Genomic DNA, 47,064 nt, shown 5'->3' on the forward strand with positions numbered 1-47,064 from the left:
CAATCCGAAGATCGGCGCTGCACTTGCATCAAATGTCCACACTTATCGACTGTTAATTGTTAAAGAACTGTATTCGGTACTGCTTTCGCGCTATCGACAAAGCGTTGTGTTTGTCAGCTGCGAAGAAGGAAGAGTATGAAGCGTTTCGGCTCATTCGTCAACCTTCTTTTTTCACCCTGCTTTACTCAGCATTTGCATGCGTCGTTCAGCGAGGGGGCGAATTATAGCCCTGCCCCGCACGCCCCGCAAGGGCTAATTTGCAGCCCCATCCAAACAACTCCCCGCCCAGCAGGCAAAGTGCTCACTTCAAGCGTCCTTTTGTGCAGCCTGTCGCAAGGGGCTGGCGTCACGCCATGGCTTTAGGCACAGTGGCAACATCAGACTCTGACACGGCGCAACAACAGGTTAAACTTGTCCGCCGCGTCGATTAACTCTTGTATCCTGTATTTGAAAGCGTCCACATGCTCCCGATTTCCAACTTGCCGCAACTGTTGAAAACCATCCTCGCCTGGTTGCAACGGGCATTTGACGCGACCACGACCTGGGTCACTCAGCTGTCTTGGTGGAAATTTTTCCTGTTTGCCGCCCTGGCACTGATCGCCGGCTCCATTTTGCAGGATGAACTGTTCTCATCGAGTCCGAATGAGGAGGTCGTCATCAAGTCGCACAAGCGCAGCAGCAAAGGCACGGGCGATACCAATATCCTGATCGACGACACGGGCATCCATTTCAATCCGCGCAATGGCAAGAACCGGCGCAACAGCACGGCCGATGCCGCCAGCGAACCTGCCGATGCCGCCGAGGCGGACGAACAGGCCAGCGCCGTGCCGCCGGCGCCGCCCGAGCCGCCGGCCGCTCCCGCGGCGCCGGCCAAGCCCAGCTATCCGGTGACGACCAATGCATCCGGGGAAGAGGTTCACATCGAATTGCCGCCACAAATCGGCGAAGAACTGTCGAACGCCATCGAGGAAGCCGTTGATGACGCCGCCGAACAAAAGGTTTCGCGCTACCACCAACAAGCTTCCACCTGGTTCAAGAGTTTTGTCTCGCTGCTCGTATTGGCCCTGTTCGCCATGAAGGCCCTGGTTGGCGGAAAGAAACGCGCCGAGGCGGAAACCGTCACGGCCAACGAAGCGGCCGAGCGCGAATCCATGCAGCGCCAGCTCAGCGAAGCGAAGATGCAGATGATGCAGGCGCAAGTCGAGCCGCACTTCCTGTTCAACACGCTGGCCTCCGTCGAGCACCTGATCCAGACCGACCCGCCGCGCGCGGCCAAGATGCAGCGCAGCCTGATCCAGTATCTGCGCGCCGTACTGCCGCAAATGCGCGACAACGCCCTGATTACCAACCTGGGGCGTGAAGCGGACATGGTGCAAGCCTACCTGAACCTGCTGAAAATGCGCATGGAGGAACGCCTGACCGTCGATTTCCAGATTCCCGACGGCTTGCGCAGCGCCGCCTTCCCGCCCATGATGCTGCAGTCGATGGTGGAAAACGCCATCAAGCACGGCCTGGAAGTCAAGCCGGAAGGCGGCACCCTGCGCATCGTGGCCGAAGTGGCGCACAGCAAGCTGCGCGTGACGGTCACCGACGACGGCCTCGGCTTTGGCGTCGTGCCCAGCGATGGCACGGGCCTGGGCTTGCCCACCATCCGCGAACGCCTGAAATTGTTGCACGGCGACCAGGGCAGCCTGACCATTACGCCAAATCAACCGTCCGGCGTGTGCGCCGTGATCGAAGTGCCGTATCAGTTGTCCAAATAAGACAGTTGATAAAAGCGCTAAATCATTGAATAATCAATCTTCGCCAGTTCACACTTGAGACCTATGCCTACCGCTATTATTGCCGACGACGAAAGACTGATGCGCGACCAGCTGCGCCTGCGCCTGGGCCAGGCCTGGCCCGAACTGGAAATCATCGGCGAAGCCAAGAATGGCGACGAAGCGATCGAACTGGTGGAGCAGCTCAAGCCGGACTTTGCCTTCCTCGATATCCGCATGCCGGGCAAGACGGGCATGGAAGCGGCGCAAGTAATTGGCAGCAAGAGCCATATCGTCTTCGTCACGGCCTACGACACCCATGCCGTCGAAGCGTTCGAACGGGGCGCCGTCGACTACGTGCTCAAGCCGCCCGAGCACGAACGCCTGCTGGTGACGGTGGAACGCCTGAAAACGCACTTGAACAAGCCGGCGCTGGACGTCAACAGCAGCGTCACGGCCATGCTGTCGCAGCTGGCCGAAAAAATCACGGCCAAGCCCACCTATTTGCAATGGATACAAGCGAGCATCGGCCAGGACTTGCGCATGATCCCCGTGGAAGAGATCCTGTTCTTCCGTTCCGACGAGAAATACACCTGCGTGCAGACGGCCAAGTATGAAGCGCTGATCCGCAAGCCCGTGCGCGACCTGGCGGAAGAGCTCGACCCCTCGCTGTTCTGGCAAATCCACCGCGCCACGCTGGTCAACGTGAACGCCATCGAAGGCGTGACGCGCGACATCCGCGGCCGCCACCTGGTGCTCATCAAAGGCAAGTCCGACAAGCTCGAAGTAAGCCGCAGCTTCCTGCACCTGTTCAAGCAAATGTAGTCCCTCCCGCCGCCGCCCGGTCCGCCCGGTGCGGCGCCTTGATTTCGCCCGCCGCCCTTCCTGCGCCACATCAAGCCGCGCCGCCCCAGCAGGCATAGGCTAGATACAGTCCTGCCGCCATCCCCGTCTTGCCTGCCTTCCTTCGTACACGTTCGCAAGGAGATATACCCATGCCTGACCGAGGCAACTCCGGACTGCTGCGCATCCTGCCCCTGGGCATGACGGCGGCGCTCTTGCTGCTTTTATTCCCCCCGCTCAAGGCCAACCGGCAACGGCAGGCGCGGGGCCAGGCCATCATCGACAGCGCCAGCGACGCCATCATCAGCATCGACAGCCGCCAAGTCATCCTGCATGCGAACCCGGCCGCAGCCAGGCTGTTTGACGACACGCCGGCGCGCATGCGCGGCATGCGCCTGGGCCACTACATCCTGCGCGACTTGCGCAGCCTGGGCAATCACGACAGCGATGCGCCGTTTGGTGACATCAGCCAGGAGCTGCGCCTGACCGGCCGGCGGGCCACCGATTACACCTTGACAGGCAGGCGCAGCGACGGCGCCATGTTTCCCCTCGAAGGGTCGCTGTCGGCCTTGCAGGAAGGCGGGCGCACCGTGTACACCATCATCGTGCGCGACATCAGCGCCCGCAAGCAGGTGCATGAACAGCTGGCCCGTTCCTTTTCGCAACTGCGTGAATTGTCGAGCGCGCTGCAAACCATCCGCGAGGAAGAGCGCAAGCATATCGCGCGCGAACTGCATGACGACCTGGGGCAGTTGCTGGCCACCTTGCGCGTCGACCTGACCCTCGTGCGCCAGCACACGGACACGAGCACCTCCCTGCAGGCGCTGCTGCAGGGCATGGATGGCTTGCTGGTGACGGCGATTACCTCGCTGCGCCGCATCGCCAGCAATCTGCGGCCGCGCGCACTCGATGAGGGGGGGCTGTATTTCGCGCTGCAAAAACTGCGCCATGACTTTCTGTTGCGCCGCGCCATACATTTCGACTTGCTGGCCGATGAGGCCGACCTGGTGCTCGACGATGCGCGCAGCACGGCCATCTACCGCATCGTGCAAGAGGCGCTGACGAATATCGCCCGTCATGCCGAGGCCAGCCATATCACCATCGCCCTGCACCGCATCGATTCCTCGCTGGCCATCACGATCCAGGATGACGGCCGCGGCATCGCCGAACAGGACATGGAAAAAGCCACGGCCCTGGGTCTGCTGGGCATGCGCGAACGCGTATGGGGTTTGCATGGCAGCATCCATATCGGCGCCGATAGTGAACTGGGCGGCACGCGCATCGAAATCTCGCTGCCCATGCATGCCAAAGCAACGGAAACGGTCATGCAGGAATGAAAAAAGGCGCCCGCAGGCGCCTCGCATTGCATGGTTGCTGGCGATGCTTAGAACTTGTGCGCGATACCGACCTGGTACGAGGTCAGCGACTTGACGCGCTCGCGACCAGCGTAGGCGTACACGTCGGTGCGCTTCGACAGGTGGTAGTCGTAACCGATGCCGAATTCCTTGATGGTGTCCAGGTCATTGACCTTGTTATTGCTTTGCTCTTGCTTGCCGTACGATACTTTGGCATCACCGCCGCCAACCGTGTAGTTCAGGCCGATCAGGTAGGACTTGAATTCGCCGGTCGTGGCAACCTTGGTGTCGCCTTTCGAGTAGGCGGCCGTGATCTTGGCTGGGCCGAATTTATAGCCGCCACCGATCGACCACAGGTCGGCCTTTGGCGCTACAGCCGTTGCCTGCACGACTTTTTCGTAGCCGGCATGCAGGCTGATCGGGCCATTGTCGTAGGTTGCCAGGCCGAGCACGCCGGCATCAGCGCTGTTGACTTCGCTCAGCACGTATTGCAGGCTGGCCACGAAGCCGTCAAAGCTCGGGCTGTTGTAGGTCACGGCATTGTTGACGCGCGACGTGCCGACGCCCGAACGCAGCAGGGCTTCATTGTTCTTGCCGACCACGCCGTAGGTGTTGAATGGGTCGACGCGGGCGATGGTGCCATCGACCAGATTCTTGGTGCGGCCCAGGATGGCGGTACCGAAAGCGCCTTTCAAGCCCACGTAGGCTTGACGGTCGAACAACACGCCTTTTTGGGCGCCAGTGTCGGCCAGGAATTCACTTTCCAGGTTGAAAATTGCGGACAGGCCGCCACCCAGATCTTCCGTCCCCTTGAAACCGAGGCGCGACGCATTGTTTTCGCGCTCGACGGTTGGCTGGCCAGTGGTCTTGGCAATACCGAGGTCAACCAGGCCGTACACGGTGACGTTCGATTGTGCTTGTGCCGTAGCCGCTGCAAAGGTGCCGATGATCAATGCTGCCAGAGTAATTTTTTTCACTTGAGATTCTCTACATTAGGTTGGACAAGATGAGCTGCTGCTGAGCTACTTAGCTGCTGAACCGAATCATGCCCACGAAATACTTCAACAATATGACATCGACAAGATGTTGCTTTTTGGCACAACACCGTGTTACATAAAAACAACAGGCGAAAAAAAACCGCCCGCAGGCGGTTTGTCTTGCCGTGCCGGCCTTACTTCAGGCGGCAGCTGAGCAGCCAGTAGTACTCCAGGCGCTTCATGCGGATTTCGCGGGCCGAGTGGGCAAACTTCTTGCGCAGGTGGCTATCCGATGGAAAATTCTTCAACACTTCATAGCGCTCACCCGCATCCGTCGTGCGGAACTGGTGGGTATTGCCTTCCAGATCAGTGCGCGCGATCACGGTGCTGCTGCCATCGACATAGGAATTGTCGATCAGGACCAGCAGGATGTCCTTGCCCAGCTTCGCGCGCAATTGCTTCAGGTATTTGTCCTGGTCTTCGCGCTTGACGTGCGACCACCAGAAACCGGCGAACACGGCCGTAAATTTGCCCAGCAAATCGTCGGGCAGGCTGAACGCGTCGAGCTTGGCGAAGGTGACGTTGTCGGGCAAGCCGCGCTTTTGCGCCAGCGCCAGCATTTCATCGTTGATATCGGTGGCCAGCACGGACTCGGCCGAGTCGGCGAGCACTTCCGTCCAGTAGCCGGTGCCGCAGGCCAGTTCCAGCACGGTGTGGCCTTCCAGCGCGTCGGCGACCTTGTCGCGCAACACTTCCAGGTCTTCCTGGCGTTCGGGCTTGTCATAGACGCGCTCGTACTGCTGCGCGATGGTGGCGTAATATTTGGCAAGCTGATCGGTAATCATTGTTTCTTCTCTTCTTAAATAATCTTGGCCAGGCACATCGCCCGGCCGACTTCCTGCATTGTTAGAGTTCGTAGTGCTCTTTATCACCGCTCATCGCCTGCTCGATGAGCTTGCGGTTCAGGGTCGGCGTCAGCAACTCGATAAAGGTATAAATATAGCTGCGCAAGTACGCGCCCTGCTTGACGGCCACGCGCGACACATTCATGCCGAACAGGTGGCCGACAGGGATGGCGCGCAAGCCTTTGTCGCGCTCGGCATCGAAGGCCATACCCGCTATGATACCAATCCCCATGCCCAACTCGACATAAGTCTTGATCACGTCCGCGTCGATGGCTTCCAGCAAGATGTCCGGCTTCAGGCCGCGCAGCACGAAAGCATGGTCGATCTTGTTGCGTCCGGCAAACGCGCTGTCATAGGTAATCAGGGGGAAGGCGGCGATTTCTTCCAGGGTCACGGACTTCGACTTGAGCAGCGGATGGTCGAGGGGCACCACCACCACGTGTTCCCATTGATAACATGGCAAGGTAATCAGGCCATCGATGGCGGCGATCGATTCCGTGGCGATAGCCAGGTCGGCCTGGTCGCGCTGCACCATCTCGGCGATCTGGCGCGGATTGCCTTGCAGCAATGACAATCGCACCTTGGGGAACTTCAGCATGAAGGCCTGCACCACCTTGGGCAAGGTGTAGCGCGCCTGCGTATGCGTGGTGGCAATGGTAAAGCTGCCGCTGTCCTGCGCCGCGAATTCCTTGCCGATGCGCTTCATGCTGTCGATTTCCTGCATGATCAGCTCGACGGACTCCAGCACCAGACGGCCCGGTTCCGTCAGGCCGCGGATGCGCTTGCCGTGGCGCGTAAAAATATCCACGCCCAGTTCCTCTTCCAGCTCGATAATGGCTTTCGAGACGCCCGGTTGCGACGTGAACAAGGCCTTGGCGGCGTCCGTCAGGTTGTAGTTCTGCCGGACCGCTTCGCGCACGAAGCGCAGTTGATGGAGATTCATTGCTGATTTGCCCTAGATTGCCGTGATTTGCCGAGTTTCCGCCCCACCCATGATTTTGCGTTCATGCATATACGCATATCGCATATAAGCAAATGCGTACTTAGTAGTTTGGAATAAACACTAAGTTTATTACTATTGTGAGTACTTTGGGGGTACAAGCATGACTTTGTCTTATATAGTCTCAGGATTTGCCGTTGGATTACTGGTAGGAATGACCGGCGTGGGCGGCGGTTCGCTGATGACGCCGCTGTTAACCTTGCTGTTTGGCGTGCCCCCCTCCGTGGCCGTGGGCACGGACCTGGCGTTCGCCTCGATCACCAAGAGCGCCGGCACCCTGACGCACCGCCTGCGCGGCACCATCCGCTGGGATATCGTCAGGCGCCTGTGCATCGGCGCCCTGCCCGCCGCCGTCGTGTCCACCCTGGCGCTCAAATCGTTCGGCACCCTGTCGCCGGAAATCGGCCAGATCATCCGTTACTCGATCGCCGCCTCCGTGCTGCTGACCGTCGTGGCGCTGATCTTCAAGGGCCGCATGCTGGCGTGGATCAATGCACACCCCGAGAAACAATTACAAGGTAACAAGCTTGCCGCTGCGACCATCATCGCCGGCGCCGTGCTGGGCGTGCTGGTGACGGTGTCGTCGATCGGCGCCGGCGCCATCGGCGCCACCTTGCTGGTGATGCTGTATCCACGCATGAGCTCGGCCGAAGTGGCGGGCACCGACATCGCCTACGCCGTCCCCCTGACGGCCATTGCCGCCCTGGGCCACTGGTGGCTCGGCTCCATCCACTGGGAATTGCTGGCCTCCTTGCTGGTCGGCTCCCTGCCCGGCATCACGCTCGGTTCCTGGGTGGCCCGCTCCATGCCGGAAAAGTTTTTAAGAGTGCTGCTGGCGATGACCTTGACCGGCGTGGCAGTAAAGCTAATCTATTAATTGACCGAACAAGTGACAAGAGCAGTATCAAGAACATCATCCCAGGCAGTCTTCCAGCACCCCGGCTTTTTTAGGAATTGATATGTACCATTACGATCAGTACGACCACCTCATCATCAAAGAACGCATCGCCCAGTACCGAGACCAGGTTGCGCGCCGTATCGCCAATGAACTGACGGAAGAGGAATTCATTCCGCTGCGCCTGCAGAACGGCCTGTACATGCAACGCCACGCCTACATGCTGCGCATCGCCGTGCCCTACGGCTTGCTGTCGTCCAAGCAGATGCGCATGTTCGCGCACATCGCGCGCAAGTACGACCGCGGCTATGGCCACTTCACGACGCGCCAGAACATCCAGTTCAACTGGATTGAACTGGAGCAAACGCCCGATATCCTGACGGACCTGGCGTCCGTCGAAATGCACGCGATCCAGACTTCCGGCAACTGTATCCGTAATACCACATCGGACCCGTACGCCGGCGTCGCCGCCGATGAAATCATCGATCCGCGCCCGTACGCGGAAGTGTTGCGCCAGTGGAGCACCTTCCACCCCGAATTCATCGCCCTGCCCCGTAAATTCAAGGTCGCCATCAATGGCGCCGAGGAAGACCGCGCCGCCATCGCCGTGCATGACATCGGCCTGACGGCCGTGCGCAATGAAGCGGGCGAAGTGGGCTTCAAGGTGATGGCGGGCGGCGGCATGGGCCGCACGCCCATCCTGGGCAGCGTCGTGCGCGAATTCCTGCCGTGGCAGCATTTGCTGACGTATATCCAGGCCATCATGCGCGTATACAACCTGCACGGCCGGCGCGACAACAAATACAAGGCGCGCATCAAGATCCTGTTGAAAGCCATCGGCGTGGAAGAATTCACGCGCCAGGTGGAAGCGGAGTGGGTCGACCTGAAGGACGGTCCGGAAACCCTGACGGCCGAGGAAATGCAGCGCGTGGCGGACTTCTTCAATCCGCCCGCCTACCTGGCCCTGCCGGAACTCGACTACCAGGCCGAACACGCGGACAACAAGGCCTATGTCAACTGGCTGGCGCGCAACGTCAAGCCGCACCAGCGTCCCGGCTACGTTGCCGTGGTACTGTCCCTGAAGAAAACCGGCGTGCCGCCCGGCGACGCGACGGCCGAGCAGATCGACTTCGTGGCCGACCTGGCCGAGCGCTACAGCTTTGGCGAACTGCGCGTGACGCATGAGCAGAACCTGGTGCTGGCCGACGTGGAACAGTCGAAACTGTTCGCACTGTGGCAGGAAGCCAAGGCGCACGGCCTGGCCACGCCGAACATCGGCTTGCTGACGGACATGATCTGCTGCCCGGGCGGCGATTTCTGCTCGCTGGCGAACGCCAAGTCGCTGCCGATCGCGGCCGCCATCGCGGAGCGCTTCGACAGCATCGACTTCCAGCACGACATCGGCGAGATCGAACTGAACATTTCCGGCTGCATCAATGCCTGCGGCCACCACCACGTGGGCAGCATCGGCATCCTCGGCGTCGACAAGGATGGCAGCGAATGGTATCAAGTGTCGATCGGCGGCGCGCAAGGCAACAACGCGGCCATCGGCAAGATCATCGGGCCATCGTTCTCCTCGCTGCAAATGCCTGAAGTGATCGCGCGCCTGCTGCACGTCTACGTGCGCGACCGCCATGAAGGCGAGCGCTTCGTCGACACGGCCCAGCGTCTGGGCCTGGCGCCGTTCAAGGAACATGTCTATGCAACGCCGATCACGGTCGGCAACCTGGTGGGAGAAGACGAATATGTTTGAAGTACGCGAAGAAATCATCAAAAACGCCGCCGTGGTGCCGAATACCTGGGGCTTGCTGCGCCTCGATGAGACCGACACGCCGGAAACGGTGGTCGTGCCTGCCGGCCAGGTCATCGTCCCCTTGCTCGTTTGGCAAGCCCAGCGCGCAACCCTGGCCGCCCGCCTGCCCGACATCGGCGTGTGGCTGGCCAGCGACGAGCGCCCGGAAGAGCTGGCGGCCGACGTGGACGTGCTGCCCGTCATCGGCGTGGATTTCCCGAAATTCACGGATGGCCGCGGCTACTCCATCGCCTTCAACCTGCGCGCCCGCCTCGGTTTCCGCGGAGAATTGCGCGCCATCGGCGACGTGCTGCGCGACCAATTATTCTCGATGCACCGCGTCGGCTTCGACGCGTATGCGACGCGCCCGGACCGCAGCATCCATGACGCCCTGAAAGGTTTATCGGTCTTTTCGGAAACCTACCAGGCCTCGTGGGACCAGAAAACCCCGCTGTTCCGCCGCCACCACCGCGAAGGCCAGAATCCTGACCTCGACAACGCGGCCGGCATCTGAGGGCCAATCATGAGCGATCTGACTACTTTGATTGACGCCACCGGGCAAACGCTGGCACGCATCGCCGCGGACTTTTCGCCGGCCGTGTTCGCGTCCAGCCTGGCAGCCGAAGACATGGTGCTGACCGACATGATACTCAAGGCGAAGTTGCCAATCGGCATCTTTTCCCTGGAGACAGGCCGGCTGCACCAGGAAACCCTGGCCGTGCTCGACAAGGTCAAGGCCCGCTACGGCCACGACATCACCCTGTACCGCCCGCAGCCGGAGCTTGTCGCCGCCTACGTGGAACAGAACGGCCTGAACGCCTTCTACAACAGCGTCGAGATGCGCCGCGAATGCTGCCGCATCCGCAAGGTCGAACCGCTGGGCCGCGCCCTGGCCGGCAACAAGGCCTGGGTCACGGGACAACGCCGCGCCCAGTCCGCCACGCGCGCCGAATTGCACGTCCAGGAAGACGACGCGGCGCATGCGATGACGAAATTCAATCCGCTGGCCGACTGGTCCGAGCAGGATGTGTGGGACTATATCCGTGCCAACGACGTGCCCTACAACGCGCTGCACGACCAGGGCTACCCGTCGATCGGCTGCGAACCGTGCACGCGGGCCGTGCAGCCGGGCGAAGACGTGCGCGCCGGACGCTGGTGGTGGGAAAACCCCGATTCCAAGGAATGCGGCCTGCACATGGTCGACGGTAAGTTGATCCGCATCAAATCCGTGGCAGCTTGAACAGACACACAGAATAAGAAAGCATCCAATATGAGCAATATTTTGAACCAGCGTCACCTCGACAGCCTTGAGTCGGAAGCCATCCACATCATGCGCGAAGTGGCGGCCGAATCGGCCAATCCCGCCCTGTTGTTCTCTGGCGGCAAGGATTCCGTCGTCCTGCTGCGCCTGGCCGAGAAAGCCTTCCGCCCAGGCAAGTTTCCCTTCCCCCTCGTGCATATCGACACGGGCCACAACTTCCCGGAAGTCATCACTTTCCGTGACAAAAAGGTGGCGCAGCTGGGCGAGCGCCTGATCGTCGGCTCCGTGGAAGACTCGATCAAGCGGGGCACCGTGCGCCTGCGTAACCCGGCCACGGACTCGCGCAACGCGGCGCAAGCCGTGACCTTGCTGGAAACCATCGCCGAACACGGTTTTGACGCCTGCATCGGCGGCGCCCGCCGCGATGAGGAAAAGGCCCGCGCCAAGGAACGCATCTTTTCCTTCCGCGACGAATTCGGCGCCTGGGACCCGAAAGCCCAGCGCCCGGAACTGTGGGACTTGTATAACACCCGCGTGCATCCCGGCGAGAACATGCGCGTCTTTCCCATCTCGAACTGGACCGAACTGGACGTGTGGCAATACATCGCCCGCGAACAACTGGAATTGCCGCCGATCTACTTCGCGCACGAGCGCCAGGTGATCCCGCGCAACGGTCTGCTGGTGCCGCTGACGGATCTGACGCCGCCGCGCGACGGCGAAACGGTGGAAACGCAAGTCGTGCGCTTCCGCACGGTGGGCGACATCTCGTGCACCTGCCCCGTCTCGTCCGATGCGGCAACCGTGGACGCCATCATCGCCGAAACGGCAATCACGCAAATCACGGAGCGTGGCGCCACCCGCATGGACGACCAGACTTCCGAAGCCTCGATGGAAAAACGCAAGAAAGCAGGGTATTTCTAATGAACGCAGCAATCCAGAACACCAATTTGACCGATAACCTGGAGCGCGGCATGTTGCGCTTCATCACGGCCGGTTCCGTCGATGACGGCAAGAGCACCCTGATCGGCCGTTTGCTGTTCGACAGCAAGGGCATCTTCGCCGACCAGCTCGACGCCATGTCGCGCTCCAAGCACAAGCGCACGGTGGGCGACACGGTCGACCTGTCGCTGCTGACGGACGGCCTCGAAGCGGAGCGCGAGCAAGGCATCACCATCGACGTGGCTTACCGCTACTTTGCCACGCCGAAACGCAAGTTCATCATTGCCGACACGCCGGGCCACGAGCAGTACACGCGCAACATGGTGACAGGCGCGTCCACCGCCGACGCCGTCATCATTTTGATCGACGTGTCGAAGGTCAAACTCGGTGACGATGGCAGCGTGGAATTGTTGATCCAGACCAAACGTCATTCGACCATCGCCCACTTGCTGCAGATCGAGCACGTGGTCGTGGCCGTCAACAAGATGGACCTGGTCGACTACGATGAGACGGTCTACAACCGCATCGTCGCCGCCTACCGCGAGTTTGCCCAGTCGCTGGGCCTGAAAGACATCACGCCGATTCCATTGTCGGCCTTGACGGGCGACAACGTCGTCGAGCGCGGCGACAAGCTGGGCTGGTACACGGGTCCGACCCTGATCGAGCTGCTGGAGTCCTTGTCCGTGTACGACGAATCGCACGACGCGCCGTTCCGCTTCCCGGTGCAGCTGGTGGCGCGCCACAATGGCCACGAAGCGAACGACTTCCGCGGCTACATGGGCCGCATCGAGGCAGGCAAGGTCAGCATCGGCGACACCCTGCTGGTGCAGCCGTCGGGCCAGACGGCAACCGTCAAGGATATCGTTACGCTCGACGGCTCGCTGCCGACGGCCGTGGTGGGCCAGTCCGTGACCCTGCTGCTGAATGAATATCTGGACATTTCGCGCGGCGACTTGCTGGCCAGCAACGAGCGCCCCGCCACCCTGCTGAAACAGGTGGTGGCCGACGTGTGCTGGCTGTCGGAAGACGCGCTGGACCTGCGCCGCAAGTACTGGATCAAGCACGGCACCAAGCAGACGGCGGCCAAAGTGACGGCGATCGAATCGATCCTCGACATCAATACGCAGCAGCGCCATCCGGCCGAAGGCCTGAAGCTCAACGACATCGCCCGTATCAGCCTGAACGTGCAGCAGGCGCTGGCGGCCGATGCGTATGACGATATCCGCGCCACCGGGGCGTTTATCCTGATCGACGAAGTCACCCACCAGACCGTTGCCGCAGGCATGGTCCGGCTGTAATCCGCGCATCGACCAAGAAAGGCAGCCATATGAACAGCTTCCCATCCCTGCCCGGCAAGGTCTACCTGATCGGCGCCGGCCCCGGCGCGCAAGACCTGATGACCTTGCGCGGCGCGCGCCTGCTGGCGCAGGCCGACGTCGTGCTGCATGACGCTCTCGTCACGGCCGAGATGCTGGAACTGTGCCCGCAAGCGCAAAAGATTCTTGTGGGCAAGCGCTGCGGCCAGTTGTCGACGGCGCAAGCCTTCATCAACAAGCAACTGGTCGACAACGCCCGCAAGCACGCCGTCGTGGTGCGCCTGAAAGGGGGCGACCCCATGCTGTTCGGCCGCGCCGACGAGGAATTGCGGGCGCTGGAAGAGGCAGGCATCACCGTCGAAGTGGTGCCCGGCATTACCACGGCCCTGGCAGCCGCGGCCGCCACGCAGCAGCCGCTGACCAAGCGCGGCGTGGCGCGCAGCGTGGCCTTTTTCACGTCCAGCACGGCGCCGGGCGAACCGGAGCAGACGCGCATCCCCGACTGCGATACCCTGGTGCAATACATGGGTGGCCGCGAAGCCATCGCCACGGCGCAGCGCCTGCTGGCCCATGGCTGGCGCCCGGACACGCCCGTGGTGGTAATTGAAAACTGCAGCCGCCCCGGGCAGCGCATCGTGCGCCTGCCGCTGGGCGCGCTGGCGCAGGGCCTGGGCGACACCCACGGCCCCGTGCTCGTGATGCTGGGCGACGCCATGGCCATGCGCATGCACCAGAGCGTCGAAGGAGCGGCCGCCATTCTGGCGCGCCATGCTTGAATAAACACAGCGTATTTTACCGACTTTAAAGTCAGTAACTGACGTCTTCAGAAAAAACATGATAGGATGCTGACGCATCTTTTCTCGAGAAGTTATTGCGTAATAGCAATGAAATTCACGCTACCCCCCGCCATAGCGCTTGCTGCGCGGCCTCCCGGCTGACGGGAAGCGCGCGGCAGTCTCCCCGAAAAAAGCTGCGCCCGCAGGCTGCAATACCGCCGCCGCGCAACTTTAGCAGTTACGACCCAACAATGAATGTCAATTCCATGCGCGAAGCCCTGATTTCGCTCAGCCGCAGCAATGCCGGCGTCGCCAGCGCCGTACTCCTGAGCATGGCAGCCTCCATCGCCCTGTGGACGGTCTTTCCTGATATCGATGACGAAAACCATCTTCTGGAATGGCTGCAGGCGCTGTTCCTGGCCCTGGCCTGCACGGTGCACGGCATGCGCGCCTGGCAGGAAACCGAGCGCCAGTCGCTGCGCTTTCTGATGCACGCAGGCATGTCCGCCCTGCTGTTCGGTTTCCTGCTGCGCGAACTCGATATCGACCAGTTCGGCACGGCGCCCGCCTGGGCGCAGGCAGAAAAAGCCCTGCGCGTGGTGGAATTGCTGATCCTGATACGCCTGCTGGTCTTCTTCGCGCCCCGCGCGCGCAAGGTGTTTGCGGCGGCGCCGCAGATCTTCGCCATGCGCATTACCATCCTGACCCTCATCGGCGGCCTGCTGATGGTGGCCGGCTGGCCGTTCGACAAGAAGGTGTTTCACGGCATGCCGGACGCTTATGCGCTGCTCGGTGAAGAAGTGCTGGAACTGGGCGCCTACCTGCTGCTGTTCCTCGCTGCGCTGTCCGACAGCTCGGCCGCGGCGCGCATCAGCCTGGCTTCCAGGGGAAAACAGGCCAGCTAGGTCCGTTCGAACGACGATGGCAGCGGCAGCAGCTGCTGCAAGGTGGCCGCCACGCGCAGCAGGCGCGGATCGTCATCGTCCGCTTCGTCGCAGGTGTCGTTGATGCAGAAGAATGGCAGGCGGCCGAAATGCGCCAGCAGCTGCTCCAGCTGCCGCGGCGCGTCCGCGTCGCCGCTGGCGACATGCAGCGGATCGAGAACATGCGCATGCGCATACCCCATGTGCACCATCCAGCGCGGCACCAGGTCCGGCAGCAATGCCGGCACCTGCCATGCACGGAACACCGTGGCCCGCACGCCGGCAAACATGGACGGCGCCAGCCCTTCCAGCTCGTGCAGCGCGCTTTTCAGCATGGGCCGCGGCGCATGCGCGTACAGGCGCGGCTCGTGCCGGTAGCCCGCATACTGCGCCGACAGCCATTGCCGCGACAAGGCAGCGCAATTGACGGGCGCCGCCACGTCGGCGCGCAAGCCATCCGCTTCCTGCTGCAGCGCGCTTTCCGTGAACACGCTCAGGCGGCCGTCGTCCCCCTCGCCAAACCAGAATGCCGGCTCGAACGGCGCCCCCAGGAAGACGTCGTCATTCAGGTACAGGAAGCGCTCGGACAGGCCGGGAATATGGTGCAGATACGATTCGATATGACCTGAATCAAAGACGGGCAAGGCCGCGCCGGGCATCAGGCTGGCGTGGTCGATCACCGTCAGGCGCTTCGATGCGCGCAGCCAGGCCGGCACCTGCCGGTCCGTCAGCAGGTAGATATGGCCGTGGCCGGGGAAGAAACGCTCGAGCGCGCGCAGGTTGTAGCGCAATTCGCCGTTGTCGCGGTAGCGGCCAGCCACGTTGCCGTGCAGGGCCAGCTGGCCCGGATGCGCCTGCGCCCAGGCGGCGTACGCCTGCTGCCGGCGCGCGCGCCAGGCCGGATCGGCGCCGTCGACCCACAGGTAGACGACATCGATGGCGGCGGCGCTGCCGTTCAAGGCCGGGAAATGGAAGCTGGCGCGGCCACGCAGTAATCGGCGATGGCGGCCAGCACGCTGGCGTTCTCGCCCACCGCCTCGACCACGTTCAGGCGCAGTGCCGGATGCTGCTGGCGCAGTTCGTCAAGCAACAGGGGCAAGTCGCGCAGCACATGCCCGCCCTGCCCCAGGAACACCGGCACCACGGTGACGTCCAGGATGGCGCCGGCGGGCAAGTCAGTCAGCAGGGTCGCCACCAGCTCGGGCAGGCGCGGCGTCATCAGTTCCAGGAAGGCCAGGTGCACGGCGGTGCCGGGCATGCGCGCCTGCGTCAGCTCGCGCAGGCGCTCGAACGGCGCGGCCCATGATGCGGCGCGCGCGCCGTGGGCAAACAAGATCAGTGCCTGTTTCACGTTCGTCTCCATCAGTGCCGCTCCACCCACCACAGGGCGCCCAGCGCCAGCAGCAGGTACAGGGCGCTCGGCGCCACGGCCGTCAGGAAGGCCGGCCAGGTGCTCAGCAAGCCCAGGTGCGAGAACAGCGTGTTGACCAGCATGAAGCTCACGCCGATCATGATGCCGATGAAGATCTTCAGGCTGATGCCGCCGCTGCGCGTATGCATGTAGGCGAAGGGCAGCGCCAGCGCCATCAGCACGAAGATGGCCAGCGGATCGATCAGCTTTTTCCAGAAGGCGATGCGGAAGCGCTCCGTTTCCTGCTTGTTCTCGGCCAGGTGGCGCGTATACACGGCCAGTTCGCTGGCCGACATGCGTTCCGGGTCGGACGCGGACACCGTCAGAATCTTCGGCGTCACTTCGGACACCATGTCCTTGCTCGCGCTCTTTACCGTGCGTACCAGGCTCGTTTCCTGGCCATAGTAGTTTTCCAGCTTGGGCGCGTAGCCCGGCGAGGCGGCGGCGCTGTTCGAGAACGAGGTTTCCGTCACATCGGTCAGACGCCAGGTATTATTGCCCTGATAAGTAGCACTATTGGCCACGGTCAAGGTGCGCAAGCGCATTGTGGTGTCAAATTCATACAGCTTGACGTTTTTCAGCTGGCCGTCAGGACGCGCTTCGCCAACATTGAAGAAGCGCGAGCCGGTGACGGCGCCCGTCAGGCCCTCGCTCTTGACCATGTCCTTGGTCCACAGGCCGGAGCGAAATTCGCTCGACACGGCCGCGCCGCGCGAGGTCAGCTTGAGGCGCTCGGCCAGCGGCTCCGTGCGCGGCGTGATCAACTCGCCGAAGATGAAGGTGATGACGACAAAGACGATACCGATGCGGAACAGGAAGCCGGCCGCCATCGCCGTCGACATGCTCGACGCCCGCATGATGGTAAATTCCGAGCTGGCGGCAAACTGCGCCATCGTGTAGATGGTGCCGATCAGGGCGGCGATCGGCATCACTTCATAGACGTGGCCCGGCACCAGCACCAGCACGTACAGGAAGGCGTACTGGATGCTGTAGCCGTTCTTGCCCACCTTGGGCAGCTCGCCCGTCAGGTCGATGAAAGCCTGCAGCGCCAGGAAGGCCAGCAGGACGAACAGCACCGCCTGGAAAATCGAGACGGCAAAATAGCGCTGTAAAATCTTCATTTCGATGCCGCTTTACTTGGGTTGCCGGCGCGGCGCGCGCGCTTGAAGGACGCCAGCAGGACCAGCGGATGATAGCGGTGGTTCACATTCAGGCGCCAGGCGAACAGCGCCACCACGGCCAGCGCCGCCAGCAGGTGCAGCGGCCACCAGGCCACGCCAAAGCTCAGGCGCCCCTGTTTTACGCTCGCCTCGACCACCTTGATCAGATTGCTGTACGTAAAGAAGATCAGCAAGGCCACGATCAGGTTGGCCGAACTGCCGGCGCGCGGATTGACAAAGCCCAGCGGGATGGCCAGCAGGATCAGCATCAGGCCGATCAGCGGCGCGCTGACCCTCCACAGCAGTTCGGCCATGGTGTAGGGATTCGGTTCGGCGATCAGCGCCATGGTGCTCATGGCGCGCACGCCCAGATCCGCCCCCAGGTCTTGCTGCTTGCTTTCGATGCGCATGATGTACTGCTCGAATTCCATGGTCTGAAAGTCGGCCTGCGTCGGCGTGCCCTGGTAGCGGCGGCCGCTCTTGAGGACCAGGAAGCGTTCGCCCCGGGCGTCGGTATTGATCACGCCTTCTTTGGCGACGACGACGACGGCGCTGCCTTTTTCATCGACCGTGTTGACGAACACGTTCTGCACCACGTTTTTCTCGCCGGTGACACCCTCGACGAAAAAGATGCGGTTGCTGCCGGCCGATTCGCGGAACTGGCCCGGCGTGACTTTCTGCAGGTCTTCGCGCTTTTCAAAGCGCGCCACATACTCGTCGCTTTTCTTTTGCGCCCACGGCGTGGCGTACAGGCTCAGGATGCCGGTGGCCAGCACCAGCGGCAGGCCGAAGCTCAGTACGGGCCAGATCCAGCGCGACAGGCTCAGGCCGGAGGCGAACCACACCACCATCTCCGACTCCTTGTAGCTGCGCGTGACGACCATCAGCACCGCAATGAATCCGGTGAGAATGAGGATGGTGGGCAGCTGCATCAGGGCCGAAAAGACCATCAGCGACATGACGTCGGACGACGCAATCTTGCCGCCCGCCGCCTTGCCGAGAATACCGATCAGCATCCAGGTGAGCAGGATGCTGAACAAAACAGTGAAGGTGGCCCCGGCGGCACTAGCCAATTCACGTCGAAGGGCGCGTTGAAAGATCATTCGGAGTTTATAATTCGGGTCAGTTAGTTGAGTAACACGTTACTAGTAAATGAAAACGGAGAACCAAATGGACTTTAGCATAAAAGCATTCGATACCAAGAGCACCCTCGGCACGGCCAAAAGCGGATGCATCGCGGTTGCGGTATTCGAAAACAAAAAACTGTCGCCAGCGGCAAAATCGCTGGACAGCAAGGGTGCGATTTCGGCTGCGCTGAAGTCCGGCGACATCAGCGGCAAGCCAGGCAGCACCTTGCTGCTGCGCGCCATCGATGGTGTCGCCGCCGAACGCGTTCTGCTCGTCGGCATGGGCAGCGATGAAACCGTCAGCGAAAAAAGCTTCGCTACCGGTGTACAAGCGGCGCTGAAGGCCTTTGGCTCCCTGGGCGCTGCGGACGCCATTATCGCATTACCGCTGACGGATGTGAAAGAGCGTGACGTAAATTGGGCAATCCGTTGCGTGGTGCAAGCCGCCCATGACAGCGAATACCGCTGCGACTCGCAAAAAAGCAAAAAAGATCCGGCGCCGGCAGGCGTGCGCAAGATCGTCCTGTCGGCACCTGCGACGGCCGCCACGCGCGGCGCGCTGGCGCAAGCCATCGCCATCGCCAACGGTTCCGACCTGACGCGCAATCTGGGCGACCTGCCGGCCAACATCGCCAATCCGACCTACCTGGCCCACACGGCCAAGCAACTGGCCAAGGATTACAAGTTTGAAGTCGAAGTACTCGACCGCAAACAGCTCGAAGCGCTGAAAATGGGCAGTTTCCTGTCCGTCACCAACGGCAGCGAGCAGCCGCCGAAGTTCATCGTCCTGAAACACATGGGCGGCAAGGCCAAGGATGCGCCGGTCGTCCTGGTCGGCAAGGGCATCACCTTCGACACGGGCGGCATTTCGATCAAGGCCGGTCCCGGCATGGACGAGATGAAGTACGACATGTGCGGCGCCGCGTCGGTGCTGGGCACCTTCCGCGCCATCGGCGAAATGAACCTGAAGCTGAACGTGATCGGCGTCATCGCCGCGTGCGAAAACATGCCGTCGGGCCGCGCCACCAAGCCGGGCGACATCGTCACCTCGATGAACGGCCTGACCATCGAAGTGCTCAACACCGACGCCGAAGGCCGCCTGGTCCTGTGCGACGCGCTGACCTACGCCGAACGCTTCAAGCCGGCAGCCGTGGTCGATATCGCCACCCTGACGGGCGCCTGCGTCATCGCCCTGGGCCACCACAACAGCGGCCTGTTTACGCGCAGCGACGCGGCGCATGACCAGCTGGCCAATGAACTGCTGGCGGCCGGCAAGCAGGCCAGCGACACCGCATGGCGCATGCCGATCGAAGAAGCCTACAACGAGCAGCTGAAGTCGAACTTCGCCGACCTGGCCAACATCGGCACGCCGGGCGGCGGTTCGGTGACGGCGGCGGCCTTCCTGGAAAACTTCACCAAGAAGTACACCTGGGCCCATCTGGACATCGCCGGCACGGCATGGAAATCGGGCGGCTCGAAGGGCGCGACCGGCCGTCCAGTGCCACTGCTCACGACGTTCCTGATCAACCGCGTGTAAGGAAACGCCAGACCAAACCTGCTGCGCGGGGCTATTGGCGGCCGGCGATGCTCGCTGTACCTGAAGTACAGCTGCGCTTCTCGGCCACCACTAGCTCCCGCTCGCGACGGTTTTGTCAGGCGTCGTGACACCGTAAAAAAAACCGCCAGGTCTTGCGACCATGGCGGTTTTTTTATGCGCAGCGCATGAATCAGTAGACGACGCGATCGGGAATCGGCAGCGGCGCCACCTTCGGCTGCACCACCGCTTCCGGCACGGCGGCCGCCGGCGGCGGTGCGGGAACCGGCGCCGGCGGCGCCATGCGCGCCGGGTCCTGCATGACGATCGTCAGGACCGACGGGTAGTCAAAGCCGGCGCCCGTGTTGCGGTCGACGAAATAGCCGACGCCCAGGGTCAGGATGACGTTGCCCCACACGCTAGCATTGAGCTTGGGATCGATGCTGTCATCGACGGCGACGGCGGGCGAGCCGTGCTTGCGGCAATCGACCTTCAGCGGTTCGCGGCTCTTGCGGATGGTGATGCGCCCGGGCGTGGTGACGAACCACTTGCCGACGTCGTTGCTGAGTATGCAGCCGGCGCCATTGAGCTCGCGGTTATCCAGGATGGTTTGCACCAGCACCATCTGATCGGCATTGCCTGTCAGGGTGGCGCAGCCGCCCAGGCCGGACAGCAGTATCGCCTTGGCGGCGAGGATGGCGGCGGAACGGAAGCCACGCATGGGTAGCTCGCTTAACGGACGGGAATCGGCTGCTCGCCGGGCACGGCGACGGCAGTGACGCTGTTTTTCGGGCTGCCTTCGATCAGGCGGTCGGAATACACGAGGTAGACGAGCGCATTGCGCTTGCTGTCGACCATGCGCACCACGCGCACATGCTTGAAGAAGATCGAGGCACGCTCGGTAAACACTTCTTCCTGGCGCGGCAGCTTGCCCTTGAACTGCAGCGGCCCCACCTGGCGGCAGGCCACGGCCGCATCGGCCTTGTCTTCGGCCAGGCCGACGGCGCCCTTGATGCCGCCCGTCTTGGCGCGCGACAGATAGCAGCTCACGCCCGCGACGCGGGGATCGTCGTAGGCTTCGACGACGATCTTGTGATCCGGGCCGATCAGTTTGAACACCGTGTCGACGGAGCCGATGGTTTCGGCATGCGCCGCGGCACAGGCAAAGCCCAGCACGAATGCGGCAGGCAGCAATTTACGCATGAAGAGTATCCCTGGCACGCACGCGGGCGGCCATCAGTTGATGGGGGCAAATCGCTGCACCATGACGCCTTCGACCTCGATCAGCTGAAAGAACACGTCTTTCGGCCGCGTCCAGATCGAACCGTCAGCGGCGCGATAGACGATCATCGGCGTCAGGTCCGCTTCCAGCGTGGCTTCGCACACCAGTTCGTAAATGCCGCCCTTGTAGTGCCGATAACGCATCGCCGCCCCCTCAAGCCGTGGAATCTTCGCTCTTGTCGTCAGCCAGTGCCTTCTGCTTCATCTTCAAGCCCTGGATCACCTTCAAAATGCCTTCCATGCCGGCCGCGCCATCGGCGCTGCTGAAGGCGTCGAGCACCTCATTGAGTACCTTGTTGCGCACGGTCGCTTCATCGGACGACATTTCCAGGGCACGCTGCGCCTTCGCCGCCTTTTCGGCCGCGCTGACCCGCGGCTTGGGAGCCGTCTTGCCATGCGTCAGAGCTGCCTGCCAGATAACCCAGCGGCGCTGGGTTTCAAAAATCAGGTACTCATCCGGTTTGTCTTCTCTTCGCCGCACAATGTGGCCGTCACGCTGCGCCCACGCTTCAAATGCAGTTCGCATTTTCTTCCTTTGCAAATGCTACGCGCAAGTCTCACTATTAAAACTGCAACATTTCAAAATAGTACCATCTATTGATGTCGCAAAACAGTCTCATAGATATAGTACTGCAATTTATATAACAAGTCTGGCGGCGCCAGGGATGGAATCGCTGCTCCGCCCCGGGCACAGTGGTCATGTAATCGGAATAGCAATTACAACTAATTACAACTGCTTCCTGTTGATTTCCTACGTTGGCAGTAACAAAACCGTGTGACACAGTTGTTACATTGTGCCATTTTAGTAGTTTTTATCGCGTCTTAGCGAGAAACTTTACACGTTTCTCGCGTTAAAAGACGATACGCATCATACCGTGCCGGCCACTTATGCCAAATCAAACATAGGGGTTGATCAATCATACACAAAAACATAATATTCATGCGCCACGATTGGCTAAAAATAAATACTTTTTCTACATTCATTTTCCCTCCCAGCAAATAAAGCGCCTGGCCGGCAAGCCTGGCACGACGCCGGCGACACGCATGCGGTAAGATTCGCGCCTATCGACACCTGATCGCCACCTACTCAAGCAAGGATTTTTCCCCATGAAACTAGCCACCTGGAACGTCAACTCGCTGAAAGTGCGCCTGCCGCAAGTGCTGCAGTGGCTGACAGATAATCCGGTCGACATACTCTGCCTGCAAGAGACCAAGTTGACGGACGACAAGTTTCCCGTCGCCGAGATCGAGGCGGCCGGCTACCAGGTCGTCTTCAGCGGCCAGAAAACCTACAACGGCGTGGCCATCCTGTCGAAACTGCCGATCACGGACGTGGTGAAGAACAACCCGCGCTATGAAGATGCGCAGCAGCGCATCCTGGCCGCCAGCATAGGCGGCGTGCGTGTCGTCTGCGCCTACGTGCCGAACGGCCAGAGCGTCGACTCGGACAAGTATGAATACAAGCTGGGCTGGCTGGCCGCCCTGCACGACTGGCTGGCCGAAGAAGCGCAGCAGCACCCGCAGCTGGCCGTGGTGGGCGACTACAATATCGCGCCCGACGACCGCGACGTGCACGACCCCGTCGCCTGGGCCGGCCAGGTGCTGGTCTCGGACAAGGAACGCGCCGCCCTGCAGCGCCTGTTCGACATCGGCCTGACGGATTCCTTCCGCCTGTTCGAGCAGGCGGAAAAATCGTTCAGCTGGTGGGATTACCGCCAGCTGGGCTTCCGCCTGAACAAGGGCCTGCGCATCGACCATATCCTGCTGTCGCCGGCCCTCGCCGCGCGCTGCAAGGCCTGCGTGATCGACCGCCTGCCGCGCAAGTGGGAACAGCCGTCCGACCATGCGCCCGTCGTGGCGACGATCGATTAACTAAGGACCACCCGCTGCAGCAGCGATTGCGCATTCGCTGCAGGCACGGGCGCGGAAAACAGATAGCCCTGCGCATAGCGGCAGCCATGCGCCTGCAGCAGGGCGAACTGCTCTTCCGTCTCCACGCCCTCGGCCACGGTCGACAATTGCAGGCTGTCGGCCAGCGCGATGATGGCCGAGACGATGGCGCGGTCTTCCGCGCTGTGCTCGAGGTCCTTGATGAAGGCGCGGTCGATCTTGACCTTCTTCACGGGGAAGCGCTTCAGGTAAGCCAGGCTGGAATAGCCGGTGCCGAAATCATCGATCGACAGGCGCAAGCCCATGCCATTGATCTGCCGCAAAATCTCCAGGGTATGTTCGCCATGCTGCATCAGCGCCGTTTCCGTGATCTCGAATTCCAGCAGCGCCGGATCGATGCCCGTTTCCCGCACCACGGCGGCTATGGTCGCCACCAGGCCCTTGTGCATGAACTGGCGCGGTGACAGGTTCACGGCCAGCGGCACCGGCTGCAGGCCCTGGCGCTGCCACGCCATGCTTTGCTCGCACGCCTGGCGCATCACCCACTCGCCAACCGGCACGATCAGGCCGTTTTCCTCCATGATGGGAATGAAGCGGTCCGGCAGCACCAGGCCGTGGCCGGGACGACGCCAGCGCAGCAGCACCTCCATGCCGTGCAGGCTGCGCGTGGCGATATCGATGACGGGCTGGTAATACAGCTCGAACTGGTCCTGCGCCAGCGCCGTGCGCAAGCTGCTTTCCAGGTCGAAGTGCAGGGCCGCGGCCTGGTTCATCGTCTGCGTGAAGAACTGGTAATTGTTGCGGCCATTGCCCTTGGCGTGATACATGGCCGCATCGGCATGGCGCATCAGGGCGTCGACGTCGCCGCCGTCGTCCGGATACACGCAGATGCCGATCGACGGGGTGATGTGCAGCACGTGGCCGTCCAGCGGGAAGGCCGGCATCAGCGACTCGATGATTTTCTCGGCCACGCGCGAGGCTTCCTCGGCGCCGCGGATGCCCGGCACCAGCACGACGAATTCATCGCCGCCCAGGCGCGCCACGGTGTCGCTGGCGCGCACGGCGCGGCACAGGCGGCCGGACACTTCCTTGAGCAGCAGGTCGCCCGTCATGTGACCGAGCGAATCGTTGATGGTCTTGAAACGGTCCAGGTCGATGAACATCACGGCCAGCTTGCGCTCCGAGCGCTGCGACGCCAGCATGGCCCGCTCCAGGCGGTCAGACAGCAGCGCGCGGTTCGGCAATCCCGTCAGGTTATCGTGGTACGCCATATGGTGCACGCGCGCCTCGGCCTGGCGCCGCTCGACGATTTCCCCCTGCAGCAGCAGGTTCGCGCCGGCCAGTTCGGCCGTGCGTTCATGCACGCGCAATTCCAGCTCGTCGCGCGCGCGGCGCACCGCCTCGGCCGCCTCGCGCCGCGCCGTCACGTCGTCGACCAGCCACACGGAACGGCCATGCGCATGCGCCAGATCAAAGGGACGTCCCGACAGGCGCGCCCAGAAGCGGCTGCCATCCTTGCGCACCAGCTGGTACTCCGACATGTGCACGCGCCCCGCACCGAAGTCGCGCTCCGTTTCGCTGCGCGCCGCCTTCCAGGCCGCCACGTCCGGATACAGCGCCTGCACGGACAGGCCGTTGATCTCGCCCGGTCCATAGCCGAACAGCTCTTCCATCTTGCTGTTGCTGCGCAAATTATGGCCGCCCTCCACCACCGAGATGCCCAGCACGGCGCTGTCGAGGATGGCCTGGTTTTCCAGCAGCGCGTTGCGCAAGGACTCCTCGGCGCGCTTGGCTTCGGTGCGGTCCTCGATGATCCAGATGGTGCCGGCGGCCGGATCGTCGGGATTGACGACATAGGCGATCAGCTGCGCCCACAGGGTGCTGCCGTCGCGGCGCATCATCTCCACTTCCGTCTGGAAAGGCTTGGCCACGGAGAGGAAGGGGAAAGCCGCCGCGCCCAGCAAGTCGTAGGACTGCTGCGACACGTACAGCGCGCGCCCGGGCAGGCCCAGCGCCTCGTCGCCGCTGTAGCCGAACATCGTGGCAAAGCCCAGGTTGTAGCGCGTGATCTGGCGGTTCTTCGTGTACAGGATGCTCACCGAGGCATTCGTCATGATGGCCGCCACTTCCATCTGCGCCTGGCGGCTGGCGGTAATGTCTTCGAGGATCCAGATGGCACCCTGCTCGCTGTGCGCCTGGTCGACGGCCTTGGCGCGGATGCGGCACCAGAACAGCGTGCCGTCGCGGCGGCGGAACAGCGACTCGTCCTGCTCGTACGGCAAGCCCTGCCCCAGCAACGGCGTGGCCTGCACGCCGAACTGCGCGTAGGCGGCGGGCGAGGGAAAAAGTTCGGCGGCGGGCAGGCCGATCATCTCGTCCTGCGTGTAGCCGAACATTTCGGCGAAGCGGGGATTGCAGCGCAGGACCAGGCGCGAACGCGAGAACAGGATGCCGACGGAAGCGTTATCGAGAATGGCCTGCTGCTCCAGCATCAGCTGGCGCATCGCCTCCTCTGCCGCCTTTTGCGCGCTGCGGTCATCGAACAGCCAGATCGTGTCGCGCAGGGCGCGGTCGGGCTGGTTTTCCGGATTGAGCACATAGCCGTACGCCAGCGCCCAGAAGGTCGAGCCGTCGCGCCGGCGCATCTCCATCTCGCCCTGGAACGGCAAGCCGCGCCGCAGCAGGGGCGCCGCTTGCCGCACCACGTTCTCGTAGGCCGCGCGCGACGGGTACAGCTCGGCGACAGCCAGACCCACGCCGCTGTCGCCGTCAAAGCCGAAGCATTCGGCAAAGCGCCGGTTGTAGCGCAGCACGCCCTTGTCGCGCTGGAAGCCGATGGCCAGCGGCGCGTTGTCCATCACGGCCTGCATTTCCAGCACGGCGCGGCGCAACTGGTCCTCGTCGCGCCGGTGGTCGCTGATATCCTCGACGATCCATACCGTGCCGTCATGCGTGTTGAGCGGATCGACGGCGCGCCCGTGCAGGCGGCTCCAGAACAGCGAGCCATCCTGGCGCCGCAATTCCAGCTCCGTGCGGTACGGCTTGCCCTTCGAGAGCAGCGGCGCCGCTTCCAGTCCCAGCACGCGGCAATGCTCGGCGGAGCGGTACAGCACCGCGCCCGGCATGCCCGTCAGCTGGTGGCGCGCATAGCCGAACATTTCGGCGGCGCGGATATTGCACTCCTCGATGAAGCCGCCCTTGGAAAAGACGATGCCGACGGCCGCGCTCTCCAGGATGGCCTGCTGCTCGAGCAGGGTCTTGCGCAAGGCCTGCTGGTCGCGCTGCTGCACGCTGATGTCCGCAAACACGAGCGTCGCGCCGGGCAAGCCGTCGCCCACGGGCAGCGGCTTGGCCCACACCTGCACGGCAATGGCGCCCGTCTCCCCTTCGAGGCTGCTGTCCCAGCGCCGCTCGCGCCCGGCCGCCCCCAGCGCGCCGCGCAACATGCTGCTGCTCGACGCGCGGTAGGCATCGGTAAAACAATCGGCCAGCAAGCGGCCCGACACATCCCGGCCCAGCAAGTCGACCAGGGCGCCATTCGCCGCCACCACCATGCCGCAGGCATCGCAGGCGCACGCCGGCAAGGCGATCAGCTGCAAGGCATCGGCGATAAAATCGGGGCTGGTCGGTACGCGGTTCATGGACACCGTGGGTCGGTTGGTAGCGGTCGGGCATGCGCCTGAGCAATATATTCCTCAGGCATCATGGTGCTGCTAGATCATAAACCAGTTTCCGGGGGTTTTTTCATATTCCTTCTTGGCAATATCTGAAACACCACAGACCAGTTGCAACATGCATGTTGCAACGGTGTTGCATATCAAAAAGATGAAACAAATCGTTTAGAATAAAGCATGCGCCGCCCTCCCCAGCCCCCGCTCGACCATCGCGACAAACCCGTCATCTGGACCGTCTCCGTCTCGCGCCTGTTCGACCTGTTCCGCGACATCACGCTCGAATACGATGATCTGGCGACGATCGAGCCGATCAACCTGGGCTTCGACGACGCCGTGCGCCACATCCGCGAGCGCATGGCCACGGAGCGCTGCGACGCCGTCATCGCGGCCGGCTCGAACGGCGCCTACCTGAAAGGCCGGCTGTCGGTACCGGTCATCATCGCCAAGGCCAGCGGCTACGACGTGATGCAGGCGCTGGCGCGCGCGCGGCGCATCTCGCCGCACATCGGCGTCGTCACCTATCAGGACCCGATGCCGGAACTGGGCGAATTTGCCGCCACCTTCGGCTTCCAGATCGCGCAACGCACCTACGCCACCGAAGAAGACGCGCGCGCGCAGATCAATGAACTGAAGGCAGAGGGCGTCAAAGCCGTCGTCGGCGCGGGCCTCGTCACCGACCTGGCCGAGGAGGCAGGGCTGGCCGCCGTCTTCGTGTATTCCGCCACCTCGATCCGGCGCGCCTTCGACGACGCGCTGGAACTGGCGCGCCTGACCCAGCTCGAATCGAACCGGGGACGGCGCACGGTGGTGGCCGATACCCTGCGCGCGCGCCACGGCCTGCACGACCTGCGCGGCGAATCGGAGGCGATGGAAGCGCTGCGCCAGTCGGTGGTGCTGTTCGCCCGCTCGCCGGCGACGGTGCTGATCCAGGGCGAGACGGGCAGCGGCAAGGAGCTGGTGGCGCAGGCCATCCACCGCGAAAGCCCGCGCAGCCTGGGCGCCAACCGCCCCTTCATCGCCATCAATTGCGGCGCCATCGCCGAGTCCCTGCTGGAGTCGGAGCTGTTCGGCCACGAGGACGGGGCTTTTACGGGCGCGCGCCGGGGCGGCCATGCGGGCCTGTTCGAAGCGGCCAACCACGGCACCCTGTTCCTCGACGAAATCGGAGAAATGCCGCTGGCCCTGCAAACGCGATTGCTGCGCGTGCTGGAAGAGCGCGAAGTGGTGCGCGTGGGCGGCACGCGGCCTATCGCCATCAATGTGCGCATCATCAGCGCCACGCACTGCGACCTGGAGCAGCGCATCCGCGAAGGCCGCTTCCGCGCCGACCTGTTCTACCGCCTGGCCGTGCTGCGCCTGCATTTGCCGGCCCTGCGCGAACGCGCCAGCGACATTCCCGGCCTGGCCGAATGGTCGCTGAAAAACGCCCTGGCCGCGCTGGGCGCCCGCCCGCATCCGAACCTGCACGCGGAAATCCAGGCCTGCGCGCCGCTGCTGCGCCGCTACGGCTGGCCCGGCAACGTGCGCGAACTGCGCAACCTGGCCGAAAGGCTGGCGCTGTTCCTGGCCGCCGAACCGCTGCAGGCGCTGACGCCCGCCTTCGTGCTGGGCGTGGCGCCCGAACTGGCCCATGGCGCCGCCGCGCCCACCGCGCTGGCGGTACCGGCTGCCGCCGCACCGCCGCGCCCGGAAGACGAAAGCGCCAGCGCCGTACTGGCGCGCTTCGGCGGGCGACGCGACGCAGCCGCCCATTACCTCGGCATCAGCCGCACCACCCTGTGGCGCCGCCTGCGCGCCGGCTGATTTTTCAGCCATACAAAAGAGCCCTTGGACGAATGGCCTCACCCGCACGATTATGGCAGCGCGGCACGGGACACGGCGGCGCGGGCGGCACCAGCGGACTGGCTCGCACCAGGACGTGCCGTCCGCCGCTGACCTGCGCCATCACGAGCAGCACGGCTATCTGGTGCCGCGCGTGAAGGCCGCCTGCAGCCTGTAGCCCCTTACTTCAGCGCGGGGATCGGCTGCGCCTGGAAGGCCGGGCGCGGCTGCTCCCTGAGCTTTTTCGCCAGCATGTCGAGCGCCACGTCCAGCTGGCGGTCGGCGCCATTGAAGGTGGCGTGCGGCGGATTGTCCACCTCGACGTCCGGCAGCACGCCCACGCCTTCGATCAGCCACTGGCCGTCGATGCCGAACTGGCCGTTTTCCGCCACGCGCGCCATGCCATTATCGGCCAGGCGCGTATTGTCGCTGAGCCAGACGCCGGCGCCGGCCGTGCGCTTGCCCACCAGCGGCGCCAGTTTCAATGCCTTGATGCCGGCGGCGAAGGTCTCGCCATCGGAATACGTGAGTTCATCGACCAGCACCACCAGGTGGCCGCGGAAGGTGTTCTGCATGTTCGTCGATGGCTGCACGCCCGGCGGCGCCCAGTAGGCCCAGGCCTTGCGCAGCAGCTTTTCGATGATCCAGCTGTCGATATTGCCGCCGTTATTGCGCCGCACGTCGATGATCAGGCCTTCGCGGTTGATGTTGGCGTAAAAATCGCGCGCGAACGAGGCGATGTCGTTCGGCCCCATGGCGCGCAGGTGCAAGTAGCCGATGCGTCCCTGCGAGACGGCCGCCACCTGCTCGGCGCGGCTCAGTTCCCAGTCGCCATAGCGCAGCGCCGTCTGTTTCGCCATGTTGACGGGCGTGACGATGACGGCGCGCGGCGCAGCCTTGCCATTACCGCGTTTGACCTGCAACAAGACCTGCTTGTCGGCCTGGTTCAGCAGCAGGTCGCTGATGTCGCGCGCGCCCAGGACGTCCTTGCCGTTGACGGCCGTGATCACGTCGCCTTCGCGCACGTCGACCTCGGGGCGCGACAGCGGCGCGCGCGCCGACGGCAGTTCCGCCTCGCTGCGGTAGACATGCTCGACACGATAGCCCTCGTTTGTGCGCGCCAGCACGGCGCCCAGGCCCGCCGGCGTGCCTTCCTGCTCCGTGCGGCGCAATTCGCCGGGACGGATCTGCGAATGCAGGGCGCCCACCTCGGCCACCATCATGCCCAGCACGTCATTGAGCTCGGCCCGGTCCGTGACCCGCTCGACCAGCGGCGCATATTTATCGCGCGCCGCCTTCCAGTCCACGCCACGCATCTTCGCGTCGTACAGGAAGTCGCGGTGCAGGCGCCACGCGTCGTTGAACATCTGCTTCCATTCCAGGCGCGGATTCGACACAAACGTCCAGTCGTCGACTTTTACTTTCGCCTTCGACAGGTCGGACGGCAGCTTGGCGCCCGCCTCGATCACCAGCATCTCGCCCGGCCCCGTGGCCGTGGCCGTGCGGTAGTACAGGTGTTTTTTATCCGTCGCCAGGTCGAATTCGCGCACACTGGCCACCAGCAGTTCCGGCTTGGAGCCGGTATTGCCGATGGCAAGCGTCTTCAGGCTGGACTTGTTCTCGCCGCTTTCGCGCTCGAGGAAATACAGTCGCTTGTCATCCATGGCCAGCGCGCTGTAGTTGCCCGCAGCCAGCGGCACCTCGTACAGGCGCTCGGCCAGGCCCTTGAAGACGACATCCGGCAGGGCGGCCGGCACTTTCTTCACGGCCGCCTTGCCGCCGGCCTTTTCCAATGCCTTTTCCGCCGCCGATTCGGCCGCCTTTTCATCGTCCGTCTCGGCCGGTTTCACTCCCGGACGGCTCAGCTCATCGTCGGGCTGGAAGGGGAAGCGGTTGCCCGGCTGCAATGCCAGCGCATACACGCCGGTGCGCTTGTCGAACACGGGCCCCATGTTGCGGTCGCCCCATGGCGAACCGTTGGCCAGCTGAAAATTGCGCGCCGACATGAAATACAACCAGCGCCCGTCCGGCGAAAACACGGGCGAGCCGGAGGTATAACGGTCGCTGGTGACGAACTGCAGCTGCTTCGACGCCAGGTTGTACAGGCCGATCTGCTCGCGCTGCTCATTGCTGGCCACGCGCACGATGGCCAGGTTGCGGCTGTCGGGCGACCATTGCACTTCATCGTGCTTGTCCACGCCCGCCTTGCCCGCGTCGTCGATCAGCTGGTTGCCTTTTGTTGCCAGGTCCAGCAGCCAGAAGCGGCCCTTCTTGTCCGTGTGCGCCAGCCAGCGCCCGTCCGGCGACGGATACAGCTTCCAGCGGTGATTATTTCCCTGCGTCGTCAGTTGCTCGCCCTTGCCCGAGCCGTCGGCGGCAAACTTCCATATCTCGTTTTCTCCGCTCGTGTCGACGATGGCATAGACGGACTTCTCGTCGCTGGAAAAGACGGCGTCGCGCGCCCTTGCCCCTTCCGGAATGGCGATGTCGACGCGGCGCAGGCTGCCCGTGCCGGCGATGCTGACGCGGCCCCTTGCAGTGAGGATGATGCGCTCATCCTTGCCCGACACCTGGACATTGCTCAAGGTATCGAGCGGCGAGCGGATCTGGCGCGTGCGCTGCTGGTCGAAATCGGACACGAGGCTGATGGCCAGCGGCTGCGAGACGTCGGCCGCGGCGGCATTCACATCGAGCACGTGCAAATCCGCGCCCAGCTGGTAGACGATGCGGCCATCGCCCAGGGACGCGTTGCGCACGTCCCACTGCGTGTGGCCGGTCAACGCGCGGCGGTCGGAACCGTCGGGCAGCATGCTCCACAGATTGTCGCTGCCGCCCGCGTCACTGATGTAGTAGACGCGGCCCTGCCACCACATGGGGCGCTTGTTGTTGCCGGCCTGCACGGCCGCATCCGTGTGCATGGGCATGGCCTCAGCCTTGCCATCGAGCGTATAGCGCCACAGGGTCGCATGCGCGCCGCCCCGGTAGTTGCGCACGTTGTCGTTGGTCACGGCCAGGCCGAAGCGCGTGAAATACAGGGTCGTGCCGGCGTCGTCGAGCACGGCGTCGTTGGCGTCGGCCACGGGAAACACGCGCCGCGTCAGTTTTACGGGATCGATGGCGGCGACGATGCGGCGCGAGGCGGGGCCATCCGTATTTTGCGTGCTGACCAGCACTTCGCCCTGTGCCGTCCAGCCCAGCACCAGCACGCCGCCATTGTCAAACGAGATGCGGCGCGGCAAGCCGCCCGCCAGCGGCATCACATATGCTTCCTGCGCCCCTTCGTAGGCGGCGGAAAACGCCAGCCACTGGCCGTCGCGCGAAATCGCCGCGTTCGTTTCATAGCCGGGATGCGTGGTCAACCGCTGCGCCGCGCCGCCGCGCAAATTGCTTTTCCACAAGTCGCCTTCGGCCGTGAAGACGATGGTATCGCCGCGCACGGCGGGAAAACGGAAATAGCTGGCGGCGGGCGCGACGGCAGCGGCGGCGCTGCCCAGCAGGCCGGCGGAAAACAGGAGGGAGGCAAGGGTGCGGGAGATGGTCATGTAAGCGGTCTTTCAACGAGCTAAGGAAACGACGTGGGGCCAGGCAGACATCGGGATATCGATTCTTGCATAGCTTGCGGAAAAGAAATACCTATTTTTAAATAAGGATATTTACACAACAATTTCCATGGCACGCTTTCCGGACATAAAAAAACCCGCGCCACTTGCGTGGGCGGGTTTTTGGGTCGCGCGTGGCGCTGCGGTCGATTACTCGACTTCCACCGTTTCCGGTGGCGCCGTCGGCGCCGCGTCTGGCGGTTCCGGGAATTCCAGCAAGACCTGGTCCTTGTCGTCGAGATCGACAGTGACCTTGCCGCCGGACACCAGGCGACCGAACAGCAGTTCGTCGGCCAGCGCCTTGCGGATCATGTCCTGGATCAAACGCGACATCGGCCGCGCGCCCATGAGCGGATCGAAACCTTTCTTGCCGAGGAAGGCACGCAGCTTCTCGGTAAACACGGCTTCCACCTTTTTCTCGTGCAACTGCTCTTCCAGCTGCATGAGGAACTTGTCGACCACGCGCAGGATGATTTCCTGGTCCAGCGCGCGGAAACTGATGGTGGCATCGATACGGTTGCGGAACTCCGGCGTGAACATGCGCTTGATGTCGGCCATCTCGTCGCCAGCCTGTTTCGAGCTGGTAAAGCCGATGGACGCCTTTTGCAGGCTTTCCGCGCCCGCATTCGTCGTCATGATGATGATCACGTTGCGGAAATCGGCTTTGCGGCCATTGTTGTCCGTCAAGGTGCCGTGATCCATCACTTGCAGCAGGATATTGAAAATGTCCGGATGGGCTTTTTCAATTTCATCGAGCAGCAAGACCGCGTGCGGCTTCTTGGTGATCGCTTCCGTCAGCAGGCCGCCCTGGTCGAAACCGACGTAGCCCGGTGGCGCGCCGATCAAACGGCTGACGGCATGGCGCTCCATGTATTCCGACATATCGAAACGGATCAGCTCGATGCCGAGGATGAAGGCCAGCTGTTTCGCCACCTCGGTCTTGCCGACGCCCGTCGGACCGGAGAACAGGAAGGAGCCGATCGGCTTGTCCGTCTTGCCCAGGCCGGCACGGGCCATCTTGATGGCCGAGGCCAGCGCGTCGATGGCCGGATCTTGCCCGAAAACAACATTACGCAAGTCGCGGTCTATCGTCTGCAGCTTGCTGCGGTCGTCCTGGTTGACCGTTTGCGGCGGAATGCGGGCGATCTTGGCGATGATGTCCTCGATCTCGGCCTTGCCGATGGTTTTCTTCTGCTTCGACTTCGGCAGGATGCGCTGCGCCGCGCCCGCTTCATCGATGACGTCGATCGCCTTGTCGGGCAGGTGGCGGTCGTTGATGAAGCGCGCCGCCAGTTCGGCCGCCGTCGACAGGGCCGAGGCCGAGTATTTCACGCCATGGTGCTCTTCGAAGCGCGACTTGAGGCCGCGCAAGATCTGCACGGTTTGTTCGACGGTCGGCTCGTTGACGTCCACTTTCTGGAAACGGCGGCTCAGGGCATGATCTTTCTCAAACACGCCGCGGAATTCCGTGTACGTGGTCGCGCCGATGCATTTCAGTTGACCATTCGCCAGTGCCGGTTTCAGCAGGTTGGACGCGTCCAGCGTGCCGCCCGACGCCGAACCCGCACCGATGATGGTGTGAATCTCGTCGATGAACAGGATGCCGTTCGGATTGTCCTTCAATTGCTTGAGCACGGCTTTCAGGCGCTGTTCGAAGTCGCCGCGGTACTTGGTGCCGGCCAGCAAGGCGCCCATGTCCAGCGAATACACGACGGCATTCTGCAGGATTTCCGGCACGTCGCTTTGCGTGATGCGGTAGGCCAGGCCTTCGGCGATGGCGGTCTTGCCCACGCCCGCCTCGCCGACGAGCAGCGGATTGTTCTTGCGGCGGCGGCACAGGATCTGGATCACGCGGTCGACTTCATCCTCGCGGCCGATCAGCGGGTCGATCCGCCCTTCGGCCGCGGCCTTGTTCAGGTTCTGCGTGAACTGGTCGAGCGGGCTTTCCTTCGGCTGGCCGTCGACGGGCGCTTCTTCCACGCCTTCGGAGGCTTTCGCGCTTTCCGTCGACTGGTCCTTGCGCACGCCGTGCGAGATGAAGTTGACCACGTCCAGGCGCGTCACGCCCTGCTGGTGCAGGTAGTAAACAGCATGCGAGTCCTTTTCGCCGAAGATGGCCACCAGCACATTGGCGCCCGTGACTTCCTTCTTGCCATTCGAGGCGGACTGGACATGCATGATGGCGCGCTGGATCACGCGCTGGAAACCAAGCGTCGGCTGGGTGTCGACTTCGCCCGTGCCAGGCACGGTCGGCGTGTTATCGCCGATGAAATTGGTGAGGGTCTTGCGCAGGTCTTCAATATTGACCGCGCAGGCACGCAATACCTCCGCTGCGGAGGGATTATCCAGCAGTGCCAGCAGTAAATGCTCAACCGTGATGAATTCGTGCCGTGCCTGTCGAGCTTCGACAAACGCCATGTGCAAACTTACTTCTAATTCCTGCGCAATCATACTTCCTCCATCACGCACTGCAGGGGGTGCCCCGCCTTGCGCGCATGCGTTAAAACGAACTCCACTTTGGTACACGCTATATCTTTAGAGAACACGCCGCACACTCCTTTGCCGTAGCGATGAACACTGAGCATGATTTGCGTCGCCGTTTCACGGTCCTTGTTGAAATACTCCTGAATGATGGCCACCACAAATTCCATCGGGGTGTAGTCGTCATTGAGCAAGGCCACCTGGTAGAGCGGCGGCGGCTTCAGTACTTGCCGCTCCAGCAGGGTTTCTGTGTCGTGCTTGGTTGCCATACGCTTATTCTAATGCTTTCACAGTGGTTGTCATGCGCTATATCTGCGCGTTTCCAATTGTTTTCAATCTTACGCGTTTTCTTAATACTGCGCAGATGGCGACCTTGCCGCCGAAATCAAGAGTTGCTTTTTTGGTCGTCGTGAAGAATTTGGCAATATCGATGGAAAAGCGCTTGACTTCATTATTTATTCCGCCAACAATGCTGTATCGACTGTTGCAGTAATGTACAGCTTGATAAGAAGTGAGACGTCGAGGAGGGGGCAAGAAGCTTCTTGCTTTTATGGCTCGTGTGATTTGTTTTAATTTTGAAAGTTCTTTTTATGGCAACAGGTACAGTTAAGTGGTTCAATGATTCCAAAGGCTTTGGCTTCATCACTCCAGATGATGGCGGCGAAGATTTGTTTGCTCATTTCTCCGCAATCAACATGAACGGTTTCAAGACCCTCAAAGAAGGTCAAAAAGTTCAATTCGAAGTCACGCAAGGCCCTAAAGGCAAGCAAGCTTCCAACATCCAGGCAGCCTAAGCATCCCCTGCCCTCAGATGTGAAAAACCCCGTTTCCTTGAAGCGGGGTTTTTTTTCGCCCGCAGGGTGCGCCGCACCCTGCCCGCCCCTCTTGTTACATGTGCTCGATCATCACGTTGCCGAAGCCGGAGCACGACACCTGCGTGGCGCCCTCCATCAGGCGGGCAAAATCGTAGGTGACGCGCTTCGAGGCGATCGACTTTTGCATGGAGGAAATGATCAGGTCGGCCGCCTCCAGCCAGCCCATGTGGCGCAGCATCATTTCCGCCGACAGGATCAGCGAACCGGGATTCACATAGTCCTTGCCCGCGTACTTGGGCGCCGTGCCGTGCGTCGCTTCAAACATGGCGACGGAATCGGACAGATTGGCGCCCGGCGCGATGCCGATGCCGCCCACCTGCGCCGCCAGCGCGTCGGAAATGTAGTCGCCGTTCAGGTTCAGGGTGGCGATGACGCTGTATTCGGCCGGACGCAGCAGGATTTGTTGCAGGAACGCGTCAGCGATGGAATCCTTGACGATGATGTCGCGCCCCGTCTTCGGATTCTTGAACTTGCACCATGGTCCGCCATCGATCAGCTCGGCACCGAATTCCTTTTGCGCCAGCGCATACGCCCAGTCGCGGAAGCCGCCCTCCGTGTACTTCATGATGTTGCCTTTGTGCACGATCGTCACGGACGGCTTGTCATTGTCGATCGCGTACTGGATGGCCTTGCGCACCAGGCGCTCCGTGCCTTCGATGGACACGGGCTTGATGCCGATGCCCGACGTGGCGGGAAAGCGGATCTTCGTCACGCCCATTTCCCTGACGAGGAAATCGATGAGCTTTTTCGCCCCTTCGGAACCTTGCTGGTATTCAATGCCGGCATAGATGTCTTCCGAGTTTTCGCGGAAAATCACCATGTCCGTCTTTTCCGGCTCTTTCACGGGCGACGGCACGCCCGTGAAGTAGCGCACGGGGCGCAGGCACACATACAGGTCCAGCTGCTGGCGCAGGGCCACGTTCAGCGAACGGATGCCGCCGCCGACGGGCGTCGTCAGCGGGCCCTTGATGGAAACCACGTAGTCTTTCAGTACCTGCAGCGTTTCTTCCGGCAGCCACACGTCGGGACCGTACACATTCGTCGATTTTTCGCCCGCATAGATTTCCATCCAGCTGATCTTGCGCGCGCCGCCGTAGGCCTTGGCCACGGCCGCGTCGATCACCTTGATCATGACCGGGCTGATATCGATGCCCGTGCCATCGCCCTCGATGAAGGGAACGATGGGATTATCTGGTACATTCAGCGAAAAATCGGCGTTGACGGTGATTTTTTGGCCGTCAGCAGGTACAGTGATATGTTGGTACATCGTGATCTCCGAAGTGGGACGCGGCGTGGGCAGCCTCGGCGGCCCGGCGACGCGCTCTGCGGTTGCAGAGTTTACAAAAACAAGTCTGAACATGGCAGCAACAACGCACTTTAGCAGGGAAAGCACACCCAGGCCATCCGCATGGCAATACCGGCCGCGGCGCCAAAGAACCTTATCGCAACGCCGGCCTCAAGTCTTCTATAAGACATAAGACCAATATTTCACATTATGCACCAGTATCTTACAAGGCGCCACGCTTTTGCGGCGCCAACCAGCAGCCACCATCGTTTGCATCAATTAAGCCACCAGCATGCCACTCATTCTCTTCAATAAACCATTCCAGGTCCTGTGCCAGTTTTCACCGCAGGACGGCCGCGCCACCCTGGCCGACCACATCACCATACCCGGCATCTATCCGGCCGGCCGGCTCGACGCCGACAGCGAAGGCTTGCTGCTGCTGACGGACGACGGCCGCCTGCAGCATGAGATCAGCCACCCGGACCGCAAGGAAGCGAAAACCTACCTGGTACAGGTCGACGGCGTGCCCGACGCGGCCAGCCTGGCGCGCCTGCAGGCACCGCTGGACCTGGGCGACTTCATCACCAAGCCGTGCAAGGCCGTGCGCATCGCCGAACCGGACTGGCTGTGGCCGCGCAATCCTCCCATCCGCGCGCGCGCCGACAAGCCCACGTCCTGGCTGGCGATCACCTTAAAAGAGGGCAAGAACCGGCAAGTGCGGCGCATGACGGCCGCCGTCGGCCTGCCCACCCTGCGCCTCGTGCGCAGCGCCATCGGCCCCTTTTCGCTGGCCAGCCACCCCTTGCTGCCCGGCGAATGGTGCGAAGTACCCGCCGAAAACATCGGAAAAGCGTGAACGGGACAAGAAAAATAGCTTTCCTTGTGGAAATTTACCAATAAGCACTATTTATTTTTAGATAATGCACTAGAATCATCATCACCTTAACTTATTGAGAAGGAAAGATGATGACAAAAGTAATGCTCGCCCTGGCCGCCTCCCTGCTTGCTGGCGCCGCACTGGCGCAATCGGGCGCTAAGGTGCACGCTTCCGCCGCGCCCGATGCCGTCAAGCCGCCGCCCGCCTCGGCCGCCAGCCATGCCTCGGCCGCCACCGACGCCGTCAAGCCGGTGCCGCCGGCATCGGCCTCCGTCAATGCGTCGGCCGCGACAGATGCAGCACGCGCATCGAGCAAGGCCTCGGCCGCAACCGATGCGCCGCGCCCGATTCCCCAGGCGCGCAAGACGACGCAGCCGGCCGCTGACGCAGGCAAGCCCGTGAAATAAGGACGGTCCCCGGGGTGACGGCAGCGACGATGTTGCTGTCACCCCACGCTTTCGGCGCACCCAGGCGGCATGCTTGACCAGGCAGCCGCCAGCATGGCCTAATCGCCGCTTTGCAGCTACCGTCCCGCCCCATGAAAAATTCCCTTCGTCGTCTCAGCCTGTCCATCGCCGTGGCGGCGTGCGCCAGCATTGCGCAAGCGCAAACACCAACAGGCAAGAGCTTGCAATTATCGGCCGGCATGCATCTGATCCAGGCGGAAGTGGCCGCCACGCAAGCGCAGCGCGAACAAGGCTTGATGTACCGCGAAAAAATGCCGGCCAATGCGGGCATGCTGTTTGTTTTCAGCAATCCATCGACGCAATGCATGTGGATGAAGAACACGCCGCTGCCCCTGTCCGTCGCCTTCATCGATGCGGATGGCAAGATTGTCAACATTGAAGACATGCAGCCGCACACGCTGGACAGCCATTGCTCCACGAAGACCGTGCCCGTGCGCTATGCGCTGGAAATGCACCTGGGCTGGTTCAGTCAGCGCCATATCAAACCGGGCATGGCCATCGGCAACCTGCCGGCGGCACGCTAGGCGGGGGCAAGCCGCCGCTGACGGACGCGGCTGCGAAAAAACGCGAAAAAACGCGAAAAAACCCGCCAGAATAAATCTGCGGGTTTTTGCTTTTCAACCAGTGCCAGCGTACCGGCACAGGCAAGGCCACCTTGGCGGCTTGCCTGCTGGCAAATATTAAGCGGACAGTGCTTTCAAAGCAGCTGCCAGACGGCTCTTATGGCGAGCTGCCTTGTTTTTGTGAATGATCTTCTTGTCAGCGATACGGTCGATGGTCGACACGGATGCCTGGAAGATTGCAGCAGCAGCTGCCTTGTCGCCGCCCTGGATCGCTTTGCGAGCAGCTTTGATAGCCGTGCGCAAGGTCGAACGTTGGGACGAATTGTGTGCGTTTTGCTTAACTGCTTGACGAGCGCGTTTGCGCGCTTGTGCGGTATTTGCCATGGAATTTCCTAAAACAGGGTCAAAGTGCGTTTGCAAACATTAGTGTTTGCCAACCGGTGCGTTCTGTGCGTCTGCCGAACCATGTGTGCCAAACCAGTGCCTGTCAAACATTAGTGTCTGCGTAACAGAATTCTGTACAGCCTTCGATTATAGCGATATTTTCAAGCGGGGGCAAATCAAAAAACCGTGCCTGATGCCAAAAACACCCGAAAATGGGCCTGGCAAGGGCGAATCGGCAGCAATTGTTACCATATTTTAAGCGTTTAACGGTACCGCGCCCGGCTATAATCTGCCCCCATGAACTTGCTTAAAACCCTCGCCGCCATTTCCAGCATGACCATGCTGTCCCGTGTAACCGGATTATTGCGCGAAAGCCTGTTCGCGCGCGCCTTTGGCGCCGGCGCCTACACGGACGCCTTCATCGTTGCCTTCCGCATCCCCAACCTGCTGCGCCGTTTGTTTGCCGAGGGCGCGTTCTCGCAAGCCTTCGTGCCGATCTTGTCGGAATACAAGAACCAGCACGGGCAGGAGGCGAGCAAGCAGCTGGCCGACCATGTCGCCACCACCCTCGTCTGGGCCACCCTGCTGGTGTCGGCCATCGGCATCGTCGGCGCGCCGTGGTTCGTCTACGTGATCGCCACGGGCCTGTCCAAGGACCCGGGCGCTTTTGATGCGGCCGTGTGGATGACGCGCCTGATGTTCCCTTATATTAGCTGCATGTCCTTCGTCGCCCTGGCCGGCGGCATTTTGAATACCTGGCGCGAATTCAAGATTCCCGCGTTTACACCGGTGCTGCTGAACCTGTCATTCATCGCCGCCTCGCTGTTCCTCGCGCCCTACCTGAAACAGCCGATCTACGCCATGGCCATCGCCGTGTTCGCCGGCGGCCTGCTGCAGGTGGCCATCCAGATTCCCGCGCTGATCAAGATCGGCATGCTGCCGCGCCTGTCGATCAACCCGGCCATCGGCCTGTCCGACGGCGGCGTGCGCCGCGTACTGAAGAAAATGGGACCGGCCGTGTTTGCCGTCTCGGCGGCCCAGATCAGCCTGATGATCAACACCAGCATCGCTTCGCGCCTGACGGAAGGCAGCATTTCCTGGCTGTCGTATGCGGACCGCCTGATGGAGTTCCCCACCGCCATGCTGGGCGTGGCCCTGGGCACCATCCTGCTGCCCAGCCTGTCAAAGGCGAACGTGGATGGCGACAAGACGGAATACTCGGCCCTGCTGGACTGGGGCTTGCGCCTGACCTTTTTGCTGGCCCTGCCCGCCGCCGTCGGCATGGCCACCCTGGCCACGCCGCTGATCGCCACCCTCTTCCACTACGGCAAGTTCACGGCCGAATCGGTGACCATGTCGACGCAGCCGCTGGTGGCCTACAGCCTGGGTTTGATCGGCATCATCCTCGTGAAAACCCTGGCGCCCGCCTTCTATGCGCGCCAGGACATCCGCACGCCCGTCAAAATCGCCCTCGGCGTGCTGATCGCCACCCAGTTGATGAATCTGCTGTTCGTGCCTTACATCGCCGTAGCCGGCCTGGCCCTGTCGATCGGCCTGGGCGCCTGCCTGAATGCCAGCTTCCTGTACTGGGGCTTGCGCAAGCGCGGCATCTACCAGCCGAAACCGGGCTGGGCCAAGTTTTTCCTGCGCCTGCTGCCGGCGCTCATCGTCATGGGCGGCGTGGCGGCCCTGGGAGCGACACGCATCGACTGGATCGCCATGCAAGCCCATCCGCTGCTGCGGGCCGGCGCCCTGGCCATGGTGGTGGCCGTGTGCGGCGCGGCGTACTTTGCCACGCTGTTCCTCGTTGGCTTCCGCTTCCGCGACTTCAAGCGCAGCGCATGACAAGCTGCGCAGGACGTTGTTGCCTGCGTCTCGCCGTACTGCCGTACTGTCTTCGACCTGGCGCCTGGTCCTGCGCAGCTTGTCCGGATTGCGCAGGACGTTGTTGCCTGCGTCTCGCCGTACTGCCGTACTGTCTTCGACCCGGCGCCTGGTCCTGCGCAGCTTGTCCGGATTGCGCAGGACGTTGTTGCCTGCGTCTCGCCGTACTGCCGTACTGTCTTCGACCTGGCGCCTGGTCCTGCGCAGCTTGTCCATCCAGACAAAAAAAAACCCGCCGACGCGGGTTTTTTTCATTGCGGCGCAAGCTTAGTCAGCTTTCTTGGCGCGGCGGCGTGCCACGGCGCCAACCAGTGCCAGGCCGCCGAGCAGCATGCCGTAGGTTTCTGGTTCTGGTACTGGCAGGGCCGAAACCGTGCCTACGTATTGAACATTTTTCACCAGGGTCAGGCCCGTGACTTGCACCGTGTAGGTGCCGGCGGCCAATTGACCGGCCCAGCTCAGATTCTGGATGCCGTCAGCCGTGCTCTTGGCCAGGCTGCCATAGCCGACCAGGGTCGCGGCGAAATCCTTGATCGCGCCGTTCGCCACGGAGAACGTTTGCAATGCACCGAACGAGGTCGACGATGGTGCCAGCAACTGGAAGGTCCACGAATCATTGATCGCCGAATTGATGGCGAACTTGGTCGTGAAAGCCGACAGGGTGTCCGAACCGGTTGGGTCCAGGATGCCCAGGTCGTAAGTTGCTGCCGACGCGCTGAACGATGCTGCTGCCATGATGCCTGCAGCGATAAATTTCAATTTCATAGTTTATCCCTTAAAAAGTAATTTATGGCTGCGATGCGCAGGCCACCAATAGTTTTAGTACCGGAAGTACTGACAGGAATGGTAGCATAATTGCATCAAATTAATTATAAATATTTTATCTAAGTTTCGTATGTGATAACTATTTTCAAAATGAAATATTTGCCACTATCTATGAATTTCTGCAGAAGAATAGTTGCCAGCACATTCATCTATTTTTCCGTGCTTTACGGTGGAACTACCGGCTCTGCAGCGTTTTCAGCGGGATTTTGTGGTTCAGGCTGTTCAAATGGCTCAGCCGGCTCAGGTTCTTGCGGTGGAGTAACAGGGCGGGAAAACAACGGCGATGCCGGCAGGTCCGGTGCAATGGCGGTTTCATTGCCAGCCGGCATGGCTGCCGGTGCCGCAAACTGCCCGGATGGCGGGCGGGCATCGGCCATGAAGCGCCATTCCGAGAAATGCGCCTTGCCTTCAAAACCGGTGTAACGGGCGTCGAAGTTGCCCATCTTCAAAGGCGCCGCCTGCGACAGGCTGTGCACGCCGATGATGCCCTTGCCGCCTGGCTGGTACAGCAAACCCCACTCGGCGCGCCCCGTGACGGGATCGACGAACAGCTTGCGCAAATGCCGGCGCACTTGCGGAAAGCGGGGATCGCGCAGCAAGGCGGCCAGATCCGGCGGCTGTTGCGGCTGGCCTGGCGGCGTGGCGGCCGCATAGCTGTACAAGGCGTCGGAAAACTGGGCGCCGATATCGAGCAATTCCTGCTCGGCCGCCTGGCGCTGCAGCAAGGAGCCCATCTTCAGGCCGGCCGCGCCCACCAGGCCCAGAATGGCCACCACGATGATCAGGCCCAGGTAAGTAAAGCCGCGCTGGCGGCGCGCAGAACGAGGCATGGCCGCTACCAGTCGGCGAACGGCGTGCCGCTGCGGTCCTTGCCCGGCGCGCCGCTTTTCACGTCATACACCTGGCCCGGCGTGTCGTCGGGCGGCGGCACGATGAGCCAGCTGCTGTCGCTGTCCGTGATGGGATCGATGGGCATGGCGCGCAGGTATTTCTTGTCCACCAGTTGCTCCAGGGAATCTGGATAGCGGCCCGTATCGCCGTGGAACTGGTCGATGGTCGTGCGCAGATTGCGCAGGTTATCCGCCAGCACGGTTTCCTTCGCCTTGTCCAGGCTGGGAAAGTAGCGGGGCACGGCCAGGGTCAGCAGCAGCGCCACGATGCCCAGCACCACCAGCAGTTCGATCAGGGTAAAGCCGCGCGCACGGCGCGGGGCGTTTTCAGCGGGCATGGTTCACCATAGACGGTAAGGCACGTTGTTCAAACCGGTCTTGCCGGACGTGGAATACACATCGTAGACATCGTCGCCCTCGCGCGGCGCGGCCGCTTCGCTGGCGTAGCTGCGCTTGCCCCAGGTTTGCGCGTCGCTCAGGGCAGCATCCGCGTTGAACGGGTCGCGCGGCACGCGGCGCAAAAAGAACATCTTGCCGCGCTTCGGGCTGCGCTGGTCCGGCACGCCCTCGACCAGCACTTCCAGGCTTTTCGGGTAGCCGCTGGCGTCGGTCGCGCGCACGATGCGCCCTTCGTCGCCGGCCCGCTTATACGCGTCGAGCCCCTGGCGGATCTCGCGCAGCGCGCGCCGCAGCTCCTGCTCCTGGCGCCGCTGCACCGTCACCTGCGTGACGGGGATCACCAGGGTAGCCAGCACGCCCAGGATGGCCAGGGTCACCAGCAGTTCGATCAGGGTGAAGCCGCCGGATCGCCTTGGTGCATGCGCCGGTCTCATTTGGCGGGCGGCGGCGCCACCGGCACCGGCTGGCTCGACGACAGGGGCAAGGGCGCCGCCTGCAGCGGCACGGGCTGGCCGGACGACATCGGCAAGGGCGACGCGGCCGGCTCGGGCGACGGCGTCACTTCCGGCGCGGGCACGCTCTGCGGCAAGGTCGGCGGCAGCGCGCCGGGCGTCATCATCGGCTGCGCCGGCGCCGGCTGCATGCCGACGGCCGACGGGCCGGAACGCACGATCACCGTGCCCGGCATCTGCGTGGGCGCCTTGACGGCCATGTCGGGACGGCGGCGGAAGCTGCCCTCGGTTCCGGCCGAAAATTCCGACTCCTTCGCTTCCGGGCGCTGCACCGTGCGCACCAGGTGCGGCGTGATCGACAGCACGATTTCCGTCTTCTGGCTGTCGTCCTTGCTGCTGCCGAACAAACGTCCCAGCACGGGAATGTCGCCCAGGCCCGGCACCTTGTTGCCCGAACTGCGCTCTTCATTGTTGATCAGGCCCGCCAGCACCTGGTTTTCACCATCCTTCAGCTGCAGCATGGTCGACGCCTGGCGCGTGCCGATCTGGTACAGCGTCGAGCCGCTCCGGGTGGTGGTGGCAGCCCCCAGGTTGCTCACTTCCAGCGAAATGCGGATGCCCACTTCATTGTTCAAATAGATGGTCGGCTCCGCGTTCACCGTCAGGCCCACGTCCAGGTAGCTGATCGATTCGGAAGCGAAGCCGCCCGTGCCCGGTGAAATCGTGGTGGTCACCACGGGTACCCTGTCGCCGATGACGAATTTCGCCTTTTCGCGGTTGCGCACGCGGATGCGCGGGTTGGCCAGGATATTCGCGTCGCCATCCGTCTTCTTGGCATTCGCCGTCACGGACAGGTCGCTCACGCCGATGCTGCGCTGGTTCAGGTTATTCAGGTCATTGATGGTCAGCCCGGCGCCGCCCGAGGTGCTCAAAGGCGTCAGGGTCAGGCTCGATGGCCAGGCCACGCCCAGCTCCAGCAGGCGGCTGCGCTTGACCTCGAGGATTTCCAGCTCCAGCACCACTTCCGCTTCCGGCACGTCCTGCAGCGCGATCAGGCGCTCGGCCAGGCGGATCGCCTCGGGCGTGTCGCGCACGATGACGAGGTTGAGCTTTTCATCGGCCACCACGTCGCGCGTCTTCAGAATGGTCTTGAGCGTATTGGCCACCTGCTTGGCGTCCGCGTTCGCCAGGAAGAAGGTTTTCACCAGCACTTCCTGGTACTCCTTCAATTTCGCCGCCACATTGGGATAGATCAAGATCGTGTTCGCATCCATCACCTGCTGTTCCAGCTGGTTCGTCACCAGCAGGAAGTAGACGGCCGATTCCACCGTGCTGTTTTTCAGGAAGATCGACGTTTTTGCGTCCGCCTTGACGTCCTTGTCGAAGACGAAATTGAGTCCAGAGCGGCGCGCGATCAGCTCAAACACCTGTTTTAAAGGCGCGTCGCGGAACTCGATCGTGATCGGCTGCTTGTATGATTTGGCCAGTCCCGATTCGACGATGGGCGGCGCCGTCTTTTCATCGACCTCGCGCAGCAGCGCGCGCGCGCCGGCGTGATTCGGCTGCTCGGTGAGGATGGCGTTCAGGCGCTGGCGCGCCGGGTCGTATTGTTTTGCATCAAACGCCGTGCGCGCTTCGGCCAGCAATTTCCCCTGGCGCTGCTCGCGTTCGAGCGCGCGCAAGCCGCTGTTGGCGCGCTCGTTTTGCGCATCGATCTCGAGCACGCCGAGAAAGGAAGCGCGCGCCAGCTCGCCCTGCCCCGCCTGCGCCTGGCGCTCGGCCTGCTGCAGGCCGGTGCTGGTGGCCCGTTCGCGCGCCTGCAGATAGGCGCTGCGGTACTGCGCATTGCCGGGATCCTGCTGCAGCGCTTCCTGCAATTTCTGCAGGCCGGCCGGCACCTGGTTTTGCGCGATCAGCTCGCGCCCGTCGCGGTAGGCCTGCTGCCCTGCGCAGCCGGACAGCAGTGCCAGCAATACCGGCAGCAGCGCCGATGAAAAGGAACGAGGCATCACTCGGAAACTCCAATGTTGAGCTGCTGAACCTGGTTCAACGGCAGGTAGGTGAGCGTCATGACGGGCGGCGCGATCGTCGCGACCTTGTAGGCGCCATCGATGACGGTATTGGCGCGCACGATATACGTCTTGTCGGCGCGCGACAAAAACACTTCCCAGGCACCGTCGGCGGCCGCCTTGCCCAGGTAGACGAAAGGCAGCGGCGGCGCCATCGGCGGGGGCGGGGCGGCCTGCGCCACCGTTTTCGGCGGCGGCGGGGTCCAGCTCTGGCTGTGGAAGACGCCATCGGCGCCGCCAAAGGTGTCGCCATCCTCGCCCGCCACTTCGCTGCGCGGCAGCAGGGCCAGGATGGCCGGCTGCGCGGTCGGCGGCCTGGCGGCATGGCGCGCGGGCGCGACGGCCCGCTCCACCGCTTCGGCCACCTCGGCCACGGGCTGGCGCTCGCCGAACAGCAGCAAGGCGCCCGCGCCCAGCACGCCGGCCAGCAACAGATAATGGCGCGGCGTCATGGCGCGCCTCCGGCATCCGTCGGCGCGTCGGTCAGATAAAAAGTCAGGCGCAGGCGCGCTTCGAGCTGCGTGTCGGCAATCTGTTCGCGGCGAAAACTCAGTTCGTCGAGCGAGGCGAAGGGCATGGCGCGCAGCGCCTGCAGCGCAAACTGCCATACGGCCGCATAACTGCCCTTCAGCGGCAAGGTCACCTGCCAGGTGGCGACCCTGCCGGCCTTGTCGTAGCCGCTTTTATATTCGCCCTGCGCCAGCACCAGGCCGTGCTTCGCCGCCAGGTCGAACAGCTGCTTGACCTGCTGCTCCGCGTGGCGCTGCTGTCCCAGGGTGGCGTAAAAACGGGCCAGGTTGTCGCTGGCCGTCGCCGGCGGCGCCAAGGCCGCCACGGCCAGCGACGGCTGCGGCAAGGTGCGTGCTTCCAGCTGCGCCGCCACGGCGCGCTGCTGCCAGGCCCAGGCACACGCAGCCACGCCCAGCAACAGCAAGACCGCCGCCAGGCAGGCCGGCACGCCCAGGCGGCGCAACAGCAGTTGCGCGCGCAGGCGCAGCGCGTTCAGGTCGAGGGCCATCATGGCGCGCCCCAGCGCGCTTCGAGCTGGAAGCGCAGGGGATGGTTCGGGTCGAGCGCATTGATTTCATGGCGCAGCAGCTGCACGCGGGAGCCAAACAGCTCCTGCTGCTTCAATTGCGCGATGTAGGCCACCATGGCGTCGCTGCCCGTCGTTTCGGCCGTAATCTTCAGCACGCGCTTGCGCGCGTCCGGCTCCAGCGCCAGCAGCGCGATGGCGGGCGGCGTGGCGCTGGCCAGCGCGTCCTGCAGATCACGCCACGGCAGGTTCAATTGCAGGATGGCCGCATTCACGGCCGCCGCCTGCGCGGGCGCGATCGGCACTTGCGGCGCAGGCGCCGGCCCTTGCGCGGCTTG

42 protein-coding genes and 2 pseudogenes are annotated in these 47,064 nt (G+C 62.7%); 19 read left to right on the forward strand and 25 right to left on the reverse strand.

Annotation, left to right across the window (positions count from 1 at the left end):
- Window positions 1–461: 461 nt before the first annotated feature.
- The 3 genes from CBW50_RS20945 to CBW50_RS20955 all read left to right on the forward strand — a co-directional run bounded on the left by CBW50_RS20945 (window position 462) and on the right by CBW50_RS20955 (window position 3,940).
- Complete coding sequence (locus CBW50_RS20945; RefSeq protein WP_086147341.1) at window positions 462–1,763, forward strand: sensor histidine kinase; 1,302 nt, start codon at window positions 462–464, stop codon at window positions 1,761–1,763.
- 63 nt (window positions 1,764–1,826) lie between these two features.
- On the forward strand, window positions 1,827–2,585 hold the full coding sequence (locus CBW50_RS20950) for a LytTR family DNA-binding domain-containing protein (protein WP_086147342.1): 759 nt from the start codon (window positions 1,827–1,829) through the stop codon (window positions 2,583–2,585).
- Window positions 2,586–2,755: 170 nt separating this feature from the next.
- Entirely contained in the window at window positions 2,756–3,940 is a 1,185-nt protein-coding gene (locus tag CBW50_RS20955; RefSeq protein ID WP_086147343.1) for a PAS domain-containing sensor histidine kinase, read from the forward strand.
- 47 nt (window positions 3,941–3,987) lie between these two features.
- Here the strand turns inward: CBW50_RS20955 and CBW50_RS20960 are convergent, their stop codons facing one another.
- The 3 genes from CBW50_RS20960 to CBW50_RS20970 all read right to left on the reverse strand — a co-directional run bounded on the left by CBW50_RS20960 (window position 3,988) and on the right by CBW50_RS20970 (window position 6,783).
- On the reverse strand, window positions 3,988–4,935 hold the full coding sequence (locus tag CBW50_RS20960; RefSeq protein ID WP_086147344.1) for a porin: 948 nt from the start codon (window positions 4,933–4,935) through the stop codon (window positions 3,988–3,990).
- Between the two features lie 194 nt (window positions 4,936–5,129).
- Window positions 5,130–5,780: a class I SAM-dependent methyltransferase gene (locus tag CBW50_RS20965; protein WP_086147345.1), complete on the reverse strand. Its 651-nt coding sequence runs from the start codon at window positions 5,778–5,780 to the stop codon at window positions 5,130–5,132.
- A gap of 61 nt (window positions 5,781–5,841) precedes the next feature.
- Window positions 5,842–6,783 (reverse strand): CysB family HTH-type transcriptional regulator, encoded by a 942-nt coding sequence (locus CBW50_RS20970; RefSeq protein WP_086138738.1) that lies wholly within the window; start codon window positions 6,781–6,783, stop codon window positions 5,842–5,844.
- Window positions 6,784–6,943: 160 nt separating this feature from the next.
- On the opposite strand from CBW50_RS20970, the gene CBW50_RS20975 reads away from it, so the two are divergent.
- The 8 genes and pseudogenes from CBW50_RS20975 to CBW50_RS21010 all read left to right on the forward strand — a co-directional run bounded on the left by CBW50_RS20975 (window position 6,944) and on the right by CBW50_RS21010 (window position 14,724).
- Window positions 6,944–7,717 carry a sulfite exporter TauE/SafE family protein gene (locus tag CBW50_RS20975; RefSeq protein WP_086147346.1) on the forward strand — a complete coding sequence of 258 codons (774 nt, stop codon included), beginning with the start codon at window positions 6,944–6,946 and terminating at the stop codon, window positions 7,715–7,717.
- 82 nt (window positions 7,718–7,799) lie between these two features.
- Window positions 7,800–9,488 carry a nitrite/sulfite reductase gene (locus CBW50_RS20980; RefSeq protein WP_086147347.1) on the forward strand — a complete coding sequence of 563 codons (1,689 nt, stop codon included), beginning with the start codon at window positions 7,800–7,802 and terminating at the stop codon, window positions 9,486–9,488.
- Window positions 9,481–10,041: a DUF934 domain-containing protein gene (locus CBW50_RS20985; protein WP_086147348.1), complete on the forward strand. Its 561-nt coding sequence runs from the start codon at window positions 9,481–9,483 to the stop codon at window positions 10,039–10,041. The genes CBW50_RS20980 and CBW50_RS20985 overlap by 8 nt, the downstream gene beginning before the upstream one ends.
- Before the next feature lie 9 nt (window positions 10,042–10,050).
- Window positions 10,051–10,767 carry a phosphoadenylyl-sulfate reductase gene (locus CBW50_RS20990; protein ID WP_086147349.1) on the forward strand — a complete coding sequence of 239 codons (717 nt, stop codon included), beginning with the start codon at window positions 10,051–10,053 and terminating at the stop codon, window positions 10,765–10,767.
- Between the two features lie 27 nt (window positions 10,768–10,794).
- Window positions 10,795–11,709, forward strand: a pseudogene (cysD, locus tag CBW50_RS20995) (sulfate adenylyltransferase subunit CysD); the annotation flags it as partial.
- Window positions 11,709–13,025, forward strand: a complete 1,317-nt coding sequence (locus CBW50_RS21000) for a GTP-binding protein (RefSeq protein WP_086147351.1) — start codon at window positions 11,709–11,711, stop codon at window positions 13,023–13,025. The pseudogene cysD and the gene CBW50_RS21000, both read left to right, overlap by 1 nt.
- A 29-nt stretch (window positions 13,026–13,054) precedes the next feature.
- Window positions 13,055–13,819 (forward strand): uroporphyrinogen-III C-methyltransferase, encoded by a 765-nt coding sequence (gene cobA, locus CBW50_RS21005; protein ID WP_086147352.1) that lies wholly within the window; start codon window positions 13,055–13,057, stop codon window positions 13,817–13,819.
- A 251-nt stretch (window positions 13,820–14,070) separates the two neighbouring features.
- A complete protein-coding gene (locus tag CBW50_RS21010) occupies window positions 14,071–14,724 on the forward strand; it encodes a hypothetical protein (protein ID WP_139842588.1) in 654 nt (217 codons plus the stop codon).
- On the opposite strand, the gene CBW50_RS21015 is transcribed toward CBW50_RS21010, so the two are convergent.
- Genes CBW50_RS21015 through lptF form a run of 4 tightly spaced genes read right to left on the reverse strand, consistent with a single transcriptional unit; the run spans window position 14,721 to window position 18,416 of the window.
- Window positions 14,721–15,701 carry a stealth family protein gene (locus tag CBW50_RS21015; protein ID WP_226936445.1) on the reverse strand — a complete coding sequence of 327 codons (981 nt, stop codon included), beginning with the start codon at window positions 15,699–15,701 and terminating at the stop codon, window positions 14,721–14,723. The two genes, CBW50_RS21010 and CBW50_RS21015, sit on opposite strands and share 4 nt — an antisense overlap.
- Window positions 15,698–16,105, reverse strand: coding sequence for a sirohydrochlorin chelatase (locus tag CBW50_RS21020; protein ID WP_086147355.1), 408 nt, complete (start codon window positions 16,103–16,105; stop codon window positions 15,698–15,700). The genes CBW50_RS21015 and CBW50_RS21020 overlap by 4 nt, the downstream gene beginning before the upstream one ends.
- Entirely contained in the window at window positions 16,105–17,274 is a 1,170-nt protein-coding gene (lptG, locus tag CBW50_RS21025; protein ID WP_086147356.1) for an LPS export ABC transporter permease LptG, read from the reverse strand. The genes CBW50_RS21020 and lptG overlap by 1 nt, the downstream gene beginning before the upstream one ends.
- Window positions 17,271–18,416 (reverse strand): LPS export ABC transporter permease LptF, encoded by a 1,146-nt coding sequence (lptF, locus tag CBW50_RS21030; protein ID WP_086147357.1) that lies wholly within the window; start codon window positions 18,414–18,416, stop codon window positions 17,271–17,273. The genes lptG and lptF overlap by 4 nt, the downstream gene beginning before the upstream one ends.
- Window positions 18,417–18,483: 67 nt before the next feature.
- Between lptF and CBW50_RS21035 the strand changes: the two genes are divergently transcribed.
- Complete coding sequence (locus CBW50_RS21035; RefSeq protein ID WP_086147358.1) at window positions 18,484–19,977, forward strand: leucyl aminopeptidase; 1,494 nt, start codon at window positions 18,484–18,486, stop codon at window positions 19,975–19,977.
- A 190-nt stretch (window positions 19,978–20,167) separates the two neighbouring features.
- On the opposite strand, the gene CBW50_RS21040 is transcribed toward CBW50_RS21035, so the two are convergent.
- Genes CBW50_RS21040 through CBW50_RS21055 form a run of 4 tightly spaced genes read right to left on the reverse strand, consistent with a single transcriptional unit; the run spans window position 20,168 to window position 21,781 of the window.
- Window positions 20,168–20,695: a hypothetical protein gene (locus CBW50_RS21040; RefSeq protein WP_193068936.1), complete on the reverse strand. Its 528-nt coding sequence runs from the start codon at window positions 20,693–20,695 to the stop codon at window positions 20,168–20,170.
- An 11-nt stretch (window positions 20,696–20,706) separates the two neighbouring features.
- Window positions 20,707–21,177, reverse strand: coding sequence for a CreA family protein (locus CBW50_RS21045; protein ID WP_086147359.1), 471 nt, complete (start codon window positions 21,175–21,177; stop codon window positions 20,707–20,709).
- Window positions 21,178–21,210: 33 nt separating this feature from the next.
- Complete coding sequence (locus CBW50_RS21050) at window positions 21,211–21,399, reverse strand: DUF1653 domain-containing protein (protein WP_034782199.1); 189 nt, start codon at window positions 21,397–21,399, stop codon at window positions 21,211–21,213.
- Window positions 21,400–21,409: 10 nt separating this feature from the next.
- Window positions 21,410–21,781, reverse strand: a complete 372-nt coding sequence (locus tag CBW50_RS21055) for a hypothetical protein (RefSeq protein WP_086147360.1) — start codon at window positions 21,779–21,781, stop codon at window positions 21,410–21,412.
- Between the two features lie 581 nt (window positions 21,782–22,362).
- Here CBW50_RS21055 and xth point away from each other — a divergent pair.
- Window positions 22,363–23,127 carry an exodeoxyribonuclease III gene (xth, locus tag CBW50_RS21060; protein WP_086147361.1) on the forward strand — a complete coding sequence of 255 codons (765 nt, stop codon included), beginning with the start codon at window positions 22,363–22,365 and terminating at the stop codon, window positions 23,125–23,127.
- Here xth and CBW50_RS21065 read toward each other — a convergent pair.
- Entirely contained in the window at window positions 23,124–26,786 is a 3,663-nt protein-coding gene (locus CBW50_RS21065) for an EAL domain-containing protein (protein ID WP_086147362.1), read from the reverse strand. The two genes, xth and CBW50_RS21065, sit on opposite strands and share 4 nt — an antisense overlap.
- A gap of 210 nt (window positions 26,787–26,996) precedes the next feature.
- Between CBW50_RS21065 and prpR the strand changes: the two genes are divergently transcribed.
- Window positions 26,997–28,622 (forward strand): propionate catabolism operon regulatory protein PrpR, encoded by a 1,626-nt coding sequence (prpR, locus tag CBW50_RS21070; protein WP_086147363.1) that lies wholly within the window; start codon window positions 26,997–26,999, stop codon window positions 28,620–28,622.
- Window positions 28,623–28,822: 200 nt separating this feature from the next.
- Here the strand turns inward: prpR and CBW50_RS21075 are convergent, their stop codons facing one another.
- From CBW50_RS21075 to clpS, 3 genes are all read right to left on the reverse strand, one after another.
- Window positions 28,823–32,182 carry a S41 family peptidase gene (locus CBW50_RS21075; RefSeq protein ID WP_086147364.1) on the reverse strand — a complete coding sequence of 1,120 codons (3,360 nt, stop codon included), beginning with the start codon at window positions 32,180–32,182 and terminating at the stop codon, window positions 28,823–28,825.
- 207 nt (window positions 32,183–32,389) lie between these two features.
- Window positions 32,390–34,690, reverse strand: coding sequence for an ATP-dependent Clp protease ATP-binding subunit ClpA (gene clpA / locus CBW50_RS21080; protein ID WP_086147365.1), 2,301 nt, complete (start codon window positions 34,688–34,690; stop codon window positions 32,390–32,392).
- A complete protein-coding gene (gene clpS / locus CBW50_RS21085; RefSeq protein WP_034751577.1) occupies window positions 34,687–34,989 on the reverse strand; it encodes an ATP-dependent Clp protease adapter ClpS in 303 nt (100 codons plus the stop codon). The genes clpA and clpS overlap by 4 nt, the downstream gene beginning before the upstream one ends.
- A gap of 321 nt (window positions 34,990–35,310) precedes the next feature.
- Here clpS and CBW50_RS21090 point away from each other — a divergent pair, with 321 nt between their 5' ends.
- Entirely contained in the window at window positions 35,311–35,514 is a 204-nt protein-coding gene (locus CBW50_RS21090) for a cold-shock protein (RefSeq protein WP_010395943.1), read from the forward strand.
- A gap of 94 nt (window positions 35,515–35,608) precedes the next feature.
- Here CBW50_RS21090 and icd read toward each other — a convergent pair whose 3' ends face one another.
- Complete coding sequence (gene icd / locus CBW50_RS21095) at window positions 35,609–36,862, reverse strand: NADP-dependent isocitrate dehydrogenase (protein WP_086147366.1); 1,254 nt, start codon at window positions 36,860–36,862, stop codon at window positions 35,609–35,611.
- Between the two features lie 310 nt (window positions 36,863–37,172).
- Between icd and CBW50_RS21100 the strand changes: the two genes are divergently transcribed.
- The 3 genes from CBW50_RS21100 to CBW50_RS21110 all read left to right on the forward strand — a co-directional run bounded on the left by CBW50_RS21100 (window position 37,173) and on the right by CBW50_RS21110 (window position 38,748).
- Window positions 37,173–37,736, forward strand: a complete 564-nt coding sequence (locus CBW50_RS21100; protein ID WP_086147367.1) for a pseudouridine synthase — start codon at window positions 37,173–37,175, stop codon at window positions 37,734–37,736.
- A 107-nt stretch (window positions 37,737–37,843) separates the two neighbouring features.
- Entirely contained in the window at window positions 37,844–38,164 is a 321-nt protein-coding gene (locus CBW50_RS21105; protein WP_216356387.1) for a hypothetical protein, read from the forward strand.
- 131 nt (window positions 38,165–38,295) lie between these two features.
- Window positions 38,296–38,748, forward strand: a complete 453-nt coding sequence (locus tag CBW50_RS21110) for a DUF192 domain-containing protein (RefSeq protein ID WP_086147368.1) — start codon at window positions 38,296–38,298, stop codon at window positions 38,746–38,748.
- A gap of 156 nt (window positions 38,749–38,904) precedes the next feature.
- Here the strand turns inward: CBW50_RS21110 and rpsT are convergent, their stop codons facing one another.
- Window positions 38,905–39,171, reverse strand: a complete 267-nt coding sequence (rpsT, locus tag CBW50_RS21115) for a 30S ribosomal protein S20 (RefSeq protein WP_010395935.1) — start codon at window positions 39,169–39,171, stop codon at window positions 38,905–38,907.
- A 297-nt stretch (window positions 39,172–39,468) separates the two neighbouring features.
- On the opposite strand from rpsT, the gene murJ reads away from it, so the two are divergent.
- A complete protein-coding gene (gene murJ / locus CBW50_RS21120; protein WP_086147369.1) occupies window positions 39,469–41,016 on the forward strand; it encodes a murein biosynthesis integral membrane protein MurJ in 1,548 nt (515 codons plus the stop codon).
- Between the two features lie 306 nt (window positions 41,017–41,322).
- Here murJ and CBW50_RS21125 read toward each other — a convergent pair whose 3' ends face one another.
- The 8 genes and pseudogenes from CBW50_RS21125 to CBW50_RS21160 form a co-directional block, all read right to left on the reverse strand.
- Complete coding sequence (locus tag CBW50_RS21125) at window positions 41,323–41,820, reverse strand: FxDxF family PEP-CTERM protein (RefSeq protein ID WP_086147370.1); 498 nt, start codon at window positions 41,818–41,820, stop codon at window positions 41,323–41,325.
- A gap of 224 nt (window positions 41,821–42,044) precedes the next feature.
- Window positions 42,045–42,710 (reverse strand): type II secretion system protein, encoded by a 666-nt coding sequence (locus CBW50_RS21130; RefSeq protein ID WP_086147371.1) that lies wholly within the window; start codon window positions 42,708–42,710, stop codon window positions 42,045–42,047.
- Between the two features lie 5 nt (window positions 42,711–42,715).
- Window positions 42,716–43,108: a type II secretion system protein gene (locus CBW50_RS21135; RefSeq protein ID WP_086147372.1), complete on the reverse strand. Its 393-nt coding sequence runs from the start codon at window positions 43,106–43,108 to the stop codon at window positions 42,716–42,718.
- A 3-nt stretch (window positions 43,109–43,111) separates the two neighbouring features.
- Window positions 43,112–43,603, reverse strand: a complete 492-nt coding sequence (locus tag CBW50_RS21140) for a type II secretion system protein (protein ID WP_086147373.1) — start codon at window positions 43,601–43,603, stop codon at window positions 43,112–43,114.
- On the reverse strand, window positions 43,600–45,630 hold the full coding sequence (locus CBW50_RS21145) for a secretin N-terminal domain-containing protein (RefSeq protein WP_086147374.1): 2,031 nt from the start codon (window positions 45,628–45,630) through the stop codon (window positions 43,600–43,602). The genes CBW50_RS21140 and CBW50_RS21145 overlap by 4 nt, the downstream gene beginning before the upstream one ends.
- Complete coding sequence (locus CBW50_RS21150; protein ID WP_086147375.1) at window positions 45,630–46,142, reverse strand: hypothetical protein; 513 nt, start codon at window positions 46,140–46,142, stop codon at window positions 45,630–45,632. Before CBW50_RS21150 ends, CBW50_RS21145 begins: the two co-directional genes overlap by 1 nt.
- Complete coding sequence (locus tag CBW50_RS21155) at window positions 46,139–46,711, reverse strand: hypothetical protein (RefSeq protein ID WP_086147376.1); 573 nt, start codon at window positions 46,709–46,711, stop codon at window positions 46,139–46,141. The genes CBW50_RS21150 and CBW50_RS21155 overlap by 4 nt, the downstream gene beginning before the upstream one ends.
- Window positions 46,708–47,064 (reverse strand): annotated as a pseudogene (locus tag CBW50_RS21160) (hypothetical protein); the annotation flags it as partial. The pseudogene CBW50_RS21160 and the gene CBW50_RS21155, both read right to left, overlap by 4 nt.

The sequence above is a fragment of the Janthinobacterium sp. GW458P genome (genome assembly GCF_002127585.1).
Taxonomy (GTDB): Bacteria; Pseudomonadota; Gammaproteobacteria; order Burkholderiales; family Burkholderiaceae_D; genus Janthinobacterium.

Excerpts from the sequence above, each read along its gene's own strand:
- xth (WP_086147361.1), top strand. The coding sequence starts at position 22,363 with ATGAAACTAGCCACCTGGAACGTCAACTCGCTGAAAGTGCGCCTGCCG.
- CBW50_RS20955 (WP_086147343.1), top strand. The coding sequence starts at position 2,756 with ATGCCTGACCGAGGCAACTCCGGACTGCTGCGCATCCTGCCCCTGGGC.
- CBW50_RS20970 (WP_086138738.1), bottom strand. The coding sequence starts at position 6,783 with ATGAATCTCCATCAACTGCGCTTCGTGCGCGAAGCGGTCCGGCAGAAC.
- CBW50_RS21055 (WP_086147360.1), bottom strand. The coding sequence starts at position 21,781 with ATGCGAACTGCATTTGAAGCGTGGGCGCAGCGTGACGGCCACATTGTG.
- CBW50_RS21140 (WP_086147373.1), bottom strand. The coding sequence starts at position 43,603 with ATGAGACCGGCGCATGCACCAAGGCGATCCGGCGGCTTCACCCTGATC.
- CBW50_RS21155 (WP_086147376.1), bottom strand. The coding sequence starts at position 46,711 with ATGATGGCCCTCGACCTGAACGCGCTGCGCCTGCGCGCGCAACTGCTG.
- CBW50_RS20975 (WP_086147346.1), top strand. The coding sequence starts at position 6,944 with ATGACTTTGTCTTATATAGTCTCAGGATTTGCCGTTGGATTACTGGTA.
- CBW50_RS21125 (WP_086147370.1), bottom strand. The coding sequence starts at position 41,820 with ATGAAATTGAAATTTATCGCTGCAGGCATCATGGCAGCAGCATCGTTC.
- clpA (WP_086147365.1), bottom strand. The coding sequence starts at position 34,690 with ATGATTGCGCAGGAATTAGAAGTAAGTTTGCACATGGCGTTTGTCGAA.
- prpR (WP_086147363.1), top strand. The coding sequence starts at position 26,997 with ATGCGCCGCCCTCCCCAGCCCCCGCTCGACCATCGCGACAAACCCGTC.
- CBW50_RS21040 (WP_193068936.1), bottom strand. The coding sequence starts at position 20,695 with ATGCGTGGCTTCCGTTCCGCCGCCATCCTCGCCGCCAAGGCGATACTG.
- CBW50_RS20980 (WP_086147347.1), top strand. The coding sequence starts at position 7,800 with ATGTACCATTACGATCAGTACGACCACCTCATCATCAAAGAACGCATC.
- CBW50_RS21135 (WP_086147372.1), bottom strand. The coding sequence starts at position 43,108 with ATGCCCGCTGAAAACGCCCCGCGCCGTGCGCGCGGCTTTACCCTGATC.
- CBW50_RS21050 (WP_034782199.1), bottom strand. The coding sequence starts at position 21,399 with ATGCGTTATCGGCACTACAAGGGCGGCATTTACGAACTGGTGTGCGAA.
- CBW50_RS21150 (WP_086147375.1), bottom strand. The coding sequence starts at position 46,142 with ATGACGCCGCGCCATTATCTGTTGCTGGCCGGCGTGCTGGGCGCGGGC.
- CBW50_RS20945 (WP_086147341.1), top strand. The coding sequence starts at position 462 with ATGCTCCCGATTTCCAACTTGCCGCAACTGTTGAAAACCATCCTCGCC.
- clpS (WP_034751577.1), bottom strand. The coding sequence starts at position 34,989 with ATGGCAACCAAGCACGACACAGAAACCCTGCTGGAGCGGCAAGTACTG.
- CBW50_RS21145 (WP_086147374.1), bottom strand. The coding sequence starts at position 45,630 with ATGCCTCGTTCCTTTTCATCGGCGCTGCTGCCGGTATTGCTGGCACTG.
- CBW50_RS21105 (WP_216356387.1), top strand. The coding sequence starts at position 37,844 with ATGATGACAAAAGTAATGCTCGCCCTGGCCGCCTCCCTGCTTGCTGGC.
- CBW50_RS20950 (WP_086147342.1), top strand. The coding sequence starts at position 1,827 with ATGCCTACCGCTATTATTGCCGACGACGAAAGACTGATGCGCGACCAG.
- CBW50_RS21000 (WP_086147351.1), top strand. The coding sequence starts at position 11,709 with ATGAACGCAGCAATCCAGAACACCAATTTGACCGATAACCTGGAGCGC.
- lptG (WP_086147356.1), bottom strand. The coding sequence starts at position 17,274 with ATGAAGATTTTACAGCGCTATTTTGCCGTCTCGATTTTCCAGGCGGTG.
- CBW50_RS21110 (WP_086147368.1), top strand. The coding sequence starts at position 38,296 with ATGAAAAATTCCCTTCGTCGTCTCAGCCTGTCCATCGCCGTGGCGGCG.
- CBW50_RS20965 (WP_086147345.1), bottom strand. The coding sequence starts at position 5,780 with ATGATTACCGATCAGCTTGCCAAATATTACGCCACCATCGCGCAGCAG.
- CBW50_RS21075 (WP_086147364.1), bottom strand. The coding sequence starts at position 32,182 with ATGACCATCTCCCGCACCCTTGCCTCCCTCCTGTTTTCCGCCGGCCTG.
- murJ (WP_086147369.1), top strand. The coding sequence starts at position 39,469 with ATGAACTTGCTTAAAACCCTCGCCGCCATTTCCAGCATGACCATGCTG.
- cobA (WP_086147352.1), top strand. The coding sequence starts at position 13,055 with ATGAACAGCTTCCCATCCCTGCCCGGCAAGGTCTACCTGATCGGCGCC.
- CBW50_RS21065 (WP_086147362.1), bottom strand. The coding sequence starts at position 26,786 with ATGAACCGCGTACCGACCAGCCCCGATTTTATCGCCGATGCCTTGCAG.
- CBW50_RS21045 (WP_086147359.1), bottom strand. The coding sequence starts at position 21,177 with ATGCGTAAATTGCTGCCTGCCGCATTCGTGCTGGGCTTTGCCTGTGCC.
- CBW50_RS20985 (WP_086147348.1), top strand. The coding sequence starts at position 9,481 with ATGTTTGAAGTACGCGAAGAAATCATCAAAAACGCCGCCGTGGTGCCG.
- CBW50_RS21020 (WP_086147355.1), bottom strand. The coding sequence starts at position 16,105 with ATGGAGACGAACGTGAAACAGGCACTGATCTTGTTTGCCCACGGCGCG.
- CBW50_RS20990 (WP_086147349.1), top strand. The coding sequence starts at position 10,051 with ATGAGCGATCTGACTACTTTGATTGACGCCACCGGGCAAACGCTGGCA.
- CBW50_RS21100 (WP_086147367.1), top strand. The coding sequence starts at position 37,173 with ATGCCACTCATTCTCTTCAATAAACCATTCCAGGTCCTGTGCCAGTTT.
- CBW50_RS21130 (WP_086147371.1), bottom strand. The coding sequence starts at position 42,710 with ATGCCTCGTTCTGCGCGCCGCCAGCGCGGCTTTACTTACCTGGGCCTG.
- icd (WP_086147366.1), bottom strand. The coding sequence starts at position 36,862 with ATGTACCAACATATCACTGTACCTGCTGACGGCCAAAAAATCACCGTC.
- CBW50_RS21090 (WP_010395943.1), top strand. The coding sequence starts at position 35,311 with ATGGCAACAGGTACAGTTAAGTGGTTCAATGATTCCAAAGGCTTTGGC.
- rpsT (WP_010395935.1), bottom strand. The coding sequence starts at position 39,171 with ATGGCAAATACCGCACAAGCGCGCAAACGCGCTCGTCAAGCAGTTAAG.
- CBW50_RS21035 (WP_086147358.1), top strand. The coding sequence starts at position 18,484 with ATGGACTTTAGCATAAAAGCATTCGATACCAAGAGCACCCTCGGCACG.
- lptF (WP_086147357.1), bottom strand. The coding sequence starts at position 18,416 with ATGATCTTTCAACGCGCCCTTCGACGTGAATTGGCTAGTGCCGCCGGG.
- CBW50_RS21010 (WP_139842588.1), top strand. The coding sequence starts at position 14,071 with ATGAATGTCAATTCCATGCGCGAAGCCCTGATTTCGCTCAGCCGCAGC.